General features: G+C 63.5%; 53 protein-coding genes and 2 pseudogenes (1 of these 55 running past the window's edge). 23 read left to right on the top strand and 32 right to left on the bottom strand.

What is annotated here, in order from left to right; translation table 11 throughout:
- Positions 1 to 276 precede the first annotated feature (276 nt).
- The gene (locus tag IAE36_RS11360; RefSeq protein ID WP_201212566.1) at positions 277 to 1,008 is read left to right on the top strand and encodes a hypothetical protein; all 732 of its coding nucleotides are present in this window, start codon (positions 277 to 279) and stop codon (positions 1,006 to 1,008) included.
- 13 nt (positions 1,009 to 1,021) lie between these two features.
- Here IAE36_RS11360 and IAE36_RS11365 read toward each other — a convergent pair whose 3' ends face one another.
- Entirely contained in the window at positions 1,022 to 1,906 is an 885-nt protein-coding gene (locus tag IAE36_RS11365) for an alpha/beta hydrolase (protein WP_201212427.1), read from the bottom strand.
- 164 nt (positions 1,907 to 2,070) lie between these two features.
- Here IAE36_RS11365 and IAE36_RS11370 point away from each other — a divergent pair, with 164 nt between their 5' ends.
- Together IAE36_RS11370 and IAE36_RS11375 are read left to right on the top strand one after the other, a co-directional pair.
- Positions 2,071 to 3,147, top strand: coding sequence for a metal-dependent hydrolase (locus IAE36_RS11370; protein ID WP_201212429.1), 1,077 nt, complete (start codon positions 2,071 to 2,073; stop codon positions 3,145 to 3,147).
- Between the two features lie 3 nt (positions 3,148 to 3,150).
- Positions 3,151 to 3,849 carry a TraX family protein gene (locus tag IAE36_RS11375; protein ID WP_201212431.1) on the top strand — a complete coding sequence of 233 codons (699 nt, stop codon included), beginning with the start codon at positions 3,151 to 3,153 and terminating at the stop codon, positions 3,847 to 3,849.
- Positions 3,850 to 3,918: 69 nt separating this feature from the next.
- Here the strand turns inward: IAE36_RS11375 and IAE36_RS11380 are convergent, their stop codons facing one another.
- Both IAE36_RS11380 and IAE36_RS11385 read right to left on the bottom strand, forming a co-directional pair.
- The gene (locus IAE36_RS11380) at positions 3,919 to 5,451 is read right to left on the bottom strand and encodes an FAD-dependent oxidoreductase (RefSeq protein WP_201212433.1); all 1,533 of its coding nucleotides are present in this window, start codon (positions 5,449 to 5,451) and stop codon (positions 3,919 to 3,921) included.
- A gap of 143 nt (positions 5,452 to 5,594) precedes the next feature.
- Positions 5,595 to 6,920 (bottom strand): MFS transporter, encoded by a 1,326-nt coding sequence (locus tag IAE36_RS11385; RefSeq protein WP_201212435.1) that lies wholly within the window; start codon positions 6,918 to 6,920, stop codon positions 5,595 to 5,597.
- A 161-nt stretch (positions 6,921 to 7,081) separates the two neighbouring features.
- On the opposite strand from IAE36_RS11385, the gene IAE36_RS11390 reads away from it, so the two are divergent.
- Together IAE36_RS11390 and IAE36_RS11395 are read left to right on the top strand one after the other, a co-directional pair.
- Positions 7,082 to 8,179 carry a sugar diacid recognition domain-containing protein gene (locus IAE36_RS11390; RefSeq protein ID WP_201212437.1) on the top strand — a complete coding sequence of 366 codons (1,098 nt, stop codon included), beginning with the start codon at positions 7,082 to 7,084 and terminating at the stop codon, positions 8,177 to 8,179.
- 108 nt (positions 8,180 to 8,287) lie between these two features.
- Positions 8,288 to 9,439, top strand: coding sequence for a glycerate kinase (locus IAE36_RS11395; RefSeq protein WP_201212439.1), 1,152 nt, complete (start codon positions 8,288 to 8,290; stop codon positions 9,437 to 9,439).
- On the opposite strand, the gene IAE36_RS11400 is transcribed toward IAE36_RS11395, so the two are convergent.
- Together IAE36_RS11400 and IAE36_RS11405 are read right to left on the bottom strand one after the other, a co-directional pair.
- Entirely contained in the window at positions 9,429 to 10,379 is a 951-nt protein-coding gene (locus IAE36_RS11400; protein WP_028634039.1) for a site-specific integrase, read from the bottom strand. The two genes, IAE36_RS11395 and IAE36_RS11400, sit on opposite strands and share 11 nt — an antisense overlap.
- Positions 10,380 to 10,457: 78 nt before the next feature.
- A complete protein-coding gene (locus IAE36_RS11405; RefSeq protein ID WP_201212441.1) occupies positions 10,458 to 12,683 on the bottom strand; it encodes a putative bifunctional diguanylate cyclase/phosphodiesterase in 2,226 nt (741 codons plus the stop codon).
- A 162-nt stretch (positions 12,684 to 12,845) separates the two neighbouring features.
- Here IAE36_RS11405 and IAE36_RS11410 point away from each other — a divergent pair, with 162 nt between their 5' ends.
- The 3 genes from IAE36_RS11410 to codA are packed head-to-tail and all read left to right on the top strand — an operon-like array spanning position 12,846 to position 15,450.
- Entirely contained in the window at positions 12,846 to 13,493 is a 648-nt protein-coding gene (locus IAE36_RS11410) for a TenA family protein (RefSeq protein WP_201212443.1), read from the top strand.
- Positions 13,490 to 14,152, top strand: a complete 663-nt coding sequence (gene tenA, locus IAE36_RS11415; RefSeq protein WP_201212445.1) for a thiaminase II — start codon at positions 13,490 to 13,492, stop codon at positions 14,150 to 14,152. The genes IAE36_RS11410 and tenA overlap by 4 nt, the downstream gene beginning before the upstream one ends.
- 56 nt (positions 14,153 to 14,208) lie before the next feature.
- Positions 14,209 to 15,450, top strand: a complete 1,242-nt coding sequence (gene codA / locus IAE36_RS11420) for a cytosine deaminase (protein ID WP_201212447.1) — start codon at positions 14,209 to 14,211, stop codon at positions 15,448 to 15,450.
- 15 nt (positions 15,451 to 15,465) lie between these two features.
- On the opposite strand, the gene IAE36_RS11425 is transcribed toward codA, so the two are convergent.
- Positions 15,466 to 16,464, bottom strand: a complete 999-nt coding sequence (locus IAE36_RS11425; RefSeq protein WP_201212449.1) for a threonine/serine dehydratase — start codon at positions 16,462 to 16,464, stop codon at positions 15,466 to 15,468.
- A gap of 78 nt (positions 16,465 to 16,542) precedes the next feature.
- Positions 16,543 to 17,148, bottom strand: coding sequence for a helix-turn-helix transcriptional regulator (locus IAE36_RS11430; RefSeq protein WP_201212452.1), 606 nt, complete (start codon positions 17,146 to 17,148; stop codon positions 16,543 to 16,545).
- A gap of 224 nt (positions 17,149 to 17,372) precedes the next feature.
- On the opposite strand from IAE36_RS11430, the gene IAE36_RS11435 reads away from it, so the two are divergent.
- Entirely contained in the window at positions 17,373 to 18,359 is a 987-nt protein-coding gene (locus IAE36_RS11435; protein ID WP_201212454.1) for a DNA-binding protein, read from the top strand.
- Between the two features lie 55 nt (positions 18,360 to 18,414).
- Positions 18,415 to 18,588, top strand: a complete 174-nt coding sequence (locus IAE36_RS11440; RefSeq protein ID WP_177331216.1) for a DUF6021 family protein — start codon at positions 18,415 to 18,417, stop codon at positions 18,586 to 18,588.
- 57 nt (positions 18,589 to 18,645) lie between these two features.
- On the opposite strand, the gene IAE36_RS11445 is transcribed toward IAE36_RS11440, so the two are convergent.
- Together IAE36_RS11445 and IAE36_RS11450 are read right to left on the bottom strand one after the other, a co-directional pair.
- Positions 18,646 to 18,915 carry a hypothetical protein gene (locus IAE36_RS11445; RefSeq protein ID WP_201212456.1) on the bottom strand — a complete coding sequence of 90 codons (270 nt, stop codon included), beginning with the start codon at positions 18,913 to 18,915 and terminating at the stop codon, positions 18,646 to 18,648.
- A gap of 7 nt (positions 18,916 to 18,922) precedes the next feature.
- Positions 18,923 to 19,423, bottom strand: coding sequence for a DUF4142 domain-containing protein (locus IAE36_RS11450; protein WP_028634030.1), 501 nt, complete (start codon positions 19,421 to 19,423; stop codon positions 18,923 to 18,925).
- Positions 19,424 to 19,578: 155 nt separating this feature from the next.
- On the opposite strand from IAE36_RS11450, the gene IAE36_RS11455 reads away from it, so the two are divergent.
- On the top strand, positions 19,579 to 21,135 hold the full coding sequence (locus tag IAE36_RS11455; RefSeq protein ID WP_201212458.1) for a sensor domain-containing diguanylate cyclase: 1,557 nt from the start codon (positions 19,579 to 19,581) through the stop codon (positions 21,133 to 21,135).
- Here the strand turns inward: IAE36_RS11455 and IAE36_RS11460 are convergent.
- Complete coding sequence (locus IAE36_RS11460) at positions 21,132 to 21,851, bottom strand: MgtC/SapB family protein (protein WP_028634028.1); 720 nt, start codon at positions 21,849 to 21,851, stop codon at positions 21,132 to 21,134. The genes IAE36_RS11455 and IAE36_RS11460 overlap by 4 nt on opposite strands.
- A gap of 392 nt (positions 21,852 to 22,243) precedes the next feature.
- Here IAE36_RS11460 and IAE36_RS11465 point away from each other — a divergent pair, with 392 nt between their 5' ends.
- Positions 22,244 to 22,714, top strand: coding sequence for a sterol desaturase family protein (locus IAE36_RS11465; RefSeq protein WP_201212460.1), 471 nt, complete (start codon positions 22,244 to 22,246; stop codon positions 22,712 to 22,714).
- Positions 22,715 to 22,717: 3 nt separating this feature from the next.
- Here the strand turns inward: IAE36_RS11465 and IAE36_RS11470 are convergent, their stop codons facing one another.
- Positions 22,718 to 23,617, bottom strand: a complete 900-nt coding sequence (locus IAE36_RS11470) for a bile acid:sodium symporter family protein (protein ID WP_201212462.1) — start codon at positions 23,615 to 23,617, stop codon at positions 22,718 to 22,720.
- A 181-nt stretch (positions 23,618 to 23,798) separates the two neighbouring features.
- On the opposite strand from IAE36_RS11470, the gene IAE36_RS11475 reads away from it, so the two are divergent.
- From IAE36_RS11475 to ku, 6 genes and pseudogenes are all read left to right on the top strand, one after another.
- Positions 23,799 to 24,680 carry a Dyp-type peroxidase gene (locus IAE36_RS11475; protein ID WP_201212568.1) on the top strand — a complete coding sequence of 294 codons (882 nt, stop codon included), beginning with the start codon at positions 23,799 to 23,801 and terminating at the stop codon, positions 24,678 to 24,680.
- Between the two features lie 91 nt (positions 24,681 to 24,771).
- Complete coding sequence (locus tag IAE36_RS11480; protein WP_201212464.1) at positions 24,772 to 25,677, top strand: aldo/keto reductase; 906 nt, start codon at positions 24,772 to 24,774, stop codon at positions 25,675 to 25,677.
- Positions 25,678 to 25,681: 4 nt separating this feature from the next.
- The gene (locus IAE36_RS11485) at positions 25,682 to 26,965 is read left to right on the top strand and encodes an NTP/NDP exchange transporter (RefSeq protein WP_201212466.1); all 1,284 of its coding nucleotides are present in this window, start codon (positions 25,682 to 25,684) and stop codon (positions 26,963 to 26,965) included.
- A 204-nt stretch (positions 26,966 to 27,169) separates the two neighbouring features.
- A pseudogene (locus IAE36_RS11490) lies at positions 27,170 to 27,289 on the top strand (general stress protein); the annotation flags it as partial.
- A 126-nt stretch (positions 27,290 to 27,415) separates the two neighbouring features.
- Positions 27,416 to 28,003, top strand: a complete 588-nt coding sequence (locus IAE36_RS11495; RefSeq protein WP_201212468.1) for a 5'-methylthioadenosine/S-adenosylhomocysteine nucleosidase family protein — start codon at positions 27,416 to 27,418, stop codon at positions 28,001 to 28,003.
- Positions 28,004 to 28,084: 81 nt separating this feature from the next.
- Positions 28,085 to 28,945, top strand: coding sequence for a non-homologous end joining protein Ku (ku, locus tag IAE36_RS11500; protein ID WP_201212470.1), 861 nt, complete (start codon positions 28,085 to 28,087; stop codon positions 28,943 to 28,945).
- A gap of 5 nt (positions 28,946 to 28,950) precedes the next feature.
- Here the strand turns inward: ku and IAE36_RS11505 are convergent, their stop codons facing one another.
- The 5 genes from IAE36_RS11505 to ligD are packed head-to-tail and all read right to left on the bottom strand — an operon-like array spanning position 28,951 to position 34,534.
- Positions 28,951 to 29,610 carry a glycosyltransferase gene (locus IAE36_RS11505; protein WP_201212472.1) on the bottom strand — a complete coding sequence of 220 codons (660 nt, stop codon included), beginning with the start codon at positions 29,608 to 29,610 and terminating at the stop codon, positions 28,951 to 28,953.
- Positions 29,607 to 30,206 (bottom strand): class I SAM-dependent methyltransferase, encoded by a 600-nt coding sequence (locus IAE36_RS11510; RefSeq protein WP_028634018.1) that lies wholly within the window; start codon positions 30,204 to 30,206, stop codon positions 29,607 to 29,609. Before IAE36_RS11510 ends, IAE36_RS11505 begins: the two co-directional genes overlap by 4 nt.
- Before the next feature lie 11 nt (positions 30,207 to 30,217).
- Positions 30,218 to 30,973, bottom strand: a complete 756-nt coding sequence (locus tag IAE36_RS11515) for a PIG-L deacetylase family protein (protein WP_028634017.1) — start codon at positions 30,971 to 30,973, stop codon at positions 30,218 to 30,220.
- Positions 30,970 to 32,013: an acyl-CoA dehydrogenase family protein gene (locus IAE36_RS11520; protein WP_201212474.1), complete on the bottom strand. Its 1,044-nt coding sequence runs from the start codon at positions 32,011 to 32,013 to the stop codon at positions 30,970 to 30,972. The genes IAE36_RS11515 and IAE36_RS11520 overlap by 4 nt, the downstream gene beginning before the upstream one ends.
- Before the next feature lie 31 nt (positions 32,014 to 32,044).
- Positions 32,045 to 34,534, bottom strand: coding sequence for a DNA ligase D (ligD, locus tag IAE36_RS11525; RefSeq protein WP_201212476.1), 2,490 nt, complete (start codon positions 34,532 to 34,534; stop codon positions 32,045 to 32,047).
- A 145-nt stretch (positions 34,535 to 34,679) separates the two neighbouring features.
- On the opposite strand from ligD, the gene IAE36_RS11530 reads away from it, so the two are divergent.
- Together IAE36_RS11530 and IAE36_RS11535 are read left to right on the top strand one after the other, a co-directional pair.
- Positions 34,680 to 35,144 carry a hypothetical protein gene (locus tag IAE36_RS11530; RefSeq protein ID WP_060483389.1) on the top strand — a complete coding sequence of 155 codons (465 nt, stop codon included), beginning with the start codon at positions 34,680 to 34,682 and terminating at the stop codon, positions 35,142 to 35,144.
- Positions 35,141 to 35,365 carry a metallothionein gene (locus IAE36_RS11535; protein WP_028634013.1) on the top strand — a complete coding sequence of 75 codons (225 nt, stop codon included), beginning with the start codon at positions 35,141 to 35,143 and terminating at the stop codon, positions 35,363 to 35,365. Before IAE36_RS11530 ends, IAE36_RS11535 begins: the two co-directional genes overlap by 4 nt.
- 79 nt (positions 35,366 to 35,444) lie before the next feature.
- Here the strand turns inward: IAE36_RS11535 and IAE36_RS11540 are convergent, their stop codons facing one another.
- The 4 genes from IAE36_RS11540 to IAE36_RS11555 are packed head-to-tail and all read right to left on the bottom strand — an operon-like array spanning position 35,445 to position 39,296.
- Positions 35,445 to 36,398 carry a lysylphosphatidylglycerol synthase domain-containing protein gene (locus IAE36_RS11540; RefSeq protein WP_201212478.1) on the bottom strand — a complete coding sequence of 318 codons (954 nt, stop codon included), beginning with the start codon at positions 36,396 to 36,398 and terminating at the stop codon, positions 35,445 to 35,447.
- On the bottom strand, positions 36,398 to 37,600 hold the full coding sequence (gene clsB, locus IAE36_RS11545; protein ID WP_028634011.1) for a cardiolipin synthase ClsB: 1,203 nt from the start codon (positions 37,598 to 37,600) through the stop codon (positions 36,398 to 36,400). Before clsB ends, IAE36_RS11540 begins: the two co-directional genes overlap by 1 nt.
- The gene (locus IAE36_RS11550; RefSeq protein WP_028634010.1) at positions 37,597 to 38,382 is read right to left on the bottom strand and encodes an endonuclease/exonuclease/phosphatase family protein; all 786 of its coding nucleotides are present in this window, start codon (positions 38,380 to 38,382) and stop codon (positions 37,597 to 37,599) included. The genes clsB and IAE36_RS11550 overlap by 4 nt, the downstream gene beginning before the upstream one ends.
- Entirely contained in the window at positions 38,379 to 39,296 is a 918-nt protein-coding gene (locus IAE36_RS11555; protein WP_201212480.1) for a DUF72 domain-containing protein, read from the bottom strand. Before IAE36_RS11555 ends, IAE36_RS11550 begins: the two co-directional genes overlap by 4 nt.
- 181 nt (positions 39,297 to 39,477) lie before the next feature.
- Here IAE36_RS11555 and IAE36_RS11560 point away from each other — a divergent pair, with 181 nt between their 5' ends.
- Positions 39,478 to 40,029: an ATP-dependent Clp protease proteolytic subunit gene (locus IAE36_RS11560; protein ID WP_201212483.1), complete on the top strand. Its 552-nt coding sequence runs from the start codon at positions 39,478 to 39,480 to the stop codon at positions 40,027 to 40,029.
- A 21-nt stretch (positions 40,030 to 40,050) separates the two neighbouring features.
- On the opposite strand, the gene IAE36_RS11565 is transcribed toward IAE36_RS11560, so the two are convergent.
- A complete protein-coding gene (locus tag IAE36_RS11565) occupies positions 40,051 to 40,449 on the bottom strand; it encodes an NUDIX hydrolase (protein ID WP_028634007.1) in 399 nt (132 codons plus the stop codon).
- A gap of 91 nt (positions 40,450 to 40,540) precedes the next feature.
- Positions 40,541 to 44,680, bottom strand: a complete 4,140-nt coding sequence (locus tag IAE36_RS11570; protein WP_201212485.1) for a CheR family methyltransferase — start codon at positions 44,678 to 44,680, stop codon at positions 40,541 to 40,543.
- A 248-nt stretch (positions 44,681 to 44,928) separates the two neighbouring features.
- Here IAE36_RS11570 and IAE36_RS11575 point away from each other — a divergent pair, with 248 nt between their 5' ends.
- Positions 44,929 to 45,198: a DUF6555 family protein gene (locus IAE36_RS11575; RefSeq protein WP_028634005.1), complete on the top strand. Its 270-nt coding sequence runs from the start codon at positions 44,929 to 44,931 to the stop codon at positions 45,196 to 45,198.
- Between the two features lie 22 nt (positions 45,199 to 45,220).
- Here the strand turns inward: IAE36_RS11575 and IAE36_RS11580 are convergent, their stop codons facing one another.
- Together IAE36_RS11580 and IAE36_RS11585 are read right to left on the bottom strand one after the other, a co-directional pair.
- Positions 45,221 to 45,391 carry a hypothetical protein gene (locus tag IAE36_RS11580; RefSeq protein ID WP_154660081.1) on the bottom strand — a complete coding sequence of 57 codons (171 nt, stop codon included), beginning with the start codon at positions 45,389 to 45,391 and terminating at the stop codon, positions 45,221 to 45,223.
- A 148-nt stretch (positions 45,392 to 45,539) separates the two neighbouring features.
- On the bottom strand, positions 45,540 to 46,154 hold the full coding sequence (locus IAE36_RS11585; protein ID WP_201212487.1) for a LuxR C-terminal-related transcriptional regulator: 615 nt from the start codon (positions 46,152 to 46,154) through the stop codon (positions 45,540 to 45,542).
- 113 nt (positions 46,155 to 46,267) lie between these two features.
- Between IAE36_RS11585 and IAE36_RS11590 the strand changes: the two genes are divergently transcribed.
- Positions 46,268 to 47,890, top strand: coding sequence for an ATP-binding response regulator (locus IAE36_RS11590; RefSeq protein ID WP_201212489.1), 1,623 nt, complete (start codon positions 46,268 to 46,270; stop codon positions 47,888 to 47,890).
- Between the two features lie 19 nt (positions 47,891 to 47,909).
- Here the strand turns inward: IAE36_RS11590 and IAE36_RS11595 are convergent, their stop codons facing one another.
- The 8 genes and pseudogenes from IAE36_RS11595 to paaC all read right to left on the bottom strand — a co-directional run.
- Complete coding sequence (locus tag IAE36_RS11595; protein ID WP_028634002.1) at positions 47,910 to 48,209, bottom strand: hypothetical protein; 300 nt, start codon at positions 48,207 to 48,209, stop codon at positions 47,910 to 47,912.
- Between the two features lie 159 nt (positions 48,210 to 48,368).
- On the bottom strand, positions 48,369 to 50,423 hold the full coding sequence (gene paaZ / locus IAE36_RS11600) for a phenylacetic acid degradation bifunctional protein PaaZ (protein ID WP_201212491.1): 2,055 nt from the start codon (positions 50,421 to 50,423) through the stop codon (positions 48,369 to 48,371).
- Between the two features lie 33 nt (positions 50,424 to 50,456).
- Positions 50,457 to 51,689 (bottom strand): OprD family porin, encoded by a 1,233-nt coding sequence (locus IAE36_RS11605; RefSeq protein WP_201212493.1) that lies wholly within the window; start codon positions 51,687 to 51,689, stop codon positions 50,457 to 50,459.
- Positions 51,690 to 51,728: 39 nt separating this feature from the next.
- Positions 51,729 to 53,297: pseudogene (locus IAE36_RS11610) on the bottom strand (cation acetate symporter); the annotation flags it as partial.
- The gene (locus IAE36_RS11615; protein WP_060483402.1) at positions 53,288 to 53,596 is read right to left on the bottom strand and encodes a DUF485 domain-containing protein; all 309 of its coding nucleotides are present in this window, start codon (positions 53,594 to 53,596) and stop codon (positions 53,288 to 53,290) included. The gene IAE36_RS11615 and the pseudogene IAE36_RS11610, both read right to left, overlap by 10 nt.
- Before the next feature lie 173 nt (positions 53,597 to 53,769).
- Positions 53,770 to 54,846, bottom strand: coding sequence for a 1,2-phenylacetyl-CoA epoxidase subunit PaaE (gene paaE, locus IAE36_RS11620; RefSeq protein ID WP_201212497.1), 1,077 nt, complete (start codon positions 54,844 to 54,846; stop codon positions 53,770 to 53,772).
- Positions 54,847 to 54,861: 15 nt separating this feature from the next.
- Entirely contained in the window at positions 54,862 to 55,395 is a 534-nt protein-coding gene (paaD, locus tag IAE36_RS11625) for a 1,2-phenylacetyl-CoA epoxidase subunit PaaD (protein ID WP_028633996.1), read from the bottom strand.
- A protein-coding gene (gene paaC, locus IAE36_RS11630; protein ID WP_201212499.1) for a 1,2-phenylacetyl-CoA epoxidase subunit PaaC crosses the window boundary here: on the bottom strand, positions 55,382 to 55,835 show its 3' portion. The gene runs 305 nt beyond the window's last position; only the last 454 of its 759 coding nucleotides appear in the window; the start codon falls outside the window, past its right edge — the gene reads right to left on this strand; the stop codon is at positions 55,382 to 55,384. The genes paaD and paaC overlap by 14 nt, the downstream gene beginning before the upstream one ends.

Consider the following 55,835-nt stretch of genomic DNA (forward strand, 5'->3'; position numbering starts at 1 on the left):
CCGGTGCCATACACCGCGTTGCCTGCTTCGCGGGTAAACCCGCTCCCACAGTGATTGCGTCAATTCTGAGATCTTGTGGAAGACAGTTGCTCCCACAATGGGTGTGGGTTGCCTGCGAAGCAAGTTGTCTGCATAGCAGCCCCGGTGTCAGGGCTGTTCACCCAGCGTTTGAGGGCCGCGCCCCACAGCCACCCGCACTTTTTCCATTTTCGGCGCTCTATCCTAGGCCCAGGCCGCTGCGATCCCCGCGTGGCCGCCGATTTCGACCCGGTGCCGATGGTTGCGTGCAAGCCCCACCTGTTACCCCGCCTGCTGCTGGCAGGCGCCCTCACATGCCTGTGCGCCTGCAGCCATCAGCAAGGGCGTGACATCGTCAACCAGTTCAGTGACGGCAAACCCAGCGAGCTGTTCCAGACCAGCGTAGACCGGCTGGCCACCCTGGCGATGCGCGACAACCTGCAAAGCCTGTACCTGCTGATGAACAAGCTGTACCTGCGCAACCCCAGCCAGTGGAAGCTGTCCGGCTACCTGGATGCCGCCACCGCCGAACGGCAGATCCGCATTGCCATCGAGCAACGCCAACCCCTGCCACAGCTGGGTAACCGCCGAGACCTGGCGGCCCTGAGCTACGCCCTGAGCCCCGAATTTCGCGGTGACCGTGTGGGCGCCTTCATCTATGCCATTGGCAGCATGCTGATCACTGCGCACGGCGGGCGCACCGAGTTCTACATCACCGACACCATCGACCCGCTGTTCGTCAACAACGCCGCGCGCAACATTGAGAAGGCCACCTGGATGCTCAGCCAGCGCCAGGATGCCAATGGCGTACTGCTGTTGTTCTCCAACGAACTGTCAGAAGAGGGCCGCAACCTGAGCTTTGCCGTGGAGTTTGGCAAGGTGGTGGCCCGCCTTGACCTGCTGGCCGAGCTGCTGGATGAGCGCTACCGCCGTATTGGCCTGAACTATGCGCAGAGTTTGTTGCTGATGAACTTCCTGCCGGTGCAGTAAGTGTGGCCGGGGCCTACAGCAACGCCTGGATGGCCTTGCGATAGCGCTGGCCCGCCAGGCTCATGCTGTTGTTGTGGGTGGCGCCGGGTACCAGCAGCAAGGTCTTGGGCTCTTGCGCTGCCTCGAACAGTTGCTGGCTGAAGCGTGATGGCACATAACGGTCGTCCAGCCCATGCACCAGCAACACCGGCACCCCCACCTCGTGAATCTTGTTCAGCGAGTCGAATTTCTGCGACATCAGCCAGCGCACAGGCAGTGAGGTGTTGGCCACCACGGCGGCCACATCGCCGAGCGAGGTGAAGGTGGACTCCAGAATCAGCCCCCGTGCCGGGGCGACGCCCGCCTTGTCGCGTGCATCACGGGCCAGCTCGCTGGCCAGTTCCACCGCCACCGCGCCGCCCAGGGAATGGCCGAAGATCAGCCGCTTGGCAGGGTCCGGCTGCAGCTGGGCGAACCGGTCCCAGGCAATGCGCGCATCCTCGTACACGGTGGCCTCCGAGGGCAGGTCGCCGCGGCTACGGCCAAACCCGCGGTAATCCACGGCGAGCACCGAATAGCCCATGGCATGTAACTGCTCGATGCGAAACAGCTGGCCGGTGAGGTTCCAGCGCACGCCGTGCAGATACAGGATGGCCGGGGCGTTGGCGCGCTGTGCAGGCCACCACCAGGCATGCAGGCTCTGGTTGTCGGTGAAGGTACGCGGGCGCAGGTCCAGTTCCTGGATGCCGCTGGGCAGGCCATGGAACCAACTGGCCTGGCCCGGCTCGATACGGAACACCAGTTCCCGTTCCTTGTGTTGCAACACGGAGCAGCCGGCCGGCAGCCCGAGCAGCAACAGGGCGGCGCACAGCCAGCTGAACCAGCGGCGGCGCAGGTGGGCAAACATAAAAGTAGGCATGCGGGCTTTTTATCAAATGCACTGCCCCGAATGTGAGAAAAGTTACCGAACGGCCGCACCGCTTGTTTGCAAGCTGTTTCGGCCGTGCCTGGGCGACCCCGCAATTGCGCTGGGCGCCCCTATGCAGGTAGCGTGCGCTAATACCCCCTGACAAAGGCCTTCCCTTGGACTCCATCACCCAAGCCGTTCTTGGTGCGGCGCTGCAAGGTACCGTGCTGGGCCGCCTCCAGGGCCGCCGTTCGCTGCTCTACGGGGCAGCGCTGGCAACGGTGCCCGACCTGGACGTGGTCATCCGCTACGCCGACCCGGTGTCACGAATGACCTACCACCGTGGCTTTTCCCACTCCCTGTTCGTGCTCACCGGCCTTGCGCTGTTGTTGGCATGGCTGGTCAACAAACGCTGGCCTGGCAAGGGCTATACATTGCCCAGGCTGTTCCTGGCGTTCTGGCTGGTACTGGTAACCCACCCGGTACTCGATGCCTTCACCGTGTATGGCACCCAGTTGTTCTGGCCGTTGCAACTCACCCCACAAAGCTGGGCGGCGGTGTTCATCATCGACCCGGTCTACACGCTGCCACTGCTGGGGGCGGTGCTGTACGCAGCCAGCAAGGGGGTGACGTTGAAAGCCACCCGCCTGATGGCCCTGGCACTGGCATTCAGCACCGCCTACTTGGGTTTTGGCCTTGGCAGCCGCATGGTGGCGGAGCACCGCTTCCAGGCCGCACTGAATGCTCAGGGCATACAGGCCAGTGAAGTGCGCGCGGTCCCGATGGCCTTCAACAGCCTGGTGTGGCGCGTGCTGGCCAAGGCGCCCGGTGGCATCTACTACGAAGGCGTCAGCAGCCTGTTCGACCGCGGCCCGCCAGAAATGCAGCGCCTCACCCGCCACTTGCCGCTGGCCGAGGTATTGGCGAACGACCCGTTGCACCAACGGTTACGTTGGTTCACTGACGACTGGCTGCGCTATGACCAGGTGGGTCGCACGCTGGTGGTGACCGACCTACGCATGGGGACGCCGGGCAACTACAGTTTCCGCTTCGACTTCGCCCAGCTGGACGACCAGGGGCAGTGGGTGATCCAGGCGCCTACCGCGCACCAGGCAGGCGGCCCCGGGTCCATGTTCAACAGGCACGACCTGGCCCTGATCTGGCGGCGCATAGTCGCCCAGCAACCACCGCTCCCCCTGGCCAGCTGGACCTCTCGCTACCTGGGCGTGCAGCCTCCTGAAGCCAGGCATTGACCCATGCGCGCACCCGGCCTGGACCTGGTGAAATGGCTGGCGATGCTGACCATGGTCGCCGATCACCTGCGCTTTGTCTGGCCGCAGGCCGACGGGCTGTTTGTGGCCGGGCGCTTGGCCTTTCCGTTGTTTTGCCTGGCCATTGCAGTGAATGTGGCCAGGCTCGCGTCGGGGCCGCTGTGTACCCGCAGCAACGTGCGTTACCTGGGTTTAATGCTGGTGTTTACCGTGTTGTCGGAACCGGTGTATCGCTGGCTGGACAGTGGGTCATCGACGTTCAGCATCATGCCAACGCTGGTGTTGGGGCTGCTGGTTGCCTGGGGTGTGCACTATCAACAGGGCTTGGCACGCCTGCTGGGTCTTGCAGCACTGATAAGCGGCTGGCTGGCAAGCGATCGGTTGATGTATGGCTTGCCGGGGGTGCTGCTACCCGCCGGCTGGCTGCTGGCACGTCGGCACGGTGGCGCTGGGTGGTTAGTGCCGTGCCTGCTGGCCATGGCGGGGAACTTGACCAATGGCTGGTTGCGTGAGCATTTGCTGGCGCCGTTTACGTGGCTTGTGCTCACCGCGGCACTGTTTGCAATCCCATTGGGGGTTGGCTTACTGCGCTGTACCAGGCCCGAAATACCGGCCGTGGGGCGGTGGGGGTATGCGTTCTACCCAGGGCACCTCGTGCTGATCAAGCTGATGGGTGGGGGTTAGGCTCACCGTGGTGGGTGGGCCGACGCTGGCAAGCCGGCTTGGGAGCCGGAACGCCAGCGGTCATCGGCTTCAACTGACGGGCACCACGATCAACTCAAGGGCTTCGGCCAGGTCCAGCGGCCGCCTCATACGCTGCGACAGCACCATCATCGCATCGGCATAACCCTTGGCGATCACGGCCTGCACTTGCCCAGCCGTACACTGCAGGGCAATGAAGTCACCCGATTCCGGTGCCCCCACGTACTCCATCTGGTCCCACGTCTGCGCATGCCCCAGCCTTTCGTAGCGCTGGCCATGATGGAAGGTCCAGAAGTAGGGCACATCTGCGTAGTGCCGCTTCTCACCGAGCATGTTCGCTGCCGCAATCACCCCGTGCTGCTGGGCCAGGCGCCAGTGCTCGATACGTACCGGGTGGCCTGAGAGCGGAAAGGTGGCGATATCGCCTGCAGCCCACAGGCCGTCGGCCACGCGCATTTCACCGTTGGCCTGCAGCGACTTGTCATCCGCCAGCGCCACGCCCTGGATGAAGCCTGTGACGGGCTCGACCCCGGTTCCCAGCAGCACCAGCGCGGTGGCCAACCGTTCACCTGTGCTCAGCAGCACGGCCTGCGCCTGTTCGTCGCCTTCGATGGCAACGACATCTGCCGGGCCGTGAAAGGTGACGCCCTTGCTCTGGTGCAGCGCACGGATGCTTTTACCAATTCGCTCGCCCAGTTGTTTGGCCAGGGGCACTTCGTGGCGGCTGACCACATGCACCTGGGCGCCGTACTCACAGAGCGCCGAGGCAGCCTCCAGGCCGATGAAACCATCGCCGACGATAACCACGGGCTCCCCCGGGGTGGCTGCGTCGAGCAATTGCTCGGCGTCATCGCGGGTACGCAAGGTATACACGCCGGCAAGCGTGCTACCTGGCACGTCAACACGCCTCGGCTTGGCGCCTGTGGCCACCAGGCAGGCGTCATAGTCGATGCTCTGCCCGTCAGCCAGCAGCAGCTGGCGTTTCTGGCTGTTCAGCGAGCGCACCTTGGCGTGCTTGCGTTCCAGCTGCCCCTTGCGCAGGTCATCGGGCTCCAGCAACGCGGGTACCTCGTCGGGCGGCATTTTACCGGCAAGCACAAATTTGCTGAGCGCCGTGCGGTCATAGGCGGGGTGGCGCTCCTGGTCAATCCATACTAGGCGGCCGGCGAAGCCTTGATCCAACAGTGTGGCGACCGCCGCAGTACCTGCCGCGCCGGCACCAACCACCACGAAGCAGCGGGCATCGCTGCGCCGGGCTGGCTGGGGCTTGGGCAGCGGGCGATCATCCACCCATACCCGTGCGTCCTGGACCCAGGCCTTGTAGCGTTGCAAGCCCGTGAGTGCCGGCGGCTCGCAGACTGCGCCATCGCCAAGGGCAAACGCGGCCTTGTGCCACGGGCAAATCAGCATGCCATCACAGACACGGCCTTCGTCGAGCGGGGCGCCGGCATGGGGGCAGGTGCCTTGGAAGGCGTGTACCTGGTCACCTTGGCGCAGCAGTATGAGCTCTTCACTGCCAGCCTGCACACGCAGGGGGCGCTGATCGTCGAGGTCGCTCAGATGGGCTACGGCGTGGTGGGTCATGGGTGTTTCTCCAGGGAAGGGCTCTGGAGGTTATGACGCCGGTCGGGGGAGGGAGATGCGTTGGGCTGACGACCGGCAGGGATGTTCCGTCTGTAGGATAGAGCGCCGCACGCGCGGCGCTCTATCTTCCAGGCGCTGAAACTCTACCGGTGAACACCGCCTACCACACCACTCCGGGTAACCCGCAGGGCCACCAGGCTGCCCAGCACGATCAGTGCCGCCAGGGAATACAGCGCAGCGTCGGTCGAACCGGTCTGGTCCTTGATGAAGCCCACCAGATACGGGCTGAGGAACCCGGCCATCTGGCCCACCGAGTTGATGATGGCCAAGCCTGCGACGGCGGCGCCTGCGCTCAGCAGGGCAGTGGGCATCGGCCAGAACATCGGCAGGCCGGTCAGTGCGCCCATGGTGGCAATGGACAGGCCCAGAATGGCAATGGTCGGCGTGCCGGCGAAGTTCACCGCAATCAGCAGCCCTGCTGCACCCATCAGCATCGGCACGACAAGGTGCCAGCGCCGCTCGTTGCGCAGGTCGGCCGAGCGGCCACACAGAATCATGAACACACCGGCCAGCAGGTACGGAATGGCACTGAGCCAGCCGATCAGCAGCGGGTTGTCGAAGCCCATGTTCTTGATGATCGACGGCAGCCAGAAGTTGATGGCGTAAACGCCACTCTGGATGCAGAAGTACACGAACCCAAACGTCCAGATCAGCGGGTTGGTCAGCACCGCCCGCACAGTGTCGCCAGAGGTGCGGGGCTTGGCGTCGGCGTCGGCCTGCAGGTCGGCGGCGATCAGCTGGCGTTCGCGGGCATTCAACCAGTGGGCCTTCTGGTGGCCGTCACTGAGCAGGAACACCGCCAGCGCACCCAGCGCCACGGTCGGCAGGCCCTGAATCAGGAACATCCACTGCCAGCCGGCGAGGCCGTGCTGGCCTGCGGCGAAATGCTCGAGGATCCAGCCGGAGAACGGCCCACCCAGCAACCCCGAAACCGGGATGGCCGACATGAACAGGGCCATGATGCGGCCCCGACGCGCTGCCGGGAACCAGCGCGAAAGGTACAGCACCACACCGGGGAAGAAACCTGCTTCGGCAGCGCCGGTGAGCAGGCGCAGGGCATAGAACTCGGTGGGGGTGGTGACGAACAGCAGGCAGGTGGACAAGCTGCCCCAGGCGATCATCATCAGGGCAATCCAGCGCCGCGGGCCAAAGCGGTTGAGCGCCAGGTTGCTGGGCAAGCCGCACAGCACGTAGCCGATGAAGAAGATGCCGGCGCCGAGGCCGTAGATGGTTTCGCTGAAGTTGAGCGCGTCGAGCATCTGCAGCTTGGCAAAGCCGACGTTGACGCGGTCCAGGTAGTTGAACAGGTAGCAGATGAAAATGAACGGAATCAACCGCAGGGTAATGCGCCGGTACAGCGCGTTACGCTCGGTGTCCGTGCCGTGGTCAGGGGCGGGGCTGTGTGCCATGATCGGGTTCTCTTTTGTTATGGTTGTCGCCGCGTCGCCTGTGCCGGCGCTCGCCCCACCGAGTCTCGGGGACGGCGGCATGCCTGTCTTTGTGCTTTTGCACAGCACCGGCCAGCCACTGCTGTGCCCTGGCCCAATCGCTCGCTTGCAAGGACCCTTGAATGTTCGAACTCGACCACGACCTGGCGCAGGATATTGTCGACCGGGCGATGGCCATTCTGCCGTGCAACGTCAATGTCATGGACAGCCAGGGACTGATTCTGGGCAGTGGCGAGCCTGAGCGGGTGAACACCCGCCACGAAGGTGCGCAACTGGTGTTGGCCAACGGGCGCATCGTCGAGCTGGATACCGATGCTGCACGCTGCCTGAAGGGCGTGCAACCGGGCGTGAACCTGCCGCTGATGCTCGATGGCCGGCTGATGGGCGTACTGGGCCTTACCGGAGACCCGCAACAGGTGCGGACCTACGCCGAACTGGTGCGCATGACTGCCGAGATGCTGCTGGCCCAGCGTCACCTGCAGGCCGATCAGCAATGGCGCCGTCAACGCTGCGATGACCTGCTGGCGTTGCTGCTGGGTGGCGCGGGCGATTCGCCACGGCTATTGGATGAAGCACGGCAACTGGGCCTCAAGCCTCAGCTGCCGCGGGTGCCGTGCCTGTTTGAACTGGCCTCGGGCCCTGACGCCGACGCGCTGGCCGCTTGGCTGATAAGCCGTTACCCCGACAGCTGGTGCGTGAGCCCTGCGCGCCAATCGCTGCTGTGGTGCCGCCCGGCAGGCGCTGCGCTGGATGAAGCACGCCTGCTTGAACGCCTGCAACGCCATGGCTGGGTTGTCGAGCGCCTGGCGCTTGGCAGCGTAGCCCAGGGGTTGGAACAACTGCGCCGGGGCTATCGCCGCGTCCGCGACCTGCTCGCCTACGGCAGGGAAGTGCTGCCTGGCGAACAGTTGTTGAGCCTGCACCGCTACAGGCTGCCGGCAATGCTGTGGCGCCACCGCAGCGATGACGCCCTGGACGAGCTGCTGGAGCCGCTGCAACGCATCCGCACCAAGGATGGCAACGGGCAGTTGCTTGCCACCTTGCGTGCCTGGTGTGCCCATGACGGGCAGAGCCAGGCCTGTGCCGACGCGCTGGGCATCCACCGCAACAGCTTGCGCTATCGCCTGGAGCGCATCGCCGAGCTGGGCGAGGTGGACCCGCTGCGCATGGAGGGCATGCTCAGCCTGTACCTGGGTTTGCAGTTGCTGCCCGCTGGCTGACCAGCACAGGCAGTTGCCCAAACAACCTCCGCGCAGCGTTGTGCATTTGACTGAGGCCGCTGGCGTTGCCAGGTGTCAGCATGCCGCTATCAGGACAGGAGTATCACCATGAAAATCGTCATCGCGCCCGACTCGTTCAAGGACAGCCTCGACGCGGCCGGGGTAGCCCGTGCCATTGCCAACGGCCTGCGCGAAGCGCTGCCCAAGGCCGAATTGATCGAGTGCCCGATGGCCGACGGAGGTGAGGGCACCATGGAGGCCATCCTGGCGGCAAGCGACGGCGAATTGCGCCGGCAGACCGTGCGTGGGCCATTGGGGCACAAGGTGGAGGCAGGGTGGGGCTGGCTGCCGCAGAGCCGCACCGCAATCATTGAAATGGCCCAGGCCAGCGGCCTGCAGTTGGTGCCTACCGGTCAGCGGGATGCCTGCCGCAGCAGCACATGGGGCACCGGTGAGTTGATTGCGGCAGCGCTGGCGGCTGGGGCCAGGCGTGTGGTGTTGGCGATTGGAGGCAGTGCCACAAACGATGCTGGCAGCGGCATGTTGCGGGCGCTGGGCCTGCGCTTGCTGGACGCCCACGGGCAACCGCTGGTTGAGGGTGGTTTGGGCTTGGCAGGCCTGGCCAGGGTCGACGCCAGCGACCTCGACCCACGCTTGGCCGAGGTGCAGTTTGAAGTCGCCGCAGACGTCGACAACCCACTGTGCGGCGCGCACGGTGCATCGGCGATCTTCGGGCCGCAAAAAGGTGCCAGCCCCGAGCAGGTGCAGGCGCTGGACAAGGCGCTCGGCCATTTTGCCGACCATTGTGCGCGCCTGTTGGGCGAGGACGTGCGCGACTTCCCGGGATGTGGCGCCGCAGGCGGCATGGGCTTTGCCGCCAGGGCGTTCATGGGCGCGCAATTCCGCCCAGGGGTAGAAGTGGTGGCTGAACTGACGGGGCTGGATGCCTTGGTTCAGGGCGCGGACCTGGTCGTGACGGGCGAAGGCCGTTTCGACGCCCAGACCCTGCGCGGCAAAACGCCCATGGGCGTGGCGCGGGTCGCCCAGCGCCATGGCGTGCCGGTAGTGGTGCTGGCAGGTACGTTGGGGGAGGGCTACCAGCAACTTTACGCCCACGGGGTGGACGCTGCGTTTGCGTTGGCTGACGGGCCGATCAGCCTGGACCAGGCCTGTGCCGATGCGGCCCGGCTGTTACAGGCCCGCGCCTGCGATATCGGCCGCCTGTGGCAGTGTGCTCGCCAGCGGTCAGTCAGGGCGTAAGGGCCGGCAGCGGGCTGGCCGGCAGCAGGGCGAGTTCACCGAAACGCTGCGTGGCGTCGATGTAGCGCAACGCAGACTTGGCATCTTTCCAGCCCACATAACTCATCAGCGCCTTGAGCTCCCAGCCGTTGGCCGTGGCCCAAGTGGCGAAACCGCGGCGCAGGGAGTGCCCGGTGTACAACGCCGCCGGCACCCCGGCGCGCTCCAGCATGCGCCGCAACACGCCGACCAGGCTGTTGCTGTTGAGCGGGGCATCGCCCAGGTTGCCCCAGCGGTCAAGCTTGCGGAACACCGGGCCGTGGGCAATGCCCGCCACCTCCAGCCATTGCAGGTACGCCGTTACCGGGCACAGGGCCTTGAGGGCAGGGGTGCGGTGCTGCACCCCCAGCGCCTCTCTGTCACCTTTGCTGCGTGGCAGAAACAGGGTGATGCCGACACCGGGTTCGGCCTGAATGTGCTCCACCCGCAGCCGCGCCAGTTCATCCCCGCGAAAACCGCGCCAGAAACCCAACAGCAACAGGGCGCTGTCACGCCTCGCCCGCCGCAACGTGTGCAAGTCGTGCTGTTCGCGGGCCAGGCGCGCCTCCTGCTCAAAACAGCCCACTGCGGTTTGCAGGTGCTGCAACAGCAACGGCGCCGCCTGCCGTGGCGGCGCGGGGTGGAGGGTGCGGATACCGCGCAGCACCTGGCGCACCAGCGGCGCTTTGGTGGGGTCGGGAAAGCCTTGGCTGATGTGCCACTGGCTAAGCGCTGCCAGGCGCTGGCGCAACGTGCTCACCGCGTGCTGGTTGGCGTGATCGGCCAGGTAGCGGGCAATGCTGTCGGCCGTGGCCGGCAGGAAGCCGCCCCAGTGGGTTTCGAAGTGGTCGATGGCCGCCTGGTAGCTGCGCCGGGTGTTGTCACGGGTGGCAGCGCGCAGGTAGAGGTCTATATCGGTCATGGTCCGGGGCCAGCGGGGTGTGCGAGGCCTATACGATACCTACAAAATGCGCGGGTGCGGTAATTGGGGCTGCCGGTATCAGTAAGCGACTTTCTCTTCCACCTCTTTGAACGGCGCGTACTCACGCAACTGCACATCGGACAGCGGGCGGCTGAAGTGATAGCCCTGGGCGATATCGCACCCGGCCAGCTTCAAACACACCACCTGCTCACGGGTTTCGACCCCCTCGGCCACCACTGCCAAGCCCAACCGCTTGGCCAGAATAATGGTGGACGAGACGATCGGGCTGTCGTCAGGGCTGTTGGACAGTGAGGCGATCAACGACCGGTCGATCTTCAACTTGCTCAACGGCAGCGAGTGCAGGTGGGCAAAGCCTGCGTAGCCGCGGCCAAAATCGTCCAGGCTGATGCCGAGCCCAGCCAGACGCAGCCGATGCAGGTGCTCAACGCCCGGGCCTTCGGGGTCCAGGATGGTGGTTTCGGTGATTTCCAGCTCCAGTTGCCCCGGTGCAATGCCATGGCTGTGCAACCCATCGAGCAGGCGGCTGGCGAAGTCCGCCTGGCGCAACTGCAGTGCGGACACGTTCACCGCCAGGCGTGCCTCCCGCCCTTCGGCGGCCCAGCCCGCCAGCGCCTCGCAGGCCAGGCGCAGCACTTCCCAACCCAGCTCGACAATAAAACCGCTGCGCTCTGCCAGGCCGATGAACCGGTCTGGGTAGAGCAGGCCAAATTCGGGGTGGTCCCAGCGTACGAGCGCTTCATAACCCACTACCTGGTGGGTATCCAGATGAATCTGTGGCTGATAGTGCAGCACGAACTGGCGCGCCGACAACCCGCTGCCGAACGCCTGCTCCAGGGTAAACGCCTGAATATCCGCCAGGTTCAGCGACGGGTCGAAGAACCGGTACTGCGCACGCCCGGCCTGCTTGGCCGAATACATGGCTGCGTCGGCGCTGCGGATCAGGCTGTCGATGTCCTGGCCATCGCGCGGGCAGATGCTGACGCCAACGCTGGGGCTGGTGTTGACCTCCTGGCCGTCCAGGGCATAGGTGGCCGAGAGCCTGCGCACCAGCTCACCGACCCAGGCGTTGATCTGGTCTTCGCTGCGCTCGCCGGCCAGCAACACCACAAATTCATCGCCGCCGAAGCGCGACGCCTCGTCCCCGGGCTCCAGCAAGCGCTGAATACGACCGGCAACGGCCTGCAGCAGCAGGTCGCCAATCTTGTGCCCCAATGAGTCGTTGATCGACTTGAAGCGGTCCATGTCGATGAACAGGATCGCCATCAACTGCCGCCGCCCACGCTGGCGAGTCAGGGCCAGCGCGGCCACCTCGACGAACTGGCGGCGGTTGTGCAGGCCGCTGAGGTGGTCGGTGGCAGCGGCATGGCTGCTACGCCGGTGTTCGTCCTCCAGGCGGCCGATCAACTGCTGGTTGACCTGCTGGGCATGCTCCAGCGCGCTGAACGCTTCCTGGCGTTTACGTAGCAGGCGCAGGGTCCAGGCCAGGCTGGCAAGAATCATCAGGGTCATGCCCAGGTTCAGCCAGAACTGCCTGGCGTAGGCCAGCTGCGAAGGGGTGACGATTTCCGCCTGGGGTTGGCTCACCACCACGCTGAACCCGCGTTCGGGTACCCGCCTGTACAGGCTTTGGTAGGCCTCGCCTGCGCCGTACTGGGTGAGCAACCCGGCGTCCGCACCGCGGCCACTCAAGGCTGGCTGCAGCGGGCTGTCGATAGCCGTCACACCGCGGCCATCGATGCGCAGGCGCTCCAACCCGTCATCCTGCACGAGGCTGACCCGGCCGCCGCTTCCCAGGTCGACAGGGTGCAGCAGTTCTGAGAGGTACAGGGGCTGCAATTGAAGCAGCAGGACCTTGCCATTGTCGCCCCCGCCAAGGGGCACCAGGGCCCTCAGGGCTGCGCCTTCATGAGGCAGTACTTGAGCCAGAAATGGCTTGGCACCGTATACCGCCAGTTGCCTTTCCAACTGTGTGAGCCAGGGCTTGGGCAGCTGGGCGGGGGCGTCGGGCAGGGTAGCCGATAGCAGGCGGCCGTGCCGGTCATAAAGGCCCAGGCGCTTGAATGCAGGGTCGTCGGCCTGGCCGCGGTCGAGTGCCTGGCGCAGGTTCTGGCCGATGATGCTGGCCAGGTTCAGGTGTTCGGCAGCTTTGGCCGCCAGCGCGTCTTGACCGGCCGATGCTTTCTGCGAGATATGCAGCCCCCAGAGGAACGCCAGCGTGGCAGCACACAGCAACAGGATCAGCAGCCGTAGCAGGCTGGCGGAAGAAAGCGAACGACGAATCACTTCTGATAGTTCCCGACCCTGGGTGAGGCCACAACAATACGACAGGAAGATGACAGCACGGTGACTGGTGGCAATTAGCCTTTATTCTTTTGCCCGGCGCGGCGTGACAGGGGCACAAGCATTGCGGTATAGGTCTGCCATCCCTTGATCGAAGGCACTCTCATGACCGAACCTTTCAACCAGGCCTTGCGTCGCCAATGCGAGCCAACCTGGTGCGCGGCCACCGGCCACCGTTTCGTGACCCAATTGTGCGACGGCACCCTGCCAGACCGCGTGATGATCGACTACCTGGTACAGGACCACCGTTTTCTCGACAGCTTCCTGACCCTACTGGGCGCAGCCATCGCCACCGCAGACACCTTCGAGGCGCGCCTGCGCCTTGGGCGTTTCGCCGGGATGATTTCCAGCGATGAGAATACCTACTTCCTGCGGGCCTTCGACGCACTGGCTGTAAGCCCGGCCCAACGCAGCGAGCCGGCGGATACGGCGCCCACTGCAGGGTTCAAGGCGATCATGCGCGAGGCGGCTGCCACCCGGTCGTATGCTGCAGCGCTGGCAGTGCTCAATGTGGCCGAAGGCCTGTACCTGGATTGGGCGCTGAAGGCACCGAAGCCGCTGCCGCAGCACTTTGTGCACGCCGAGTGGATCACGTTGCACGACAACCCCGCTTTTCAGGCCTTCGTTGCCTTCCTCCAGGCGGAACTTGACCGCGTTGGCCCTGCCGAAGCTGCCCTGGCCACGGACTTCTACCAGCGCACCGTGGCGCTGGAGCTGGCATTCTTCGACGCCGTTTACCCGGAGGGCCAATGAGCATGGATATCTTCGCGCGCTTGAAAGCGGCCGCCACACCACAGTGGCAGCGTTACGTGGACCACGACTTCGTGCGCCAGATGGGCGAGGGCACCTTGAGCGAGGCGGCGTTTCGTCATTACCTGGTTCAGGACTACCTGTTCCTGATCCAGTTCGCCCGGGCCTGGGCGCTGGCCGCCTACAAAAGCCGGCGCCCGGCGGATATCCGCGCAGCCCAGGCCGGGTTGGCAGCGATTCTGGATGAAACCGACCTGCACCTGCGCTTGTGCGCCCGGTGGGGCCTGGGCCAGGCCGATATCGAAGCGGCATCAGAACACCCGGCCACCGTCGCTTACACCCGCTACGTGCTGGACTGCGGGGCGGCTGGCGACCTGCTGGAGCTGCACGTGGCACTGGCGCCGTGCGTGATCGGCTACGCCGAAATCGGCCAGGCGCTGGCCGAGCAGGTCGGTGACCTTAGCCAACACCCGTATCGCGAGTGGATCGGCGAGTACGCCGGGCCGGCGTATCAGGCGGTGGCCGCAGCGGCGCGTACGCATCTGGACGAACTGGCCACCCGCAGCATGACCGAACAACGCTTCGCCGAGCTGGTGGGCACTTTTGCCCAGGCGTCGAACCTGGAGGCGGATTTCTGGCAAATGGGGCTGGACGCAGCCTGAGGCCAGGGGCAACCTGCCCAGCACGCAACCCCAGGTAGTGAACGAGGAGCAACGGCATGAACGTCATCAACGCCCGCCTGCGTGGCAGGCCTGGCCTGTTTCGCATCGAATTGAACGGTGCCGCCATCGCCGCCATCGTGCCCCAGCCCGACGTAGTCGCGCCTGGGGCTGCCGATGACCTGGACGCGGGGCAGAACCTGGTAGTGCCGCCCTTCGTCGAGCCGCACATCCACCTGGACGCGACGCTGACGGCGGGGGAGCCGGAGTGGAACATGAGCGGCACCTTGTTCGAGGGCATCGAACGCTGGGCACAGCGCAAAGAAACCACTACCCACGACGACATCAAGGCCCGGGCCAAGAAAACCATCGACATGCTGGTGGACCACGGCATCCAGCACGTGCGTACCCACGTGGATGTCACCGAACCCGGCCTGGTCGCACTCAAGGCCATGGTCGAGGTCCGCGAGGACGTGCGCCACCTGGTAGACCTGCAGATCGTTGCCTTCCCCCAGGAGGGCATCGAGTCCTACCCCAATGGCCGGGCGCTGATGACCGAGGCGATTGCCATCGGTGCCGACGTGGTGGGCGGCATCCCGCATTTCGAGAACACCCGCGAGCAAGGCGTGGCCTCGGTGAAGTTCCTCATGGACCTGGCTGAGCGCAGCGGCTGCCTGGTGGATGTGCATTGCGACGAAACCGACGACCCGCAGTCGCGCTTTCTCGAGGTGTTGGCCGAGGAAGCACGGGTACGGCAGATGGGCCCGCGGGTCACGGCCAGCCATACCGTGGCGATGGGGTCGTACGACAACGCCTACTGCTCCAAGCTGTTCCGCCTGCTGAAACGCTCGGGCATCAACTTCGTCTCATGCCCCACCGAGAGCATCCACCTGCAAGGCCGTTTCGACAATTACCCCAAGCGGCGGGGCGTGACCCGTGTCGCGGAAATCGACCGCGCCGGCTTGAACGTATGCTTCGGCCAGGATTCGATCGTCGACCCTTGGTACCCGCTGGGCAACGGCAACATCCTGCGCATTCTGGAAGCCGGGCTTCACATCTGCCACATGCTGGGGTACGAGGACCTGCAGCGCTGCCTGGACCTGATCACCGACAACAGCGCCCGCACCCTCAACCTGGGCGAGCGCTACGGCATCGAAGTGGGCAGGCCGGCCAACCTGTTGCTGCTATCGGCGCCGGATGACTACGAAATGGTCCGTAGCCAGGGCCATGCGCTGGTGTCGATACGCCATGGGGAGGTGCTGATGCGCCGCACGCCGGCCCAGGTGCACAGGCTCGGCTGAGCCCACGGAGCGCGTTCAGCTGATGGCTTGGCTGAACTGCTCCAGCACGATATTCCGGCCGCACAGCACCACAGCTACACGCTTGCCTTGGTAGCGTGCGGCGAGCTTGTGCATGCCGGCCACAGCGACCGCGGCAGCGCCTTCGATGATCCAGCGCTCGTGGCGGGCAATGTCGCGCATGGCAGCTTTTATTTCGCCCTCACTGACCAGCACCGTATCGCTCAGTAGCGCCTGGCATAGCGGTAGGGTGATGCTGCCGGGCTCCACACCCCCGGCAGTGCCGTCGGACAGCGTAGGCTGCGCGTCGATGTCGATGATTTCGCCGGCCTCCAGGGAACGTTGCAGGGCCGGGTCGTTTTCTGGCCAGCAGCCAACGATGTGCGTACCGGGTTTCAGGAACCGTAAGGCAGTGGCAATACCGGCAATCATGCCGCCACCGCCCACGGCAACGAATACGGCATCCAGGTCGGGCGCCTGTTCGAAAAGCTCGATGCCGATGGTGCCTTGGCCGGCAATGACCTGCAGGTCGTTGTAGGGGGATACGAACACCTTGCCTTGGGCTTGCGCCTGCCTGGCCGCTTCCAGTTCAACGCTGAGCGGGTCTGTCGGCAAACTGATGACCTGTGCGCCCAGCGCGCGCATGGCCTGCACTTTATAGGCGGAGGCAGACGTGCTGGTGTAAACGGTCACGGGCACTCCGGCCCGCTGGCCGGCCAACGCTAGCGCCTGCCCATGGTTGCCGGAAGATGCAGCAATCACACCGCTCTGCCGCCCACCTTCATCCAGCAGGCGGATCTTGTTGCTGGCTCCGCGAAACTTGAATGAACCGGTGTGCTGCAAGTGCTCGCACTTGAGCAGCACCTGGCAGCCCGTAATGGTGGACAGGCCAGGGCTGAATTCAAGCGGGGTGATGCTGACGGCGGGGCGCAGTTTGCTGTGCGCTTGAGTGATTGATTCGTAGAGTGCATCGAGGACTGAACCATCAATCTGTTTGAGAGAAGCAGTAAGGGGCATGGCAGGTCCCGATCTACAATGGAATTGATGTCCATAATAGAATCTATGTCTACTTACATCAACAGCGGGGATGTCTGGTCAGCGTTTGAGGTCTTTCAGGTACTTGTACACCGTCGCCCGCCCCATGCTCAGCACATTGGCCACGTAGTCCGCACCGCTGCGCCCCCCGAATGCACCCTCGGCGTGTAGCGCCTGTACCAGTGTGCGCTTGTCTTTCATCTTCAATGTCTGCAACGAGAGGCCATTGGCCTGCAGCCAGCCATGGAGGAAGGTATTGATGCGTTCCTGCCAGTCATTGCGAAACAACGCATCGGGTTTGGCAACAACACGGCTTACCTGGAAGAACGCTTCCAGCGCCGCGTGCGCCTGTTCGAGCACCGACACATTCAGGTTGATGCACATCAAGTGTTCGGCAACGCCCGCCTCGTTGCGCAGCACCGTACTGATGGCGCGCACCTTCTGGCCATTCCAGTTGAGCTTCTCGTAAGGCCCCAGGTTGACACCCTCCAGCAGGGCGTCCAGCTCGTCATCAATGGCGGAGTCATCCCCCAACTGGCGTTGGGAGAAGTTGTTGGCGATGTACGCCACGGTCTGGCTGGCCAGGTCATGCACGATGACCTCGGCGTGGGGATAAAGCAGCAGCGAGATGCTGTCGGCGATTGCCTTGTAGTTCTGCAGGGTCATGTCGATGAGGCCTTGAGCGTTGCGTGCATGGTGGCGCCTGCGGGTGAGCGATTCAAGGTACTGCGCACTGCCAGAGCGACAGGATAGGCACTCAAAAAAGCACTCACATTCGATAAGCCGTGATTATTCCACCTTATCCTAGGCTTGAAATGCGCACTCCACTAGCTCAGAATTGGTATGTAATTACATACTACGTACAACAGTACAAAATAGTAGGAGATCCCATGGCCCGCGGTGGCATAAACAAGGTTGTGGTGCAGCAGGCCCGGCAGGCGCTGATTGCCAGGGGCGAGAACCCCAGCATCGATGCCATCCGTATCGAACTGGGCAATACCGGCTCAAAAACCACCATCCACCGTTATCTCAAGGAGCTCACTGGCCAGCAGCCCGTGCCCTCGGAAGGCGGCGCACCGATCAGCGAGGTGCTCAGCCGCATGGTCGGGCAACTGGCGACCCAACTGCAGGACGAAGCCGACCTCTCTATCGAGCAGGCTGAGCGGGTGTTCACCGAACAGCGGGAGCATCTGGAACAGGAACTCGCCACCGTTCGCCAGACCCTGGCCGAGGCCCAGCAACAGCATCAGATTGATGTCGCTGCATTGGCAGCGGAGTCCGAGAAGCTGCAAACCGTGCACAGCACGCTACAAACGGAGCAGCTGCGCAACGCCAGCCTGAGCCAGTCGCTGGGCGAATTGCAGGTCCGCCTGGCAGACAAGGAGGCACAGGTCAGCTCGCTGGAAGACAAACACCGCCATGCCCGCGATGCGCTTGAGCATTACCGCAATGCCAGCCGGGACCAGCGTGAGCAGGAGCAACGCCGGCATGAGGCGCAGCTGCAGCAGATACAGGTGGAAGTGCGCCAGTTGCAGCAGGGCATGGTGGTGAAACAGGACGAGCTCACCCGCCTGCACCGGGATAACGAACGGTTGCTGGGCGAGCACCGCCAGGCGTCGGGCGAGAGCCGCACGCAAAAAGAACTACTGGAGCAGCGCGATGCGCAAATCCAGGGCCTGCGCACCCTGCTGGCCCAAGCACAGGGCAGCAGTGATGAACTGCGCCGTCAGCTTGCCGTACAGGTGCAAAGCCTGGAGGACAAGCGCGGCATCTGTACCGAGCAGGCCAATCAGCTTGAGCAGTTACGCGTGCAATTGCAGGGTAGGGATGAGGCGTTGGCGCGGTGCGAGGCTGCGCACGATGCCGCGCAAGATTAATCAAACTTTCGGGGGCGGGTGGTTTCTTCAATAGGGCAGCCATTGGAGAAAAACCATGACCGGTAACGACAAAGCACCGAGCACCCAGCAGGGGCCTCATTCCACTGACCACGCTGACAAACCGGACGACCTCGGGTTTGATCCGGACTCACCCAGCGTCGACGACCCTCAAGTGGACCCTCAGGGCCCCGCCAAACCGCCGCGTGACGTGGAGAAAGATACGCAATAAAAAGGGCGGCCAACAGGCCGCCCCTTTAAAACACCGCCAAACGGCCTCGCACGTCCTTCAGGACTCGGCTTTCTTGGCTGCCTCGGCCTTTTTCGCTGCATCTACCCCAGCCGCCGACAGTTTGATGGGGTAGCTGAGGCTCACATTTTCATCGCCGTCCTTCAGCACGCTGCCGTCGTGGATCAGCCCTTCCTGCTGCAGCGACATGAGCATGTCAGCCACTTCCTTCTCGCCCCGGTAGTTATCCAGCAACTCCTTGCCGAGACCATGCGGGTGAGCATGGTGCAGACGGGTAAGGACTTCGGATTTGAGTGCGTCGTTGCTCATGGTTACCTCACTTGCCGTGTTGGGTTTGCAGTGCCTTGGCATGCTGCAGGTGCTGTTCTAGCTTGGGCAATGTTTCTGCAGCGAATGCCTTCAGCTCAGGCTTGTCGGAAGACTCAGCCTCTTTCTTGAACAGGTTGACGGTTTTTTCGTGGGCATCGACCTGGTTGTTGACGTAAGACTTGTCGAAGGACTCGTCACGCCATTCCAGAATGACCTTTTTGATCTTGTCGGTCAGTGCAGCTTCATCTGGCACCGAGATGTCCAGCTTGGCGGCAATGGCGGCAAGCTTCTGGTTGGCTTCTGTGTGGTCTTTGACCATTTGCTGAGCGTAGGTCTTGATGTCAGCGCTCTTGGTCTTTTCCTGAGCCAGGTTGCCGGTGACGATTTCTGCGATGCCGGCTTCGGTCGCTGCGTCTACGAAGTCGTCCGAGCTGGCTGCAAATGCGTGGACCGATGCCATGCCGAGCACCATGGACAGGCCGACGCGCTTGATGAAGAGATTGCTCATGTTCCGCTCCTTAAACGATGGCGCGACGTCAGTGTCGCGTACTGTTGAGGCCCGGCAAGACGCAAAGGTTTAATCTTTTTGCCCTGCGCTACGCACCTGCGCGGCTAGCTGGCTATAGTCAAGTGCGACCAGTGGACCACGACCTAGGGATTCGAATGCGTGCAGCCGCGGATCAGGATGACCAAGGCCTCCTCGCTCTGACGGGCGAGGGCAGGCGGGTGTCGGTGTTTCGCCTGGTGTTGGCGTTCATGTTGCTGGTGCTGGTGACATTTGCAACGGTCGAAGGCTGGCGCATCTGGCGCGATTATCGCGATGCCTTCATCAACGCTGAAAATATGGTCACCAACCTGGTACAGGCCACCGCACAGCACGCCGAAGACGCCATCCGCCAAGTGGATGCGATTACCGCCGCACTGGCCGAACGCCTGGAAGGGGATGGCTTCGATCATATCGACCGCCCCCGGTTGCATGCGCTGCTTGCCCAGCAGAAAAGCATCATCCCGCAGTTGCACGGGCTGTTCGTGTACGGGCCCGATGGGCGCTGGATCGTCACGGACAAAACTGCCAGCCCAGCTGCCGCGAACAACGGCGACCGCGATTACTTCATCTACCACCGCGACCACCCGAGCCGGGCGGTGCGCATCGGCTCAGTGGTGCGCAGCCGGTCTACCGGCAGCCTGATCATTCCCATATCCCGGCGCCTGCAGCATGCCGATGGCAGCTTTGCCGGGGTGCTGCTGGGCACCATCAAGGTGGACTGGTTCGTGCGCTACTACGGTGAATTCAAGATCGATGAACGTGGCGCTCTGGTATTGGCCAAGCGCGACGGTACCATTCTGGTGCGGCGCCCCTTCGTCGAGCGGGTGGTGGGGCGCAGCCTGGCCAACAGCGAGATTTTCCGCAATCACCTGCCGTACGCGCCACAGGGCCTGGTGGAAGCCGTTGCGGTGGTCGATGGCACGCCGCGCCTGTATGCCTACCGCGCGTTGACCAGTTACCCGCTGGTGGTGGAGGCAGGGCTGTCTCGGGAGTCCATCGTGGCGCCCTGGCGGCAGGATGCCCTGAAGTCTCTGGCTGTGCTGTTGCTGTTGGTGCTGGGCTTCGCGGTCTTTGGCTGGGTAGTGTTGCGCCAGTTGCGTGAGCGCATTGTCATGGAGCGTGCCTTGCACCAGGCCCATCAGACATTGAAGGCGCTGGCACTGACCGACAGCCTCACGGGCCTGGGCAACCGTCGCCGGCTCGATGCAATGTTCGATGCAGAACTGCGCAGGGCCCGGCGCCAGGGCTACCCACTGGTGGTGGTGATGCTCGACCTGGACTACTTCAAGGCCTACAACGACCGCTATGGGCACCCGGCAGGTGATGCGTGCCTGCAGCGGTTCGCCGCGCTGTTGCGCCAAGCCATGCGCCGCCCGGCCGACCTGGCTGTGCGCTACGGCGGCGAGGAATTCACCTTGTTGCTGCCCGATACCGACAGCCAGGGCGCCCAGGCGCTGGTGCGTGAGCTGCAGCAAGCATTGCGTGGGCAGATGCTGGAACATGCCGGCAGCCCGCTGGGGAGGGTTTCATTCAGTGCCGGTATTGCCGTGGCGGACCTCTCCCAGCAAGCACTCACCCCGCAGCAACTGCTGGGGGCGGCGGACCTGGCGTTATACGAGGCCAAGCACCAGGGCCGCGACCGTTACGAAGTGATGGAGCGGGTGGCGGGTTAATCTGCTGCCAGCGCATGCTGCTGCGCCTGCAACTGCCAGCGCACTGAGCTGACGCCTTTTTCCAGGCTGACGCGGCTTACCAGCCGCTCCAATTGCGAGGGCGCCTCGGAAGTACCCAGCAGTTCGGCGCGCACTTCCAACCGGGAAGGGTCTGCCAGGTCTTCACTGTGCAAGGACTGCAAGCGCAGCCCAGGGTCGCTGAGGCTGTGCAGCATCAGGCTGCGCACCTGGATCTCATCCTGGGCCCGGCAGACGATACGCACCTCGAAATGTTGCTCCACCTCACTGGCAGGTACCACCTCCTGGCGGTCCAGCCGTTGGGCAATGTCACGCAGCAGAATATTGGCGCACAGCACCACCAGGCTGCCCAAGGCAGCTTCCAGCAACAGGCCAAGGCTGCACAATACGCCGATGGCGGCGGTGCACCACAAGGTCGCCGCAGTGTTCAGCCCACGCACGTTGAAACCGTCGCGCATGATCACCCCGCCACCGAGAAACCCGATGCCCGACACCACGTAGGCAGCGATGCGTGAGGCATCGGTAGGCTGCATGCCCGGCACCGCCTGGGTCATCAACACGAACAGACAGGCACCGGTGCTGACCAGCGCATTGGTACGCAGGCCAGTGAGGCGCTGACGCAGTTGCCGCTCGGCCCCGATCAGGGCGCCCAACAGCAGGGCAATGCTGACGCGCAGCAGAAAGACTTTCCAATCCATAGCAAACCTCATCCACGGGCAGGTGCCCGTGTTGGCGTCGATACGTTCGACGCGGTTAAGAAAACCAGAAATGCGCAGGACCACGAAGGGAGAGGAGGAGTGTTGAAACCGTCACCGCCTTGGCAAAGCCGCCAGGCAGTTGAAGCGCTGCCGGACTAGCGTGCCGCGTGGGCCTGTCGCAAGCGACTGGGGCTACTGTCCAATGCAGGACTCCTGTTCAGGGATGCAAAATTGCGGCGGGGACGTTACGCCGCAGGGCAAGGCAGGTCAAGGGTAAAAACATGACAATGGCTTCATCGGGAAAACCCCTACAGCATGCAGCGACTACGTGGAAAAACAGCGCACCAATCGGTAACCTTCCCCTCTCTCTTGCACACATCGCGGAATGCTTCATGTTGCTCAACATCGCCATCCTGCTCGGCACCCTGGTGGCCATGGAAGGCGTCGGTACGCTGGCCCACAAGTACATCATGCATGGCTGGGGCTGGTGGCTGCACCGCTCCCATCATGAGCCCCACCTGGGCATGCTGGAAACCAACGACCTGTACCTGCTGGCCCTGGGGCTGGTGGCCGCCGCGCTGGTGGCGATCGGCAAGGCCGGGTACTGGCCGTTACACTGGGTGGGCGGCGGCGTGGCGGCCTATGGGGTGCTTTATGTTGCCGCCCACGATGGCCTGTTCCACCGGCACTGGCCGCGCAAACTGCGCCCCATGGGCCGTTACCTCAGGCGCCTGCACCGCGCGCACCGCCTACACCATGCGGTAAAGGGGCGCGAGGGCAGTGTCTCGTTCGGGTTCTTCTATGCACCGCCCTTGCAGGTGCTGGTGCGCCAGCTGCGACGTAACAGGCGCCCGCGCAACTGAACGCTAGACGCGCTCACCCGTGCCCGCAGCCGCTTCTGGGCTGACATGCCCACGGCTCACCCACCAGCCGAATGCGGCTGCGGTAAAGAACATGATCAGGCTGTACAAGGCTGCCGGCACGGCCATTGTCGCGTTGTTCAGCAACGAAGGGCTGAGGGCCAGGGCAATGGCCAGGGTGCCGTTGTGAATACCGATTTCCATGCCAATGGCGATAGCCTGGCGCTTGGGAACATGCAGCCAGCGAGGCACCCAGTAGCCCACCGCCAGGCTGAGCACATTGAACAGCAGCGCCGCCAGGCCCACCACGGGTGCGTACTCCACCACGGTCTGCCAGTCCTTGGCCAAGGCAAGCACGATGGTGAACGCCAGAAACAACGCCGCCACGATCTTCATCGGTTTTTCCATGCGCGCAGCGAATGCCGGCGCAACATGGCGGATCAGCATGCCCAAGGCCACGGGCAGCAACACGATCGCAAACACCTGCAACACCTTGGCAAATTGCAGCGGGATCGCCTGGTCAGAGGCCATGAACCAGCTCAGCGACAGGTTGACCAGCAGCGGCATGGTGAGGATCGCGATCAGTGAATTGACCGCTGTCAGGGTAATGTTCAACGCCACGTCGCCGTGCGCCAGGTGGCTGAAGAGGTTGGCGGTGGTGCCGCCCGGTGACGCCGCCAGCAGCATCAAACCGACCGCCAGGGCGGCCTCCAGGCCCAGGCCGTTGGCGATCAGGAAACACGCTGTCGGCAACAGCACGATCTGGCAGGCCAGGCCGATCAGCACCGGCTTCGGGTATTTCACCACACGGGCAAAATCGGCCAAGGTCAATGACAGGCCTAGGCCAAGCATGATAATGCCCAGGGCCAGCGGCAGAAAGGTGGTCAGCAGAGGGGAGGCGGTCATGGCGCAGTCTCGGGCCGGGGATGCCGAGCAGTTTAGGTGGCGCCGACCTGATAGCTAATTGCATATGGCCAGCTTTGGTAACCATTTGTTACCGTGATCCCTTCACCCGCGCGCTTAACGCGCATTGCAGTAACCCAGGGTGCGCAGTAGCATGCGCGCTTTTACCCAGGACTCCCCCTTCATGCCGTTCCAGCAAGGTCTGCTCGCCACGCCCGTCCCCGTGCATGCTCGTCACCTGTTCTTTTCGATCAACTCCCCAGGCGCCATACCTGCGGCGCTCGATGCACTGCTCAATGAAGTGGATGGCTTGCGTTTGACGCTGGGGGTCGGCGCACCGTTGGCCAAGGTGCTGAACGCCCGCATCGAAGGGCTTGAGCCATTCCCCGTGCTGGACGCTGCCGTGGAGAATCCGAGCACCCAGCATGCCCTGTGGCTGTGGCTGCGCGGCGAAGAGCGGGGCGACCTGTACCTGCGGGCCCAGGCGCTGGAGCAGTTGCTGAGCCCGGCGTTCAGCCTGGTTGACCATGTGGAGGGCTTCCTGCACCAGGGAGGGCGTGACCTGACCGGGTACGAAGATGGCACTGAAAACCCCAGCGATGACGATGCCGTGCACGCCGCGATCCTTGCCGAGGGTGTGCCGGGCCTGAAAGGCTCCAGCTTCGCCGCCTTCCAGCTGTGGAAGCACGACCTGCAGTATTTCAAGGCGCTGCCCCAAGAGGTGCAGGACAACATCATTGGCCGCCGGCTCAGCGACAACGAAGAGCTGGATGATGCCCCAGCGTCAGCCCACGTGAAACGCACGGCGCAGGAAAGCTTTGCACCCGAGGCGTTCATGGTGCGCCGCTCGATATCCTGGGCCGATACTCGGGGTGCGGGCCTGGCGTTCGTGGCACTGGGCAAGTCCTTTGCGGCTTTTGAGGTGCAACTGCGGCGCATGAGCGGGTTGGAGGACGGCATTATCGACGGCCTGTACCGCTTCACCCGGCCGCTGACCGGCGGCTACTACTGGTGCCCACCCATGGGCGAGGCGGGTGTGGACCTGCGCCTGCTGTTGCAAGGCTGATACGTCAAACATTCAGACACACATCTAGGCGCATCCGACGGTTTCAGGGGCTAGCCTGTGGGGGACACCGCTTCCTCAAGAGGGCCTGACCATGTACGCACGCCGCGATGTTCTGCGCGCCGGGGCGGCTATTAGCCTTATGGCGGCCGCACCGTGGCTGGCCGCCGCGCCCCAAGGCCTGCTCACACGCAAGATACCCGCCACCGGTGAAGCACTGCCCGCTATCGGGGCCGGCACGTCTGGGAGCTTTGAAGTAGAGCCGGGTTCTACGGCCTATCGCCAGCTTGAACAGGTGCTCTCGGCGTTCTTCCAAGGCGGCGGCCGGGTCATCGACACGTCGCCGAACTACGGCGGCGCCGACGCTATCCTGGGGCAACTTCTGGAAGAGGGCGGTTGGCACCGCCAGTGCTTCATCGCCACCAAGATTGCAGCCGACAGCCTCGCCGCAGCCCAGACCCAGTGGGCACAAACCCTGCGTAGCCTGCGCACGGAAAAGGTCGACCTATTGCAGGTACACAATTTGCGCGACTGGAAAACCCAGTTGCCCTATGCCCGCGAACTCAAGCAACAGGGCAAAACCCGCTATGTGGGCATCACCCATTACCTGAACAGCGGGCATGAGGAGGTTGCGGCCATCGTCCGCAGCGAGCCACTGGATTTCATCCAGGTCAACTATGCAGTCAATGCCCCTCAGGCAGCGAAGACCCTCTTGCCACTGTGCCGCGACAAAGGCGTAGCGGTGCTGATCAACCGGGCCTTCGACGATGGCCGGCTGTTCGCCCAGGTCAAGGACCAGCCGCTGCCAGGGTGGGCCCAGCAGGCTGGTATTGGCAGTTGGGCGCAGCTGTTCCTCAAGTTTGCGACCAGCCACCCAGCGGTCACCGCCGTAATCCCGGCAACCGGCCGGCCAGATCGCCAGCTCGACCAATTGAAAGCGGGTCATGGCCCATTGCTGACCCCGGCGCAGCAACAGGCGCTGATTCAGCAATTTGCGTGACGCGATGACGAACCTGCGGCGCCGTCTGCAACAGCTGCTCGATATCCAGCCCGGTGAAGCACCCGCAGTGCTCGCCGGCCTGCTGTTGTTCTATCTACTGTTCACCGGCTACTTCATGCTTAGGCCCGTGCGTGAAACCATGGGCATTGCGGGTGGTGTAGACAACCTGCAATGGCTGTTCACCGGGACTTTCATCGTCACACTGGTATGCCTGCCGTTGTTCGGCTGGCTGGCCTCTAAAGTATCGCGCAGGCTGATCCTGCCGTGGACCTATGGTTTTTTTGCCAGCAACCTGGTGTTGTTCGCCCTGCTCATGGCCCGGTCGCCTGATGCGGTGTGGACGGCCCGCGCGTTCTACATCTGGCTGTCGGTGTTCAACCTGCTGTGTATCTCGCTGGCGTGGAGCGTGCTGGCAGACCTCTTTTCCACTGAGCAAAGCAAGCGCCTGTTCGGCCTGCTTGCGGCTGGCGCCAGTTTGGGTGGGCTCACTGGGCCCTTACTGGGCGCATTGCTGGTGGCGCCACTTGGTCATGCCGGGTTGCTGGTGCTGGCGGCAGGCTTTTTGGTTGCAAGCATCCAGGCCACACGTTTTCTGCAGCGCTGGCGTGCTGCACAACCGATCACAAAGCGAGCGCCTATGCCGTCCCGGCAGCCACTGGGCGGTAACCCCTTCGCAGGTGCGACAGCGGTACTGCGTTCACCTTATCTGCTGGGCACTGCTCTGTTCGTCGTTTTGCTCGCCAGTGTCAGCACGTTCCTGTATTTCGAGCAAGCTCGCATCGTTAGCCAGACCTTTACCGACAGTACCCGGCAGACACAGGTATTCGGCCTGATAGACAGCTTGGTGCAAGCACTGGCGATTCTCACTCAACTGTTCCTCACAGGGCGCTTGGCTCGGCGGCTTGGCGTGGGCGTGCTTCTGGTGGCAGTGCCCATGGTAATGGCTATGGGCTTCATTTGGCTGGCGATGGCCCCCGTGTTCGCAGTATTCGTAGTGGTCATGGTTATACGGCGGGCCGGGGAATACGCACTGGTGCGCCCTGGGCGGGAGATGCTGTTCACAGTGCTACCGGCCGAAGACAAGTACAAGGCCAAGAACTTCATCGACACCGTGGTGTACCGAGGCGGCGACGCCATCAGCGGCTGGCTCAAACGTGCTCTGGATGTAATGGGCGAGCACCCTCAAGCTGCCATGCTGATCGGTGCGGCTATCGCCACCGGCTGGGCTGTGACCGGGGCATGGTTGGGCCGGCGCCAGGCCCGCCTGGACACCCCGGCACCCCACTGACCGCCACGCCAAATACCCGACGACCGCATATTTAACGCCACCGGTCCGATGGCGGCTGTTTAAAGCGAATCACCGCTGATGGCCGCACTCTGAACCCATGTACGGCACCGTTGCCGTGCATTCCGAAGTCATATGAGGTTTCAGACCATGGCCAACAAAGAGAACAGCCGCAGCGGCAATCAACAAGGCAGCCAGGGCGGTACCAAGAACCCAGGCAACTTTGCCAATGACCGTGAAAAAGCATCCGAAGCCGGGCGCAAAGGCGGCCAGCATTCCTCAAGCGACCAAACCGGTAAAGCCGGGCCCAAAGGCGGCCGTTCGTAAGTGAGGCTACGCGGTGCCGAGGTAACCCGGCACCGCGCATTACAGGTAGGCCACGACCCGCTTGCAATGCCGCCGAGTTGACTGACAATAGCCGGGCCCGTTCCTGTCGACTGGAATCAATGCCCGATGATGCTGACCCCGCTGTTCCCCCAAGTCTCGCCTGAAGACATCCTGTTTGTATTTGCACTCGAAGCCGAAGCCGGCCAAGTATTCGGCCACCTCAATACCGTATTTACCGGCATTGGCAAGGTCAATGCAGCTATCACGCTCACCCGTGCCATCACCCGCCATAGGCCTCGGCTGATCGTCAACCTCGGATCTGCCGGGAGTAAACGCCATGGCAAAGGCACTGTGGTGTGCTGCAACCGCTTCGTGCAACGGGATATGGATGTCACCCCCTTGGGCTTCGCCCGCTACGAGACACCTTTTTCGGATACCCCAGTAGTGCTTGAGCATGGCATGGCCATCTCGGGCTTACCCCTCGAAGCCTGCGGCACCGGTGACAACTTCGAAGTGAGCCACGGCGACGCACCCTATGACGTGGTAGATATGGAAGCCTATGTGCTGGCATTGATCGCCCGCAGAGAAAACATTCCTTTTGTCTGCCTCAAATATATTTCCGACGATGCGGGCAGTGAGGCGGCGAGTGACTGGGCCGTGCAGGTGCACCTGGCCGCCGAGGCCTTCAAGCGGGTGCTCTTCCAGCCCCGGTGAGCCACCGGGCGAACAGGCTAAACCTTCCCTGGCCAATGCAGTCACTTGAGTTATCGGTCAATCATTCAGGGGGCATGCTCAATGGCCAGGGCAATCTGGAAAGGCGCAATCAGTTTCGGGCTGGTGCATATACCGGTCGCGCTGAACACGGCGGTAAGCACTGAGCGAGTCGATTTCGACTGGCTCGACAAGCGCAGCATGGACCCGGTGGGCTACAAGCGCATCAACAAGGTGACTGGCAAGGACATCGACAAAGAGCACGTGGTCAAGGGTGTGGAGTATGAAAAGGGCCGCTATGTGGTTATCAGCGAAGACGAAATCCGCAAAGCCCGCCCGGAAGCCACCCAGACCATCGATATCTTCTCGTTCGTCGATGCCGGGGAAATCCCTCTGCAGCACTTCGACACGCCTTACTACCTGAGCCCCGACCGCCGGGGCGGCAAAGTGTATGCGCTACTGCGCGAAACACTGGCAAGCACCGGCAAGGTGGCGCTGGCCACCGTGGTGTTGCATACCCGTCAGCATTTGGCCTTGCTCAGACCGCTGGAGGACGCCCTGGTGATGATTACCCTGCGCTGGCCTGAAGAGGTGCGTGGCCTGGATACGCTGGAGCTGGACACCACTGTTACGCAAGCGAAGCCAGACAAGCGCGAACTGGATATGGCCAAGCGGCTGGTCAAGGACATGTCTGGGAGCTGGGCGCCCGATGAGTATCATGATGCGTTCAGGGAAACGATCATGGAGCTGGTGGAAGAAAAGGCCAGCAAGGGCAAGATCGAAACGGTCGAGAAGGGCGATGCAGGCGGCACCGAGAAAAGCGCCGATATCATCGATCTTACCGAACTGCTAAAACGCAGCCTCGGGGGGAAAGCAGCTGCGGCAACAAAGAAGAAAACCGCACCCGAGAAAAAGCCGGCCAAGCGTTCGCGCAAAGCGTCGTGAACGCGTCAGAGGGTTTCCTGCAGCCCCGTCAGATAGTCGCCAAACCCTTCCCGGGCGCGGCTCTCGCGGCGGCTGCTGGTGGCCACGCTGTGCTGCCCGCTCCAGCTGATGGCAACCCCTAACGCCTCCAGCCCCCTGACCAGTTGCACATCCTCATGTGCTGCGAGCGCCTTGAAACCACCCACCAGTGCGTAAGCATGCGCACTCACCCCCAGGTTGGCACCATGAATGTGGCGGTGCCCGTCCTTGTCGTCGTAACGGCTGTGATACAGCCGGCGCAGCGCGGCCTTCTGCCATGGCTCCCACCGCTGCACATGCACCGTCCCACAAACCACCTCCGTGCCGCATCCCAGCTGCGATACCAGCCAGTGCAACGGCACCTGGCTGTCGGCATCGGTGCAGGCCAACCAGGTGGCGCCACGGTCCAGCATCCAGGCGGCGCCGGTACGCCGGGCTTCGCCCACGTTACCGGCCTCAATCGCCACAGTTTCGATGCCATGGCGCAGCGCAACCGCGGCGGTGCTGTCGGTACAGCGGTCAAGCACCACAACGATTTCAACCCTGTGCCCCGCATCCCCGGCATATCGGGCAGCCAGCAGCGCAGCCTTGAGGCAGCGGCCCAGGCGCCGGGCTTCATTGTGGGCAGGGATGACGATGCCGATCATAAGCAGGTCTCGTCGAGGTCGACCACGCTTGGCTGGGCGGACCAGTACGCCATGATGAAATCCGCTTCCTCGTGGCAGAACAGAGGATAGAGGGGAAGGTGCTTTTCCAGCATGCGGTGTACCTCGCGGCCATCTTGAGGGCAACCTGCGATGGGGTGCTTCCAGTGGCAGGTCAGCAGCCCGCCGTCATAGGTAAGGCTGGCGACCGACTGCTCGATAACCTGCAACCAGTCTGCAGGGTCCAGGTAATAGCCCACCTCGCTCAGTACGATCAGGTCGAACTGCCCCCCAGGCCAATCCGCTGGCAAACGCGCCACCTCTGCGTGCACGTGGGGGGCCTCGGCGAGCCGGCCAAGGGTGAGCCTGATGGCGGTAGGGTCGAGGTCCTGGCACACCAGCGCTCCACAGCGCTCGGCCAGCATGACGCTGAGCTCGCCATTGGCGCACGCCGGCTCGAAGACGCGCTGGTAGCACTGCCGCGGCAGGCTGGCCATCAGCAGGTCCCGCTTGCGCTTCTCGTACCAGCGTGTTCGAAAAGCCCAAGGGTCCTCGTTCGTGGCATACAGGTCGGCGAAATACTCGGCGTCAATGCTCATGGCAGCTCCATTCACAGGAAGACCAGTTCGAAGGGTTGCAACAGGCAGTCCAGCAAGTCTGGGCGCAGCACCGGTGGGTTGCAGCCATCCGGTTCAAACTGGCTGGCGTGCGCGGCGATTGCCTTGCGCTTGCGCCCCACCTGGCCTTCATCCAATTGCAAGCGATGGGCCCGTGGCCACGGCAGGCGGGGGTCATCGGGCTGGGCCCAATGCCAGGCCCAGACGGGCACCTCGGCCAGTTGCACCTTGCGGGCAAGGGCTGCCTGGGCCGCCGCCCGGCCGACCGCTTCGTGATCGCAGTGCCCATCGCCCCGCCAGGTGGCCATCAGCAAATCGTCAGGCCGTAGCAGCTGCGTGAGGTGGCTGACCAGAAACGCTTCTTCGCGGGGCAGCTGGCCATCTTTGAGATTGAGCCGTCGCCAGTCCAGGCGGCCGGGGTCCAGGTTAAGTTGCTGCAGCGCCAGACGGCTTTCCTGAGGCCGCTGGCGGCGCAAGCGATGCTCGGTCCAGTGGCTGGACCCAGGGTGGCTGCCTTCGCCATCGGTGGCCGAGACAAGCACCAAGTCCTCCTCTCGCCCCCTGAACCCGGCCAGCAGGCCGCCGGCCATGAGAATCTCGTCGTCCGGGTGCGGCGCGATCAGCACCAGGCGCCGCCCAGGTGGACACAGCTGGTGGGCATCCAGCCACGTGGCGCGGGCCAGATGGGCGGATTGCTGCCAGGCAGACCACGGCGTGCCAGGGCTTTCTTCGATCAGGTTTTCGCTCATAACTGCCATGCTCCAGCGGGTACCTGTGTGAGTTGTTGGCCCAGTACGGCCAGGTCGCGCTCTGCGTGGCTCTGGCGGATGAACACCGGCAGGTCCGCGCTGAGCCGGGCGAAGTGGCTGCTGCGGCAGAACGGGGTGGCCCCCAGGGCCCGGCCGACGTGGCTGATAACCTGTTCGACCGCCTGTTCGACCTGCGCGCGGGTACGGCGCACCTGCAGGCTGGCATCGGCTTGCGGCTGGTGGTCGATCCAGGCGGCGCATTCACGCAGGGCTGCCTTGGCGCCGTACAACGCAGCATCCACTGCGCCCAGGTGCGCATCGGCGTGGGGGTCACGGTGCGGCTTGCTGCAGTGCTCGCGCAGGTAGCCAGCCAAGGCCTCGGCGGCGCCGTACCAACAGGCGGCGATACCGCCGCCGCCGTGCCAGAAGCCAGGCCGTGACAGGTATTGGCCGGGCTGGCCGACCAGCACGCCCGGGGTATCGTCGAACTCGATTTCAACGCTGGCGGTGGTGGCCATGCCGACCGCCTGCCAGCGTTTGCTATTCAAGCCCTGGCCGGGCTGTGGTAGCTCGATGGCGACCAATTGCGGACGCATTTCTTCGTCCCACGCCGTGATCAGCGCGTGGTCGACCTGTAAGGCACCCGAGCACCAGGCCTTGCGCCCGCCCAGGCAAACCTGGTTGCCATCCCGCGCAGCGATAACGGCCCGAGCGTCAGGGGGCTCGGCCGCCCACACGCCCCAGATTCCGTTTGCAGCGTAATGAGCGGCGCCACATTCGGCCATGATCGCCAAAGCATCGGTATGGCCCTCGTAAAGCTTCGCCAAGGCCAGATCGCACCCAGCCACTCGGGCAAGGGCTTGCCAGCGCCGCAACGTGTCGCCCTGGCCGGGCAGCGGCAACTGATCCAGATGATTGGCTTGCAGAGCCTGGAGCAGCGGCGGCAATTGCGTATCCAGGCTGAGCGGTTGCGGGCGCTCGCCGAAGGGGCGCAGCACGCGGTCCAGGTGGGTCAGGTCGAGGTCCTGCGCGGTGGTCATTGGCGTCCCTCCTTGGCTTGGTACTGGGCAATCATTGCTCCAGGCCCAATTGTCGGCGCATGCGCGCGGTAATGGACTGCCGGGTATTGCCCAGCGCTGCCCAAGGGTCGTCCACCTCGGCTAGACGCTGCGCGAGGTTGGCGATGGTCCACTGATTGGCGGCCTTGAGCTGGGCCAGTTCTTCCCGCCAGATAGGCACGGATACTGGCAGGCCTTCGCGGGCACGCAGCGAATAGGCACAGGCAGTAGTGGCACCTTTGCCATTGCGTAGGTAGTCAATGAAAATACGGCCCACCCGGTTTTTTGGGCCTGAGACTGACGTCAGCCGGTCCGGGAACAACTGGGCTAGGTAAGTCACAATGGCGTGGCTGAACGCTTTCACCTCTTCCCAGCCCGCCCGGCGCGTCAGCGGCACCACCAGATGAATGCCTTTGCCGCCGCTGGTCTTGATGAACACGGTGAGCCCTAGTTCATCGAGCAGGGTCAAGGTCAGCTGGGTAGCCTCGAGCATGGCTTTCCAGGGCAGGGCCGGGTCAGGGTCCAGGTCCAGGACGAACCGGTCCGGCTTGTCGAAGTTGCTATCGATTGCATTCCAGGTGTGCAGCTCAAGCATGTTCATCTGTACGGCCCCCAACAGGGAATCTGGCCGATTGATGACCATGGCAGCCTGGCCCGCTTCGGCCTTGTCGTAGCTGCGCAGGTGAGGGATGTGCAACTGCTCGGCGTTCTTCTGAAAGAACAGCTCACCCTCAAGCCCATCGGGGGCACGCACCAACGCCACGGGTCGGTGCTTGAGTTGCGGGATGATCCACTCACTGACAGCAGCGTAATAGTGGGCAATTTCGCGCTTGGTGACGCCCGTACTGGCGTCGATCACCCGGTCCGGGTGGGTCAGGCGCAGTTTGCCCAGATCTTCCGGTAGCTCAGTGGCTTTGCGCCTGGCGGTGCTTTTGCCGGACATGGGTTGCTCCAGGTCTATGTGGCGGGCGGGTTTATCGTGCCGCAGCCCATGGAACACCGCGTGGCGAACAATGCCGTCACGGGTCATCTGCGCGTAGGTAACTTCTGCCAGTAACACTGGTTGCAGCCAGTGAACGCCCCGCGCCTCTGCGCCAGTCGGTGGGTGGGCCAGCGCAGGCTCAGCCACCTGCAACGGTTCGAGGCGGGCAAGCAGGCTGGCCAGCGTTGCTGCGCTGAACCCGGTGCCCACCTTGCCGGCATAGCGCAGCTGATGCTTTTCACCGTCATGCAGGGCCAGGAGCAAGGCGCCGAAGCCTTTCCGGCTGCCTTTGGGGTCTGTGTAGCCAACCACTACAAACTCTTGGCGGCGACCGCACTTGAGCTTGATCCAGTCAGCGCTGCGCTTACCCAGGTAGGGGCTATCGGCGCGTTTGCCGATAAGCCCTTCCAGCCCAAGGCGACAGGCACTCTGGAGCAACGAATCAACCGGCTGATCGAAATCTGCCGAATACATCAGCCGCCCATCGGCACTGTGTTGTAGCAGCTGGTGCAGGGTGGCACGACGTTGCTGCAAGGGCAGGGGACGAAGGTCTTCACCGCCCAGGAACAGCAGGTCAAAGACGTAATAGACAATGGCATCATCCTGCTCGGTGTCGAACGCATTTTGCAGCGCCTGGAAATCGGCCACCCCCTCGGCATCGTTGACCACCATCTCGCCGTCGAGCCAGGCTGAATCCAACCCCAGTGCACGCAACGCCGCGACCTGGCCTGGCATCTTGGCGGTCCAGTCATGACCGTTACGGGTAAAAAGGCGGATATCCTCCCCGGCGACACGGGCGAGAATGCGGTAGCCGTCGAACTTCACCTCATAGCGCCATTCACCACGGGGCGCCGTTTCAACCAAGGTTGCCAGTTGTGGTTCAAGCGCTGTCGGCAGCCCGGCGCCCGTTGGCTTGCGTGCAGCCGCCTTGGCTCTCGGTTTTTTGGGCAATTTGGCTTTCGGTATCAAGGTGCGGTCACTGAGCACACTGTCGGGCTGCTCATCCACCACGACGTACTCGCTTTCGGGGCGGGCCTGGCTGTCATTGGATTTGACCAGCATCCACTGCTCTTTCTTGCCCGCCATCCGTGTGCGAAACAGGTTCCACACGCCGCCCAGCTTTTCGCCCTGCAAGCGGAAGCGCAGCTTGCCTTTGGCATAAGCCTCGGCCGGGTTGCCTTCGGGCTCCCATACGCCTCTGTCCCACACAATGACATCACCGCCACCGTAGTGGCCTTCAGGGATATGCCCCTCAAAGCTGGCGTACTCGAGCGGATGATCTTCTACGTGCACCGCCAGCCTTCGTACTTTCGGGTCCAGGGAAGGGCCTTTGGGTATGGCCCAGCTCTTCAGCGTGCCTTCAAGTTCCAGGCGGAAATCGTAGTGGAGGTGGCTGGCATCATGTTTCTGGATGCAGAACTGCAAGGCATGGGCGCGCTTGCGCTTGCCCCCTTGGCCACTGGGCTCCGGCGTGGCATCAAAATCGCGCTTGCGTGCATATTCCGCTAGGGACCTTGCCATCACTGGCTCCACACCATGAGTGTCTTGGTGTTGGGAGGCAACCGTGGAACAGGGAGTTCAATAAATCGGATAGCCCGGAAAAACTCTGAATCTTCCTGCGCCGGGCAGAGTCGACCACAAGTGAGCCACTTGAAGGAGACGCCACATGGCCAAGCCAAACGACCCCAAGCCCTACACACCCACTGAGATCGACAACATTGAAGACCGCATGGGCAGCGTGCACGAACTGGATTTCAGTGAACGCCTGGACGAGCGGCGAGGGCGGGTGGGTGATGAACGGCCTGCAGGTGACATCGAGCAGGAGTTCCCCGCTGAGCGCGTGGCCGAAAGCGGCATGACCGGGGGCGAGGCCCTGACCGACAGCCTGCACGAAGACAACGTGACCTACGATGACCTGAGCCCTGACACGCTGCTGGATGAAACCGGCGCGCGCGACCCGCACGAACCCGGCCATGGCGGCCCGGCAGATATGGAGCTTACCGAGGTGGATGCCGACGAAATTGGTGGTGGTATCGGCCTGGATGAAGCTGAACTGGCCCGCTCCGCGCCGCTGGACGGCGAGCCATGGAGCGATGATGTAGTTGACGAAGATGACCGGAGCCCACAATGAGCGAATTACGATGCGCCTGCACTGAATGTTCCTGCACGGTCAATGCCGTGCCGCAGAATGGCAAGGCCTACTGCTGTGAAGCCTGCGCCACCGGCCACCGCAGTGGCGACCCATGCCGCATGCCGGGCTGCACCTGCGGACAGGTAGCCCAGAAGAAAGAGAGCAGCGTCGATAACGCGCTCGATGAAACCTTCCCCGCCAGCGACCCCATCTCGCCCTGAGCATAGGCTGCCACGCGACCCCGCTGCTCAAAGCGGGGTCGTTAGCTGCTAGCCACTCCCCCCCCATCTGCCCCATGGCTTATGTCTGCGCAGGCTTCTCGTGCTGACGCATGGCCCTTGCACGCTTCTCCAGCACTAGGTAAGTGATCACTGCCAATACCAGGGGGATGAGGTAGTACAGCGTGCGGTAAGCCAACAGGGCTGCCACCAGGCTGCCCTGGGCTATCTGCCCTTGTAGCAGGCCAAGAAACACGGTTTCCAGCACACCCAACCCGGCAGGGATGTGGGCCACCACTCCCGCCACGCAACTGATCAGCAGAATGCCCAGAATGGACGGGTAGAAGGCCTCGTCTGGCAACAGCCAGAAGATAAGCAGCGCCATCATTGCCCAGTTGCTGGCGCCCAGCACCACCTGGCAAACCGCCAGGCGCAGCGAGGGCAAGGTGAGTTCATGCTCGCGCCAGCGCCAGGTACGCTTGGTCGCAAATCCGCACGCCAGTACATAGCCTAACGACACCGCCAGCAACAGGAAGCCGATCATCTGCAGGCCGGTCGTGCCCACTGCCCAGTGGGACGGCAGCTCTACCAGACGCAGGGCAAACACGCTGCCAGCGATCAACATGTAGCCCATCCAGTTGGTCAACAGCCCCAAGGTCAGGATGCGGGTGATGGTGGGGGTGTCCAGCCCCAGGCGCCCGTACAAGCGATAGCGCAGGGCAACACCGCCTACCCAGGTGGTGAAGTTGAGGTTGAACGCATAACACACGAACGCGATGGGCAACACTTGCCTGGCCGGCAGCCGGTGGCCGGTGTAGGCACGCGCCAGCAAGTCGTAGCTGGCGAAGATCAGGAAACTGCACAACGCCATGACCAGCCCGATCGCCAGGGTGCCGGGTTTGTAGGCCATCAGCGACTGGCGCACCTCGTTCCAGTCCAGGTTGCGCGCCAAAGTGAACAGCAGTGCCGGGATCAGAATCAGGAACAATACGGTGAATAGGCGCTTGGCCCAGGTCTGCCAACGCTTGCGCTCCATCAGGTGTTGCCCTCGTTCAAGTTGCCTTGGGTCGCCACTTCCGGTTGCTGCGGTTCCAGCCGCTTGCGGTGGGCCGGAAACCAGCCGGCAATGCGCGGGAAGTGGCGTACTGCGTGGAAGCACAAGAAAATCAACGGTGCACGCCACCAGTAGCCCCGGATCATGCGCTCCAGGGTCACAGGCTTGCACTGCTCACTGGCCAGGGACTGCAAGTGCTGGTACAGCTGCTGGTTGAAGGCGTGGTCGCGGATGAACAGGTTGGCTTCCAGGTTGAACGACAGGCTCAGGGGGTCGAGGTTGCTGGAGCCCACCGTAGCCCACTGGTCATCGACCAAGGCCACCTTGCCGTGCAGGGGGCGGCGGCAATATTCGTGTATACGCACGCCATCGCGCAGCAGGTAGTTGTAGAGCAAGCGCGACAGTGCACGTACCCAGCGCATGTCCGGCTCGCCCTGCATGATCAGCGTGACCTCTACACCCCGCCGTGCGGCGTTACGCAGTTCGCGCAGCAGCCGGTAGCCCGGGAAGAAATAGGCGTTGGCCACCACGATACGTGAACGCGCGTTGCGCAGTGCTTCGAGGTAATACGCTTCTATGGCGGTGCTGCGTTGCCCGTTGTCACGTTCCACCAGCACGGCAGTGATGTCGCCAGTGGGGGCGGTAACAGGGCGCACGTCACTCGGCGGTTCCAGCACCGGGGACATCAGCCGACGGCTCACCGCGTGCACCTGTGCGACCACGGGCCCGGTGACTTCAACGGCGTAATCCTGTTTGGCCATGGGCCCGAAATCACCGAGGTGATCGGCGCTGTAGTTGATCCCGCCAATGAAGGCGCGCTGGCCATCGATCACCACGATCTTGCGGTGCAGCCGCCTGAACAGGTTGGTCCGCATGCCTGCCAGGCGCGGTTGTGGGTCGAAGAGGTGGAAACGCACGCCGGCATCGGTCATGGCCGCAATGAAATCGGCCGGCAAATCTGCCGTGCCGTAACCGTCAGCCACCACCTCGACCCGCACCCCCCGACGGGCAGCATCCGCCAGCACCCGTTGCAGCTGCTGGCCCACCTTGTCGTCGTAGATGATGAAGGTTTCCAGCAGGATCTCCTCCCGGGCCTGGGCCATGGCCTCGAAAACCCGGGGGTAGTACGCCTCGCCATTGATCAACAGTTCGACGCTGTTGCCCTCTACCCAAGGTCGTTTCACACACTGATCTCCGCAGCCAGAGGGGCGTGGTCGGACAAGTGCGACCACGGGTAATTGGACAGCACCTGGGCCTTGGCCGGCATGCCGTTGCGCACGTAGATGCGGTCCAGCCGCAGCAGCGGCAGGCGCGCGGGAAAGGTGCGTGCCGGCGCACCGAAGCGCTCACCGAACGCCTCTACCAGCGACTGCGACAGCACCGCGTCAGCCTTCAGCCGCCAGTCGTTGAAATCGCCGGCGATGATCACGGGGGCTTTGGCCGGCAAGCGCTCCAGCAAGGCCAGCAGCAGTTTCACCTGGCTCTGCCGGTGGGCTTCCCGCAGACCCAGGTGCACGCAAATGGCATGCACCTCATCGTGCCCGGGCACCTGCAGTTGGCAGTGCAGCAGGCCGCGCTCCTCGGTGCCTTGCACGGTCACGTCGAGGTTCTGCGAGCGCAGGATCGGGAACTTGGACAGCAGCGCGTTACCGTGATCGCCATGGGGGTACACGGCATTGCGGCCGTAGGCAAACTGCGGCCACATACTGTCGGCCAGAAACTCGTACTGGGGGGAGGCCGGCCAGCCGGGGTGGCGCAGCGCGTGCTGCGCATGGCTGCCATGCACCTCCTGGAGAAAAACAAGGTCTGCACCGGTGGCCCTTACCGCCTCGCGCAGCTCCGGCAGGATGAAACGCCGGTTGAAAAAGGTAAAACCCTTGTGCACGTTAAGCGTGAGCACATTCAGCCGATGCACGGCTGTGCGGCTCTCGGCGGCGGGGTGGGGCGCAGATAGCGTCGAATTCAAAGCTCTACCTCAGGTTCAGTACCGGGTTCGGTCATCAGGTCGTGGTCCAGGTGCAGTTTTTCCAGCAGGCGCCGTGCGTCATACGGGGCGTGGACCTTTTGATCGTTATCGAAGTAGCAGTACACGTCACGCGATGCCTTGCGGGGCGGCGGGCCCGGTACGATCAGCCGTGCGTCGTCCGCCTGGTCGCCCTTGGTCCATCGCTCGATGCGGTGCTTCCAGCGGCGCAGGGCGGCAACCGTATAGCCGCTGCTGTACAGCTCCACATCGCCATGCAACCGCATGTACACGAAGTCAGCCGTAAGGTCCTCGGCATAGGGCCACTTGCCTGCGCTATCGGCCACCACCAGGGCAAGGTTGTGGGCGCGCAGCAGGTCGACGAAGGCGTCGCACATGAAACTGTCGTGGCGCACCTCCACCGCGTGGCGCAAGGGTGTATTGCCGGTGATCTCAGCACCGCCGTTGCCCTTGAGCCGTTCACTGCAGTTCTTGACACAACGCCGGGCCGCGGCCCGGTCGTGGGGCAACAGTTGGAAGAACTCGGCGAAGCGGGCTTGATCGAACTGCATGTTGGGCGGGAACTGCCACAAGAACGGGCCTAACTTGTCGCCCAACATGAGCGGCCCTGACGCAAAGAAGTTGGCCAGCGGCTCCTTGATGTCCTTCAACCGGCGCACATGGGTGATATAGCGCGGCGCCTTGACTGAAAACACGAAATCATCGGGCGTGGCCTGGGCCCAGCCAAGATACCGCTCAGGTGTTTGCAGGCTGTAAAACGAGCCGTTTATCTCGATGGTGTTCACCGCCCGTGAGGCGAAGGCGAGTTCATCGTCCTGCCGCAAGCCCTGGGGGTAGAAATCCTTGCGCCATGGGCCATAGCGCCACCCTGAAATGCCAATGCGCACGTCGCTCACGGTCCCTCCTTACTGCTTGTCGCCCCGTTCATCCATGCGACCGATGCAGCTACCCGGTGGTTCAGCCACTGATGCCCAGCGGCGCATGGCGGGTGGATTGAACTTTGCCGGCCACTGCGCTTCCACCGTTCAGCAGGAAGGCAATGCACCACGCACTCAAACGAGCCTTCTGGAGACAGGCATGGCCAGACACATCATCCATTTCACCGGCCCCATCAACTCGTCGACGTGCGGCAACCTCATCAATACCTGTACCAAGGCCCTGAACCAGGGTGCAGAGGTGCTGCAACTGAACATCGCGACCATGGGCGGTGAGTGCAGCTACGGGTTTACCCTGTACAACTACCTGCGGGGCCTGCCTGTCAGTGTGCATACCCATAACCTGGGTACCGTGGAGTCGATGGGCAATATCCTGTTTCTGGCGGGCGATCACCGTACCGCCTGTACCCACAGCAAGTTCCTGTTCCACCCGTTTCACTGGACCTTGCACGGCTCGGTCGACCATGCGCGCATGGCCGAATACGCCATGAGCCTGGACTATGACTTGCGTCTGTATGCAGAAATCGTCTTGGAACGTACCCAGGGCGGCAGTGAAGTACTGGACGTGCCGCGTTACCTAATGGCGGCCCCGCGCATACTCGGCCCGCAGGAAGCGTTGGACAGTGGTCTGATCCACGGGATAGACGAGATGCCGATCGAGGCTGGCGTATGCCAATGGAGTGTTCACGCCTGATAACCGCGTTGTGGCAGCCTGCTAACGGACAGAGGCGGCGGTGGAGGCGTCACAGGCGAGCAGGGAGCGGATAAGGTCCTTTATCTCGCCTTTCAATGCCGCGACATGGTCGATATGGGCAAAGCGAAAGTCAGCGATCTCGTGCATGGCGCAGGGCTTAGGGGCGTCGTCAAACTCCGCTTCGAACACGTAATGCATCCGTTCGGTGGATTCGTGGCGCATCAACAGCGTGAGGTTCATGGCCTGCAGGCCAGTTTCTTCGAGCAGCTCACGCTCCGCCGCCTGGGCGGGTGTCTCACCGGGTTCGACCTTGCCGCCGGGCAGCGTCCACGGCGCTTTGTGCTTGCGCACCCACAGCCATTTGTGGCCGTGCTTGCCATGGCGGCAGATGATGGTGGCGCGGGCTTTGGTCGATTTCATGCAGGCTCCTGGTGACGCATATTCCTATGAGGAATTAGTCACCAGGAGACACACATTGGTGTCTTGAGGGCACGTCAATCCCGACGAACGGTCAGTAAGGCACAGACCCGTGCAGGTTTTCGATAGCCTCTACCAAGTCGTCGTAGCCAACCGGCTTGTTCAGGTGGCGGTCGAACCCGGATTGCCGAGACTTGTGCTGGTCGGCGCTGGCCCCATAGCCTGTCAGGGCAATCGCCGGCACATGCTTTAGATGGTCTAGCGCACGGAGTGCCCGAATCAGAGCATGGCCATCCATCACCGGCATACCGATATCGGACAGGATGATGTCGTAACGCCCCGTTTGCGCGGCCGCCAGGGCCTGTTGCGGGTCACTGAAGGCACTTACCCGGGCGCATTCCATTTCCAGCAACTGCTGCATCACATCCAGCACCTCCGGCGAATCGTCCACCAGCAACACATGGATGCCGCTCAGCCGGCCATCGGTGTCGGGGGCGCTGGGTGCCACCGGTGTGGCCCGGCCGGCGTGCGCCAAGGGCAGGGTGACGGTAAAGGTGCACCCCTGGCCGATGCCAGCCGACTGCGCATGCACAGTGCCGCCGTGCGCTTCGACCAGTTGCCGCACCAGCGACAGCCCGATGCCCAGGCCCTCGCGGGCCGGGTGCCCCCCTTGGGGAGCAGCCTGGCTGAACAGGTCGAAGATGTGCTCCAGGCTGTCTGGCGTGAGGCCGATGCCCTGGTCGATGACGCGCAGCGACACCTTCGCCTCGTCGTGGCTCAGCGCCAAGCGGATCGGGCTGCCGGGCGGGCTGAACTTGATGGCGTTGTTCAACAGGTTCCAGATCACCTGTTCCAGGCGGGTGTTGTCGCCATCGATATACAGCGGCAAACCGTCGGCTGGCAGCTCCAGCAGCACGCCCGAGGCCGGCTGCTCACTCACCACCACGGCGTGGATGCCTTGCACGATGGCCGACACATCCACGGGCTCGGTCTTGAGCTTGAGTTTGCCGGTGCGAATGCGCGCCACATCCAGCAGGTCATCAATGATGCGTGCCTGGCTGGTGACCGCATCACGAATGGTCGCCACCGCCTTGCTCGCAGCGCCCATGTGCACCACGGATGGCAAGCGCCGAAGGATCTCGGCGTTGAGCTGGATGAGGTTGAGCGGGTGCTTGAGCTCGTGCGACATGATGGCGAAGAACTCATCCTTCAGGTGGCTGTTGCTCTGCGATTCGGCCAACTGCTTGCTCTGCTCGTCGTGCAGCCGTTTGAGGCCGGTGAGGTCGCGGGCGATCTTGACGAAGCCGCGCAGGGAGCTGCCCTTGAGGCGTGAGATTTCACCGCTGGAAAAGAAGCGGCTGCCGTCCTTGCGCACATGCCAACGCTCGTCCTGGCCCCGGCCATTCACCCGGGCGGCGTGCAGTTCGTGCTCGGGCACACCGTGCTGGCAGTCTTCTTCAGTGAAGATGAGCTGGTAGTGCTGGCCCATCACCTCGGCCTTGCTGTGGCCGAAAATCAGCGTGGCACCGGTGTTCCAGTCGGTGATCAGGCCCTGTTCGTCCAACAGAATGATGGCAAATTCATGGGTGCTTTCGGCCACCACCCGCATGCGCTCTTCGCCCAGGCGTACGCGTTCTTCGGCGGCGCGGCTCTTGCTGATGTCGATGAAGGTGAGTACCGCGCCGTCGATCTTCTTTTCGCTGGAGCGGTAGGGCAGCAACCGCGCCAGGTACCAGTGCTGGTCCTTGCCGCCAATTTCCCGCTCGATGATGTGCTCGCCTTTGACCACGGCCCGGGCATCATCCCCCAAGGCGGGGTAGTCCAGCCGGTGGGTGATGTCGAGCAGGGAGCGGCCGGTGTCCACCGGCAGCATGTTGAACAGGTCGGTGGCGCGGGGGGTGAACCAGCGGATGTGCAGGTTGCGGTCGACAAACACCGTGGCGATATCGGTACTGGCGATCAGGTTGCTGAGGTAGTCGTTGACCTTGTCGGTTTCCTCGACCTTGTTCTTCAGCTCGTAATTGACCGTCAGCAGTTCCTCGTTGATGGACTGCAGCTCTTCCTTGCTGGTTTCCAGCTCTTCGCTGGCCGAGCGCAGCTCTTCGTTGATCGCCTGCATCTCTTCGTTGGAAGCGGTCAGCTCTTCGCTGGAAACTTCCGACTGCTCAATGGTTTCCTGCAATTGCAAGCGCGTGCGCTGCAGTTCGCGCTCAAGGTTGTTCAGCACCATGCTGTCGGTTTGGCGGATGGCGCCCGGCAACGGGAGTGACAGGTCTGGCGCGCGCTCGTCGAACACCACCAGCAGGTACTCGCCGGTGCTGAACTCATCCTTGTGGGGCTGAACCGTTATTTCCACCTGGGAGCGCTGTTCACCTTCGCCCAGGTCAACCGGCCGGGAAGTGACGGCTTCGCTACCCTGGCGTGCCTGGAATAACGAACTGCGCAGGGCCAGGCGCAAGCTGGGCAACACCAGGTTGAGCAGGTTACGGCTCAGCTCGCCGCCACCTAGCTGCATGTAGCGGCCAACCCCTTCACTCAGGTGCAGGATGGTGCCTTCGCCGTCGATGATGAGGCTGGGTGGGGTGCATCGCGCCAACGCCCGATGGTGGACTTCGGCGAAATCAGGCTTGCGTGCTGCTTTTGCCTTGCCTGGAATACGCACCTGCAGGTTGGGCAGGTCGGCCCCTGTCAACTGGCGCCCGGAACGCGGGTTGCTATGGTTGACTTCGCGCGCGCGGTAAATACGGTTGCGTTTGTCGACCACGGCAAACAGCTCACTGGCGAGCTCGGCGGACTCGGATGTGCCCAGAAACAGGAAGCCGCCCGGGCGCAGGGCAAAATGGAACATCCGCAGGATGTCCTTCTGGATCTCCCGGTCGAGGTAGATGAGCAGGTTGCGGCAGACGATCAGGTTCAACTGCGAGAACGGTGGGTCAGACAGCAGGTTGTGCCGCGCAAACAGTACCTTCTCGCGGATTTCCTTGCGCACGTGGTAGTGCTGGTCTTCCCTGACGAAGAACTGGCGTAGCCGGGAAGGCGGCACGTCGGTCACGATCGATTCCGGGTACGACCCCTGGCGGGCATTGACGATGGCCCGTTCGTCCAGGTCGGTGGCGAACACCTGCACCTGGCTGGCGCGCTGTTCCACGGCAAGTTGCTCGCAGGCAAGGATGGCCAGGCTGTACGCTTCTTCGCCGGTGGAGCAGCCGGCAGACCAGATGCGAATCTCGCCTGCACCTTCGCTGGGGTCCGGTTCGCTGACCAGCTGTGGCAACACGTGCCGCTCCAGGGCCTCGAAGGCTTCCCGGTCGCGGAAGAAATTGGTAACGCCAATCAGCATGTCAGCGAGCAGGGCTGCCGACTCGTCCTGGTGTTCTTCAAGGTAATGCAGGTAGGCGGCCAGGTCGGGCTGACCGGTCACGTGCAGCCGCCGTTCGATACGGCGCAGCACGGTCGCGCGTTTGTAATGCTGGAAGTCGTGGCCGGTGACGCTGCGCAGTTGCAGCAGTATCTCCTCAAGCAGGGGCTCGGAGGCTTGCGGGTCGCCTGCCCGAGTACCCAAGGCAGGTGGCAGCGTGTCGTCGTCAATGCGAGGCAGCTTTACCTGGCAGGCGTTTTGCCACAGCTCCATGAGTTTCTGCGCCAGTTCCGCAGCCGGCAGCACCACATCCACCAGGCCGGTCTCGATGGCGGCCCGGGGCATGCTGTCGTATTGCGCATCGTCCGGGCTCTGCACCAGGGTCACGCCGCCTTGCTCCTTGATACGCGAAAGGCCCACCGCGCCGTCCGCGCCGGTACCGGACAACACGACGCAGAACGCATGGTCCTTGTGCACATCGGCCAGGTCACGGAAAAACAGGTCGATCGCCACGTGGTCGCCGCGGCGCCGGTTGGCCGGTGCCACACGCAGGTAACCGTCGTTGGTTGAGAGCCGATTGGCAGGCGAAATGACGTAGACGTGGTTGCGCTCGATAGGCACCGGCTCGGTGACCTGGCGCACTGGCATGCTGGTGGTTTCCTGGATGATGCGGTCGGCGACGCTTTGATGGTCGGGCGACAGGTGCAGCACGATGACAAAGGCCATGCCGGAGTCAGCCGGCATTTGCCGGAACAAGGTGCAGATGGCCTCCATGCCACCCGCCGAGGCGCCGATGCCGACCACGGGGAAGTCCAGGTGGCTGGGGCTGAGATTCGACGGGTGGGGCGCGGCGGGCTGGTTAGCGGTCGACTTCATGGCGGTGCCTTGTACAGACCTGACAGACAGCCCATCGACGCATCGCCGGGCAGGAAGGCGGCCATTATAGGCACTGCACCTGGGGATTCGCGAGCGCTCTGATTTTACGCCAATGGTTGGCCCGCAAGTTTTTGGCATCCTGGCGCGCCGGGGCCGCTGTGCAGCCCAGGCTTCACATCCGATGGAATTTTTGGCCCGCCCCAAGACTCCATCCTTGGGTCATCCATGGAAAAGAGGAGGGTCGAGCGATGCCTAGTCCCCAGCTGTACATCATCGACTACAAGCTTCACGGGGAGCTGCGCAGTTTCATCATCCGCCTGGAGCGCATGGACAATGCAGAGGCGTGGCACTGGGCGAGCTGTGATGCCGGCATTGGCATCATCCCGAAATTCGGGCGCGAGAAAATCCGCAAGGTCAGCCGGCCAATGGCTGAACGGTACGGTGTTACCGACGTGAGCTGGCGTATTTCAGGCAGCAAGCCCAACCAGTCAGTTGAAGACCCGGCGACCACTGCCTGAAACCATGGTTGATAACGCCCTGTCAGGCCCCTGACTCGGGATCACTGGCAGGCACGGCTGGCCGGTTTTGTTCGTCATCTGCTATGCCAGGGTCTGTGTCAGGGTCATCCACCCGGTCGTTACGCCGGTCTGGTTCGAGTTCCGGCCAATCATCCTGCACGTTACCGCCACCCATCCAGTGCCTGGTACTCATGTTTGCGCCCTCCGTCCGGGTAAAAGGGCCCGCCTATGGGCGGGCCAACACAGGAGTGAGAGGCCAAGCCACCGATGACCTCTCATAGTGTGAGAAGCGCTTGACGTGTGAGAGGTCCCCGTCAGTTGGCTCAACCCGGACCAACGGTTCAACTGCCGGTGTACTTGACTGCGGCCGCGGTGCGGGAGCTGACGTTCAACGCTTTCAACAGTGATGACACATGGATGCGCACGGTAAACGGCGAGATGTCCAATTCCTTGGCGATTTCCTTGTTGGTCTTGCCTTGGGCAATGAGTTGCAGCACTTCCTGCTGACGCTGGGTGAGCTGCTCCACGCCCTGCTCGGCGTCGAGGCTGGGCAGCAACCCTGAAGGCAGGTACCGAACCAGCACATCGCCCTGGCGAATGGCCAGGATGGCCGCCCCGATTTCATCAGCGCCCAGGCTCTTGCCAATAAATCCGTCCACGCCTGTGGCCATGACCTGCTCGATGATCACCGGGTCATCCACCATGGACACGATGATCAGCGTAGTGCGCTGCCACTGCCGGCGCAGCTGCGCCAGGCTGGCGATGTCTGCCAAACCAGGGAAACGCAGGTCCAGTATCAGCGTGTCTGGCACGTCCCCGACCACGGCCAGGGCGATCACCTCGTCCAGCCTCCCTGCTTCTTCCACGCAAGCACCCGGCAGCACGCGCTGCACGGTGCGCACCATGGCTTCCCTGAACAGCGGATGGTCATCCGCCACAATGATGCGACACTTCACGCCTGGCAACTCCCTATGGCCGAGGTTGGATCCAACCATGTTAACTTAGCATCCCCTCCAAGAAGGGCCTGCTCGCGCCCGCTTGATGCAGCCGCACGAAAAGGACAATGCCCATGGAACTGGACAAGAACAACGAACTGGACCAAGCCAACCTGCGCCTGGTGGTGGGCAGTTGTGCACTGGTGTACGTCAGCCTGCTGGTGTTTCTGCCCGGCAGCACGCCTGGCGTCCATCTCATCGTAAGCTGCTACATTTTCATTTTTCTGTTGGTGTCGGTGGCTTTGCGCCAAGCCATCGCCCGCTGGCCCGGCCACTACCCCTGGCGGCGGGTGCTGGGCATGGTGCATGACTACACCGGCACCTGCTTTGGCCTGGTGGTGGGCGGCGAGCCCGCATTGCCGCTGTACGCAGTGATGGTGTGGGTGAACTTGGGCAACGGCATGCGCTTTGGCTCGCGCTACCTGGCGATTGCCACTGGCCTTGCGCTGGTGGCGCTGCTGGCCGTGTACCAGATTACCCCGTACTGGCAGGCCAACCCGTTCATGGTGCTGATGCTGCTGGTCACCAGCACGGTAATACCCGGCTACGCCCACTTGCTGCTGGAGCGCACCCGCAAGGCGTCGGAGCAGGCGGCGGCGGCCAACCGCGAAAAATCGCGTTTTCTGGCCCAGGCCAGCCATGACCTGCGCCAGCCGATTCACTCCATCAGCCTGTTCACGGCGTGCCTGCGCGAGGCACGGCTGGGGGAAGAAGAACGCCGCCTGGTGGACAGCATCGACCGTTCGCTGTTGAACGTGTCGCAGCTGTTCCGTTCGATTCTGGACCTGTACACCCTGGACAACGGGCGCGTTCAGCCTCGCTACGAAACCTTTGCGCTGGGCGAATTTCTGGCCGAGCTGGTGCGCCAGAACGCTGAAGCAGCCCGGTGGGCCGGCGTGGACATACGCCTGCGCCCCTGCCCCCACTGGACACGGGCTGACCGCGGCATGCTGGCCACCATGGTGCAGAACGTGCTGTCCAACAGCTTCAAGTACGCCGCGCAGCGCCCCCTGCTGATTGCCGTAAGGCGCTGTGGTGACGGGCTGGCCATTGTCATCTGCGACCAGGGCAGGGGTATCGACCCGGCGCACCAGGCGCTGGTCTTCGAAGAGTTCTATCGGGTACGGCAGGTGCGTGACAAGGACATCGAAGGCGTGGGGCTGGGCCTGTCGATTGTGCGCAGGCTGGGCCGGTTGATGGGTTTGCACGTGCAATTGCGCTCGCGGCTGGGGCATGGCACCACACTGGCCCTGCAAGGCTTGCCGCGCCTGGCTGCGCAAACCCAAAAGATCGTTACTGAACAGACACTGGCAGCGCCCGGCATGCTGAGCGGCTTGCGGGTATGCTTGATCGAGGATGACCACAATGTGTTGCGCGCGACCACCGGGCTGCTGCAGCGCTGGGGGTGCGAGGTGGCTGCGCACAGTTCGGCGCAGGTCACCAACCGTGACTGCGACGTGATCGTGGCGGACTATGATCTGGGACAAGAGGCGACCGGTGTGGATTGCATTGAACGGTTGCGGGCGCAGCGGGGGTGGGCAGTGCCAGCGCTGATCATGACCGGCCATGACCCGGACAGAATCCAGGCAGTGGTGCAGGGTCGCGACATCGCGGTATTGTCCAAACCCGTGCGCCCAGCCGAGCTGCGGGCCGCCCTGCGCACGTTGTGCGAAGGTTCGGCGGCGCCGGTCGGTTAAACCAGCGCTGTATCAGCTGCTACTGCAGCCTCGGGGTTTCGCCTTCCTTCACGCAGCTGGGTGAGGGTTGGTAGATACCCATCCCCGCCACCGCCACCAGGCCGCCGCTCGGGATCTGACACTCGAATCGTCCTTTGCCAGTGGCTGCCGTGTAATAGGTAATGGTGCTGTCGTTGCGCACGTCCGCGATCCGGGACACCTTCGTGTTCAGCACCAGTTCGGTACGTTGCTTGAGGGTTTCGTCAGAAGGCTTGACGGTCTGGCAGCCGGCCACGCCGACCAGGATGGCAGCACTGATGAGCAGTTTGAAGGGGGTCATGAAGAAGCTTCCTTGGCGGTGTTATCCCCGAACTATAAACCCACGAGTCAGGCGGGGCGATTAGGACGGATGTACTAAATAGCCAGAGGCCACCACCTTGCTGAATCGCTTGTGCAGCCGTCGCGGCGCACGGCTCGGGGCCGCGACGGCTGCTGCCGCTTATACAGGTTGCTTGAGCACTAGTGTCAAGATGTCATAACTGGCAACCACTTCCCCCAGCTGATTGGTCACTTCCACATCCCAGGCCACCACCCCCTGGGGTTGGCCCAGCGGGCTGGCCTTGCCCTGGTCGATCTTGCGCTTGCAGGTCAGGCGCGCCTGAATGGTATCGCCGATGCCTACCGGGTTGATGAAGCGCAGGGTGTCCAGGCCATAGTTGGCCAGCACGGGCCCTTCGCCGGGGGAGACGAACAGCCCGGCGGCGGCCGACAACACGAAGTAGCCATGGGCAATGCGCTTGCCAAACTGCGAGGCCTTGGCGGCAATCTCGTCGAAGTGCATGTAGAAATGATCGCCCGACAGGCAACCGAAGTTCACCAGGTCGGCTTCGGTGACCGTGCGCCGGTGGGTGAGCAGCGACTCACCGATGCGCAGCTGTTCGAAGTAGCGGCGGAAGGGGTGCACCTCGGTTTCGATCACTTCGCCGCCACGCACATACTCACCGGTGACTGCGCTGAGCATGCTGGGTGAGCCCTGTACGGCGGCGCGTTGCAGGTAATGCTTGACCGCGCGCAGGCCGCCCAGTTCTTCACCGCCACCGGCGCGCCCAGGCCCGCCATGCTTGAGCTGCGGCAGTGGCGAGCCGTGGCCGGTGGATTCCTTGGCCGCTTCGCTGTCCAGCACCAGCAGCCGGCCATGCCAGGCGGCTGCGACGGGAACCGCCTTGGCTGCCACTGCGCGGTCGCTGGTCACCAGGGTGGCCACCAGGCTGCCTTTGCCACGGGCCGCGAGGGCCAGGGCTTCGTCCAGGTCGTGGTAGGCCATCAGCGTGCTCACCGGGCCGAAGGCCTCGATGTCGTGGGCGCCGCCTTCGGCATGGGGGTCGCGGGCCTGGAGCAAGGTCGGCGCGAAGAATGCGCCTTCGGCAACGCCTTCGCCGCGGGGGGCGAACCCGTCGCTGGCCCCGAACAGCTGATCGCAACTGTGCAACAGGCTGCGCACACGTTCGGCCACATCGCGCTGCTGGTCATGAGACGCCAGGGCGCCCATGCGCACGCCCTCCACCGAAGGGTCACCGACCACCACCTTGGCCAGGCGCTCACGCAGGCGCGTGGCAACGGCGTCGATATGCCTGGCCGGCACGATGGCGCGGCGGATAGCGGTGCATTTCTGGCCGGCCTTGGTGGTCATTTCGCGCACCACCTCCTTGATGTACAGCTCGAATGCCTCGCTGTCCGGGCTGACGTCGGGCCCAAGAATGGCGCAGTTGAGCGAATCGGCCTCGGCGGTGAACGGTACCGAGTGGCGTACCAGGTTAGGGGTGACGCGCAGCTTGGCGGCGGTGTCTGCGGAGCCGGTGAACGTCACTACGTCCTGCCCTTGCAGGCGATCGAGCAGGTCGCCGGTGCTGCCGATCACCAGTTGCAGGCTGCCTTCGGGCAGAAGCCCGGAGGCGTGCATCAGGCGTACCACCGCTTCGGTCAGGTAGCTGGTCGAGGTGGCCGGCTTGACGATGCACGGCATGCCAGCCAGGAAGGTGGGCGCGAACTTTTCCAGCATGCCCCAGATAGGGAAGTTGAAGGCGTTGATGTGCACCGCCACACCCGCACGCGGCACCAGGATATGGGTGCCGGCGAAATGCCCGAGCTTGCCCAGTGCCATGGCCGGGCCCTCGTGCAGCACATTGCCGGACGGCAACTCCCGGCTGCCGATACCGGCATATGAAAACAGCGTTGCATTGCCGCCTTCTATGTCGATCCAGCTGTCGGCGCGGGTGGCGCCGCTGTGGTGAGACAGGGCATACAGCTGTTCCTTGCGTTCGGCCAGGTACAGTGCGATGGCTTTGAGGCGTGCAGCGCGCTGCTGGAAGTCCATGCCCATCAGGCTGGGCAACCCGCGTTGGCGGGCGAAGTCCACAGCCTCGGCGAAGTCGGGGCGTTCCTCATGGCTGTAGGCGAGTGTGTGCCCGTCAAGGGCGCTGCGCAGGGCCTGGGCACCGTGTTGGCCCAGCCAGCGGCCGGCGATGAAGCTTTGCAGGGTAGGGGCGGCAGACATGCGTTTCTCCAGGCGAGTCAAGTGAAGGGGCGCTTACCACAGCGCCAGGGTGTAGCCGATGATCAGGCGGTTCTCGTCAACGGCATTGGTCAGCCCGTTGCCGGAGCGGAAGGTGACGTTGCGCCAGCGCAGGCTCACGTCCTTGAACGGGCCGCTCTGGATCACATAGGTGAGGTCCGTGTCGCGCTCACGCTCACGGCCGTTGCTGGTGGCGGCGGTGTGTGCACCGCGGCCATCGGTGTAGCGGGTCATGAAACTCAGCCCGGGGATGCCCAGCGCGACGAAATCGTAGTCGTAGCGCAGTTGCCAGGAGTCCAGCCCGGCGCGGGTGAAGGTGTTGTAGGTGACCAGGTTCACGGTGAACGGGTCGCCGCCATTGACGAACGGGAAGGCGCTGCTTCCGGACATCTGTTGCCAGGTGGCTGTGAACTTGTGGGCACGTACCCCCAGGGTGAACATGGCGTTGAAGTTGTGGTTGTCGATGTCGCCCGCACGCTGTGCACCATCGCTGCGGCTGTCGAAATAGCGCAGGTCGCTGCGCAGGCTCAGCCCTTCGCCCAAGGGGCGTGTGTCGACCAGACCGATGAACTGCTGGCGGTAGATGTCCTGCAGTTTGGCGTAGTAGTAGCTGACGCTGGTCTGCGGGGTGATGGCATAGCTGCCGCCCGCCAGGTCGAGGTGGTCGCTGCTGGCGGCGCCGTAGCCGATATCATCGCGGCCTGAGGAATCGCGCAGGTTGGCCTTGGTCAGCCTGCCTGCGTTTAGGGTCAGGCCGTCCACCTCCTGGCTGGTGAGCAGGCCGCCCTGAAAGGTGGAGGCCAGCAGGCGCGTGTCGTTGAACACCACCACCGGCAATATCGGCTGCAGCGTGCCCAGGCGCAGGGTGCTTTTCGACACCCGTGCTTTTGCGGTCAGGCCTAGTTCGCTGTAGTCATCCACCGGTTCATGGCTGCGCGGGCCAAAGGGCAACAGGCCGGTGTTACGCCGATCGCGGCTGCTGTCCAGCTTGAGGCCCAGCTGCCCCATGGCATCGACGCCAAAGCCAATTGGGCCTTCGGTAAAGCCCGACTCCACACGGGCGGTGAACCCCTGTGCCCATTCTTCGGCCTTGGCCTGGGGCGCGTTGGCCTGCCTGAAGTCGCGGTTGATGTAGTGATTGCGCAGTTCAAGCCGCGCATGGCTGTCGCCGATGAAGTCGGCAAAGGCGGGCAAGGGCAGGGTGAGGGCGGCCAGGCACGCTGCTGACATGAAAGGGGTACGGTTCATTGTTGTTGTTTTATCCGACATGGTGATAGGCCTTGGCTGTCAATGCTTGCTGGCGCCGGCAGCGCCGATACCGGTCATGGAGCGGATGAACTGGGCCAGGTAGCGGCCGCGTTCCTCGCGTGCACGCTCGGAGGTGTCAGTCACCGAGAATGCCCAGGCACCCAGAAACGCCAGGCTCATGGAGAACAACGCCGGGTTGCTGTAGGGGAACAACGGCTGCTCGTGGTGCAGTACGTTCACCCACACCGCAGGGCCCAGCACCACCAGCAGTACCGCCGACACCAGCCCGGCCAGGCTGCCGCACACCGCACCGCGGGTGGTGAGGCCTTTCCAGAACATCGAAAGCAGCAGCACCGGGAAATTGACCGAGGCGGCCACGGCCAGCACCAGCCCGGAAAGGAAGGCGATGTTCTGCGACTCGAACAGCAGGCCCAGAATGACGGCGAGCAGGCCGATCATCAGCGTGGCGATGCGCGACACGCGCATTTCTTCCTGCTCGGTGGCCTTGCCCTGGCGAACCACGCACGCATACAGGTCGTGGGACACGGCAGAAGCGCCCGACAAGGCCAGGCCGGCCACCACCGCCAGGATGGTGGCAAAGGCCACGGCGGAGATGAAGCCTAGGAACAGGTTGCCGCCCACAGCCTGGGCCAGGTGCACGGCCACCATGTTGCCGCCGCCGATGATGGCCCCAGCGGCATCACGGTAGGCAGGCTCGGTGCCGACCATGACGATGGCGCCGAAGCCGATCACGATCAGCAACAGGTAGAAGTAGCCGATGAAGCCGGTGGCATAGAACACGCTCTTGCGCGCTTCCTTGGCATCGCTGACGGTGAAGAAGCGCATGAGGATGTGCGGCAGCCCGGCCGTGCCGAACATCATGCCCAGCCCCAGGGAAATGGCGTCGATCGGGTTGGACAGCAACCCCCCGGGGGCCATGATCGCCTGGCCCTTGGCGTGCACGGCCACGGCACTGGCGAACATGGCTTCGGTGCTGAAACCAAAGTGTTTGAGCACCATGAATGCCATGAAGCTGGTGCCCGACAGCAGCATCACCGCCTTGATGATCTGCACCCAGGTGGTGGCCAGCATGCCGCCAAACGTGACATAGGCGACCATCAGCACCCCCACCAGCATGACCGCGTACAGGTAGCTGATGCCGAACAGCAACTCGATCAGCTTGCCGGCCCCCACCATCTGCGCCACCAGGTACATCAGCGCCACCACCAGGGTGCCGAAAGCGGAGGTCAGCCGCACGGGGGTTTGTGCCAGGCGGTAGCTCACCACATCGGCAAAGGTGTACTTGCCCAGGTTGCGCAGCCGTTCGGCGATCAGAAACAGGATGATCGGCCAGCCTGCCAGCACCCCGAGGGCGTACAGCAGCCCGTCGTAGCCGTTCATGAACATCATGGCCGAGATGCCCAGGAACGAGGCTGCGCTGATCATGTCGCCGGCGATGGCCAGGCCGTTCTGCATGCCGGTCAGGCCGCCGCCAGCAGTGTAGAAGTCACTGGCCGAGCGGGTGCGCAGGGCAGCCCAGCGGGTCACCAGCAGGGTGAAGCAGACGAACACCATGAACATCGAAATGGCTGTCCAGTTCATTGTGCGCACTCCTGGCGGACCTTGTCGTTGAGCGGGTCGAGCACATGGTTGGCGCGGTGCACATAAATTCCGGTAAGGGCGAAGGACAACAGCACCATGAGCACCCCAACCAGCATGCCGACGGTGGTTACGCCACCACTGAGGGACTGGCCCAAGGTGCTGGGGGAGAAGGCCACCAGCAGCACGAAGCCGTAGTAGATCACCAGCATGGCCAGGGTCAGGCTGCCATTGAGGCGGCGCTTGCGCCGCACCAGGTGCTGGAAATCAGGGTGATTGGTGATGCTTTCTATGTGCTCGGGGGTCATGGCAAGCGATCTCTTGGTTTTGTAATTGTTTTGTTGAGGTCACGCAGGTGTTGCGGTGTTGCTCAGGGCCTCTTCGCGGGTAAATCGGATCGCCGCACCGCCGCTCCCACAGGGGTTTGCACAAGCGCCTTATCTGTGGGAGCGGGTTTACCCGCGAAGCAGGCGGCTCGGTTTTAAAGCTGGTCGAAGTCGAGGACTACCTTGTCGCTCACCGGGTACGTCTGGCACGACAGCACATACCCGGCCGCCACTTCGTAGTCTTCCAGGGCATGGTTACTGTCCATCTCCACCTCGCCCTCGACCACGCGGCACTTGCAGGTGGAACACACCCCGGCCTTGCACGAATACGGCAGCTCGGCACCCATGGCATTGGCTGCATCCAGCACGCTCTGGGTGTTGCGCGGCAAGTCGAAGGCCAGCGCCCGGCCATCGCTGATCACGGTGATATGGCTGACGGCAGCGTCCACCTGGCGGGCCGCCGCCCGCGCCTCGCGGCGGGCGTGGCTGCCTTCAGCGGCGAACAGTTCGAAGTGGATGCGATCCTTGGCCATGCCATTGGCCTGCAGGCTGGCCCGCACCGTCTCGGTCATGGCCTGTGGCCCGCAGATGAACGCGGCGTCCAGGGCCGTCACATCCAGCCAGCGGGTAAACAACTGGCCGCACTTGTCTGCGTCGATCCGGCCGTTGTACAGGTCCACGTCCTGCTGCTCGCGGCTGAACACGAAGATCAGGTTGAGGCGGTCGAGGTACTGGTTTTTCAGGTCTTCGAGCTTGTCGCGAAACAGTGCACTGGCGCTGGCGCGGTTGCCGTACAGCAAGGTAAAGCGGCTGTGGGGCTCGGTAGCCAGGGTGGTGGCGATGATGGACAGCAACGGCGTGATACCGCTGCCGGCCGCCACACCCAGGTACTGCCCGTGTCGGGCTGGGTCCAGCGACACGAAGAAGCTGCCGGCGGGCGGCATCACGTCCAGTTGCTGCCCGGGCTGAAGCACTTCGTTGGCAAACGCCGAAAAGCGTCCGCCCGGCACGCGCTTGACCGCAACCCGCAACTCGCCGTCCTGCACAGCGCTGCAGATGGAATAGGAACGGCGCACCTCCTGGTCATCCAGCTGCGTACGCATGACCAGGTACTGACCTTGGGTGAAGCGAAACTGCGCCTGCAGATGCTCGGGCACGTCGAAGACGATGGACACCGCATCGCGGGTCTCAGTGCGCACTTGCTTGACGGTCAGGCTGTGAAACTGGCTCATGGTGCTCTCCACGGCTCAAATGCATTTGAAATAGTCGAACGGCTCAAGGCACGCGCGGCAGCGATACAGCGCCTTGCAGGCCGTGGAACCGAACTGGCTGAGCAGCTCGGTATGGGCGCTGCCGCATTGCGGGCAGCGCACCTCGGGCGGCTTGCCCAACAAACTGGCCTTGCTGGTGCTGCCTTCGGGCGGGGCAATGCCATAGGCGTGCAGGCGCTGGCGGCCCAGCTCGCTGATCCAGTCGCTGCTCCAGGCCGGGGTCAGGCGCCGCTCCAGCGCAGGCGCACTGAACCCGGCCTGCTCCAGTGCCTGGCGGATATCGCCTTCGATCACTTCCGTGGCCGGGCAGCCGGAGTAGGTAGGGGTCACGACCAGGTGCAGGTGCCCATCACGCCAGGCCACATCCCGCACCACGCCCAGGTCCACCACGCTGACAACCGGTACCTCCGGGTCCATGACCTGGGCCAGTACGCCCCAGGCACGGGCCAGGTCACCCTCGCGCAGGGCCCGGGCGCCGCGGTCACCGGCTATCAGTTCACCAGGTTGCATCGGGGTAGGCCCTCGGCAGGAACTGCATCTCGGCCAGCAACAGGCCCAGGTGCTCGGTGTGCAGGCCCTTGCGCCCATCCAGGTAAAAATGGCTGGCAGGCTGGGGCACGGGCAGCTCCACGGCGGCGAAGGTGGCGGCCACCTGCTCGCGCCAGGCATTTGCCACGGCGACAGGGTCTGCGGCCACGCCCGCTTCGGCAAGCTGCACTTCGTCATCACTGCCTGCGGTCAATTCGACGGTGAAGCGCCACAGCAGCGTGATGGCGGCCAGCATGCGCCGGCGGCTTTCATCGGTGCCGCCGCCCAGGCGCTGCACCCATTCACTGGAACGGCGCAGGTGGTAGGTCGCCTCTTTCAGTGCCTTCGCCGCGATGCCGGCGACACGTGCATCGGTGGAACCCGCCAGGCCCTGCAGCACGGCATGGTGCCAGGCGTCGTAA

It is taken from the genome of Pseudomonas sp. S36, from assembly GCF_016647875.1.
GTDB lineage: Bacteria > Pseudomonadota > Gammaproteobacteria > Pseudomonadales > Pseudomonadaceae > Aquipseudomonas > Aquipseudomonas parafulva.

Coding starts and splice junctions, on each gene's coding strand:
- ligD (WP_201212476.1), bottom strand. CDS start 34,534: ATGGCAAGGTCCCTAGCGGAATATGCACGCAAGCGCGATTTTGATGCC.
- IAE36_RS11365 (WP_201212427.1), bottom strand. CDS start 1,906: ATGCCTACTTTTATGTTTGCCCACCTGCGCCGCCGCTGGTTCAGCTGG.
- IAE36_RS11360 (WP_201212566.1), top strand. CDS start 277: ATGGTTGCGTGCAAGCCCCACCTGTTACCCCGCCTGCTGCTGGCAGGC.
- IAE36_RS11570 (WP_201212485.1), bottom strand. CDS start 44,680: ATGAAGTCGACCGCTAACCAGCCCGCCGCGCCCCACCCGTCGAATCTC.
- IAE36_RS11575 (WP_028634005.1), top strand. CDS start 44,929: ATGCCTAGTCCCCAGCTGTACATCATCGACTACAAGCTTCACGGGGAG.
- IAE36_RS11475 (WP_201212568.1), top strand. CDS start 23,799: ATGCCGTTCCAGCAAGGTCTGCTCGCCACGCCCGTCCCCGTGCATGCT.
- IAE36_RS11540 (WP_201212478.1), bottom strand. CDS start 36,398: ATGGAGCGCAAGCGTTGGCAGACCTGGGCCAAGCGCCTATTCACCGTA.
- IAE36_RS11390 (WP_201212437.1), top strand. CDS start 7,082: ATGTTCGAACTCGACCACGACCTGGCGCAGGATATTGTCGACCGGGCG.
- IAE36_RS11380 (WP_201212433.1), bottom strand. CDS start 5,451: ATGACCCACCACGCCGTAGCCCATCTGAGCGACCTCGACGATCAGCGC.
- IAE36_RS11515 (WP_028634017.1), bottom strand. CDS start 30,973: ATGAGCGAAAACCTGATCGAAGAAAGCCCTGGCACGCCGTGGTCTGCC.
- IAE36_RS11535 (WP_028634013.1), top strand. CDS start 35,141: ATGAGCGAATTACGATGCGCCTGCACTGAATGTTCCTGCACGGTCAAT.
- IAE36_RS11455 (WP_201212458.1), top strand. CDS start 19,579: ATGCGTGCAGCCGCGGATCAGGATGACCAAGGCCTCCTCGCTCTGACG.
- IAE36_RS11480 (WP_201212464.1), top strand. CDS start 24,772: ATGTACGCACGCCGCGATGTTCTGCGCGCCGGGGCGGCTATTAGCCTT.
- IAE36_RS11580 (WP_154660081.1), bottom strand. CDS start 45,391: ATGAGTACCAGGCACTGGATGGGTGGCGGTAACGTGCAGGATGATTGG.
- IAE36_RS11375 (WP_201212431.1), top strand. CDS start 3,151: ATGCGCGCACCCGGCCTGGACCTGGTGAAATGGCTGGCGATGCTGACC.
- IAE36_RS11495 (WP_201212468.1), top strand. CDS start 27,416: ATGATGCTGACCCCGCTGTTCCCCCAAGTCTCGCCTGAAGACATCCTG.
- IAE36_RS11615 (WP_060483402.1), bottom strand. CDS start 53,596: ATGACCCCCGAGCACATAGAAAGCATCACCAATCACCCTGATTTCCAG.
- IAE36_RS11565 (WP_028634007.1), bottom strand. CDS start 40,449: ATGAAATCGACCAAAGCCCGCGCCACCATCATCTGCCGCCATGGCAAG.
- IAE36_RS11590 (WP_201212489.1), top strand. CDS start 46,268: ATGGAACTGGACAAGAACAACGAACTGGACCAAGCCAACCTGCGCCTG.
- tenA (WP_201212445.1), top strand. CDS start 13,490: ATGAGCATGGATATCTTCGCGCGCTTGAAAGCGGCCGCCACACCACAG.
- paaZ (WP_201212491.1), bottom strand. CDS start 50,423: ATGTCTGCCGCCCCTACCCTGCAAAGCTTCATCGCCGGCCGCTGGCTG.
- IAE36_RS11385 (WP_201212435.1), bottom strand. CDS start 6,920: ATGGCACACAGCCCCGCCCCTGACCACGGCACGGACACCGAGCGTAAC.
- IAE36_RS11560 (WP_201212483.1), top strand. CDS start 39,478: ATGGCCAGACACATCATCCATTTCACCGGCCCCATCAACTCGTCGACG.
- IAE36_RS11450 (WP_028634030.1), bottom strand. CDS start 19,423: ATGAGCAATCTCTTCATCAAGCGCGTCGGCCTGTCCATGGTGCTCGGC.
- IAE36_RS11400 (WP_028634039.1), bottom strand. CDS start 10,379: ATGACCGATATAGACCTCTACCTGCGCGCTGCCACCCGTGACAACACC.
- codA (WP_201212447.1), top strand. CDS start 14,209: ATGAACGTCATCAACGCCCGCCTGCGTGGCAGGCCTGGCCTGTTTCGC.
- IAE36_RS11530 (WP_060483389.1), top strand. CDS start 34,680: ATGGCCAAGCCAAACGACCCCAAGCCCTACACACCCACTGAGATCGAC.
- IAE36_RS11510 (WP_028634018.1), bottom strand. CDS start 30,206: ATGAGCATTGACGCCGAGTATTTCGCCGACCTGTATGCCACGAACGAG.
- IAE36_RS11440 (WP_177331216.1), top strand. CDS start 18,415: ATGACCGGTAACGACAAAGCACCGAGCACCCAGCAGGGGCCTCATTCC.
- paaE (WP_201212497.1), bottom strand. CDS start 54,846: ATGAGCCAGTTTCACAGCCTGACCGTCAAGCAAGTGCGCACTGAGACC.
- IAE36_RS11425 (WP_201212449.1), bottom strand. CDS start 16,464: ATGCCCCTTACTGCTTCTCTCAAACAGATTGATGGTTCAGTCCTCGAT.
- ku (WP_201212470.1), top strand. CDS start 28,085: ATGGCCAGGGCAATCTGGAAAGGCGCAATCAGTTTCGGGCTGGTGCAT.
- IAE36_RS11520 (WP_201212474.1), bottom strand. CDS start 32,013: ATGACCACCGCGCAGGACCTCGACCTGACCCACCTGGACCGCGTGCTG.
- IAE36_RS11605 (WP_201212493.1), bottom strand. CDS start 51,689: ATGAACCGTACCCCTTTCATGTCAGCAGCGTGCCTGGCCGCCCTCACC.
- IAE36_RS11460 (WP_028634028.1), bottom strand. CDS start 21,851: ATGGATTGGAAAGTCTTTCTGCTGCGCGTCAGCATTGCCCTGCTGTTG.
- IAE36_RS11470 (WP_201212462.1), bottom strand. CDS start 23,617: ATGACCGCCTCCCCTCTGCTGACCACCTTTCTGCCGCTGGCCCTGGGC.
- IAE36_RS11485 (WP_201212466.1), top strand. CDS start 25,682: ATGACGAACCTGCGGCGCCGTCTGCAACAGCTGCTCGATATCCAGCCC.
- IAE36_RS11505 (WP_201212472.1), bottom strand. CDS start 29,610: ATGATCGGCATCGTCATCCCTGCCCACAATGAAGCCCGGCGCCTGGGC.
- paaD (WP_028633996.1), bottom strand. CDS start 55,395: ATGCAACCTGGTGAACTGATAGCCGGTGACCGCGGCGCCCGGGCCCTG.
- IAE36_RS11430 (WP_201212452.1), bottom strand. CDS start 17,148: ATGACCCTGCAGAACTACAAGGCAATCGCCGACAGCATCTCGCTGCTG.
- IAE36_RS11445 (WP_201212456.1), bottom strand. CDS start 18,915: ATGAGCAACGACGCACTCAAATCCGAAGTCCTTACCCGTCTGCACCAT.
- IAE36_RS11465 (WP_201212460.1), top strand. CDS start 22,244: ATGTTGCTCAACATCGCCATCCTGCTCGGCACCCTGGTGGCCATGGAA.
- IAE36_RS11395 (WP_201212439.1), top strand. CDS start 8,288: ATGAAAATCGTCATCGCGCCCGACTCGTTCAAGGACAGCCTCGACGCG.
- IAE36_RS11435 (WP_201212454.1), top strand. CDS start 17,373: ATGGCCCGCGGTGGCATAAACAAGGTTGTGGTGCAGCAGGCCCGGCAG.
- IAE36_RS11410 (WP_201212443.1), top strand. CDS start 12,846: ATGACCGAACCTTTCAACCAGGCCTTGCGTCGCCAATGCGAGCCAACC.
- IAE36_RS11595 (WP_028634002.1), bottom strand. CDS start 48,209: ATGACCCCCTTCAAACTGCTCATCAGTGCTGCCATCCTGGTCGGCGTG.